Annotated in this window: 43 protein-coding genes and 4 pseudogenes (2 of these 47 only partly in view); 23 read left to right on the top strand and 24 right to left on the bottom strand. The window is 71.7% G+C overall.

Translation table 11 applies throughout. The annotated features are described in order from the left end of the window. From ACFYY7_RS03060 to ACFYY7_RS03040, 5 genes are all read left to right on the top strand, one after another. Positions 1-447, top strand: partial view of a hypothetical protein gene (locus tag ACFYY7_RS03060; RefSeq protein ID WP_388656272.1) — the 3' portion only. 1,050 nt of this gene lie to the left of the window's left edge; the window shows 447 of its 1,497 coding nt (coding positions 1,051-1,497); the start codon falls outside the window, past its left edge; its stop codon occupies positions 445-447. Further along, the gene (locus tag ACFYY7_RS03055) at positions 444-1,595 is read left to right on the top strand and encodes a hypothetical protein (RefSeq protein ID WP_388656269.1); all 1,152 of its coding nucleotides are present in this window, start codon (positions 444-446) and stop codon (positions 1,593-1,595) included. The genes ACFYY7_RS03060 and ACFYY7_RS03055 overlap by 4 nt, the downstream gene beginning before the upstream one ends. Positions 1,596-1,726: 131 nt before the next feature. Next, on the top strand, positions 1,727-2,770 hold the full coding sequence (gene glnII / locus ACFYY7_RS03050; protein WP_388656266.1) for a glutamine synthetase: 1,044 nt from the start codon (positions 1,727-1,729) through the stop codon (positions 2,768-2,770). A 160-nt stretch (positions 2,771-2,930) separates the two neighbouring features. Further along, positions 2,931-3,842 carry a DUF6891 domain-containing protein gene (locus ACFYY7_RS03045; protein WP_388656263.1) on the top strand — a complete coding sequence of 304 codons (912 nt, stop codon included), beginning with the start codon at positions 2,931-2,933 and terminating at the stop codon, positions 3,840-3,842. Positions 3,843-4,184: 342 nt separating this feature from the next. Continuing rightward, complete coding sequence (locus ACFYY7_RS03040; protein ID WP_388656260.1) at positions 4,185-4,805, top strand: winged helix-turn-helix domain-containing protein; 621 nt, start codon at positions 4,185-4,187, stop codon at positions 4,803-4,805. Between the two features lie 89 nt (positions 4,806-4,894). Here the strand turns inward: ACFYY7_RS03040 and ACFYY7_RS03035 are convergent. Both ACFYY7_RS03035 and ACFYY7_RS03030 read right to left on the bottom strand, forming a co-directional pair. Beyond that, positions 4,895-5,185: pseudogene (locus tag ACFYY7_RS03035) on the bottom strand (MMPL family transporter); the annotation flags it as partial. Next, entirely contained in the window at positions 5,158-5,406 is a 249-nt protein-coding gene (locus ACFYY7_RS03030) for a hypothetical protein (protein ID WP_388656257.1), read from the bottom strand. The pseudogene ACFYY7_RS03035 and the gene ACFYY7_RS03030, both read right to left, overlap by 28 nt. Before the next feature lie 271 nt (positions 5,407-5,677). Between ACFYY7_RS03030 and ACFYY7_RS03025 the strand changes: the two genes are divergently transcribed. Together ACFYY7_RS03025 and ACFYY7_RS03020 are read left to right on the top strand one after the other, a co-directional pair. Further along, positions 5,678-6,946: a sensor histidine kinase gene (locus tag ACFYY7_RS03025; protein WP_388656254.1), complete on the top strand. Its 1,269-nt coding sequence runs from the start codon at positions 5,678-5,680 to the stop codon at positions 6,944-6,946. Beyond that, the gene (locus ACFYY7_RS03020; protein WP_388656251.1) at positions 6,931-7,578 is read left to right on the top strand and encodes a LuxR C-terminal-related transcriptional regulator; all 648 of its coding nucleotides are present in this window, start codon (positions 6,931-6,933) and stop codon (positions 7,576-7,578) included. The genes ACFYY7_RS03025 and ACFYY7_RS03020 overlap by 16 nt, the downstream gene beginning before the upstream one ends. A 52-nt stretch (positions 7,579-7,630) precedes the next feature. On the opposite strand, the pseudogene ACFYY7_RS03015 reads toward ACFYY7_RS03020, so the two are convergent. Both ACFYY7_RS03015 and ACFYY7_RS03010 read right to left on the bottom strand, forming a co-directional pair. Continuing rightward, a pseudogene (locus ACFYY7_RS03015) lies at positions 7,631-7,834 on the bottom strand (alpha-L-fucosidase); the annotation flags it as partial. 1 nt (position 7,835) lies between these two features. Next, complete coding sequence (locus tag ACFYY7_RS03010; RefSeq protein WP_388656249.1) at positions 7,836-8,327, bottom strand: MarR family winged helix-turn-helix transcriptional regulator; 492 nt, start codon at positions 8,325-8,327, stop codon at positions 7,836-7,838. 81 nt (positions 8,328-8,408) lie between these two features. Here ACFYY7_RS03010 and ACFYY7_RS03005 point away from each other — a divergent pair, with 81 nt between their 5' ends. The 3 genes from ACFYY7_RS03005 (at position 8,409) to ACFYY7_RS02995 (ending at position 13,750) form a co-directional block, all read left to right on the top strand. Beyond that, the gene (locus ACFYY7_RS03005) at positions 8,409-8,954 is read left to right on the top strand and encodes a carboxymuconolactone decarboxylase family protein (protein WP_388656246.1); all 546 of its coding nucleotides are present in this window, start codon (positions 8,409-8,411) and stop codon (positions 8,952-8,954) included. Positions 8,955-9,130: 176 nt separating this feature from the next. Continuing rightward, entirely contained in the window at positions 9,131-12,238 is a 3,108-nt protein-coding gene (locus ACFYY7_RS03000) for an alpha-N-acetylglucosaminidase TIM-barrel domain-containing protein (protein ID WP_388656243.1), read from the top strand. Between the two features lie 381 nt (positions 12,239-12,619). Next, complete coding sequence (locus tag ACFYY7_RS02995; protein WP_388656240.1) at positions 12,620-13,750, top strand: hypothetical protein; 1,131 nt, start codon at positions 12,620-12,622, stop codon at positions 13,748-13,750. Between the two features lie 101 nt (positions 13,751-13,851). Here the strand turns inward: ACFYY7_RS02995 and ACFYY7_RS02990 are convergent, their stop codons facing one another. Next, entirely contained in the window at positions 13,852-14,577 is a 726-nt protein-coding gene (locus tag ACFYY7_RS02990; RefSeq protein ID WP_388656237.1) for a BTAD domain-containing putative transcriptional regulator, read from the bottom strand. Between the two features lie 331 nt (positions 14,578-14,908). Here ACFYY7_RS02990 and ACFYY7_RS02985 point away from each other — a divergent pair, with 331 nt between their 5' ends. The 4 genes from ACFYY7_RS02985 (at position 14,909) to ACFYY7_RS02970 (ending at position 19,753) form a co-directional block, all read left to right on the top strand. Then, entirely contained in the window at positions 14,909-16,834 is a 1,926-nt protein-coding gene (locus tag ACFYY7_RS02985; protein WP_388656234.1) for a hypothetical protein, read from the top strand. 110 nt (positions 16,835-16,944) lie between these two features. Next, the gene (locus ACFYY7_RS02980; RefSeq protein ID WP_388656232.1) at positions 16,945-17,850 is read left to right on the top strand and encodes a metal-dependent hydrolase; all 906 of its coding nucleotides are present in this window, start codon (positions 16,945-16,947) and stop codon (positions 17,848-17,850) included. Between the two features lie 2 nt (positions 17,851-17,852). Next, on the top strand, positions 17,853-18,935 hold the full coding sequence (locus ACFYY7_RS02975; protein ID WP_388656229.1) for a PDR/VanB family oxidoreductase: 1,083 nt from the start codon (positions 17,853-17,855) through the stop codon (positions 18,933-18,935). Positions 18,936-19,018: 83 nt separating this feature from the next. Beyond that, positions 19,019-19,753: a TetR/AcrR family transcriptional regulator gene (locus ACFYY7_RS02970; RefSeq protein WP_388656226.1), complete on the top strand. Its 735-nt coding sequence runs from the start codon at positions 19,019-19,021 to the stop codon at positions 19,751-19,753. On the opposite strand, the gene ACFYY7_RS02965 is transcribed toward ACFYY7_RS02970, so the two are convergent. The 8 genes and pseudogenes from ACFYY7_RS02965 to ACFYY7_RS02930 all read right to left on the bottom strand — a co-directional run bounded on the left by ACFYY7_RS02965 (position 19,746) and on the right by ACFYY7_RS02930 (position 35,239). Further along, positions 19,746-21,782 (bottom strand): ATP-binding protein, encoded by a 2,037-nt coding sequence (locus tag ACFYY7_RS02965; RefSeq protein ID WP_388656223.1) that lies wholly within the window; start codon positions 21,780-21,782, stop codon positions 19,746-19,748. The two genes, ACFYY7_RS02970 and ACFYY7_RS02965, sit on opposite strands and share 8 nt — an antisense overlap. A 188-nt stretch (positions 21,783-21,970) precedes the next feature. After that, positions 21,971-27,289: a pullulanase-type alpha-1,6-glucosidase gene (gene pulA / locus ACFYY7_RS02960; protein ID WP_388656220.1), complete on the bottom strand. Its 5,319-nt coding sequence runs from the start codon at positions 27,287-27,289 to the stop codon at positions 21,971-21,973. Between the two features lie 95 nt (positions 27,290-27,384). Beyond that, positions 27,385-28,779, bottom strand: a pseudogene (locus ACFYY7_RS02955) (alpha-amylase family protein); the annotation flags it as partial. A gap of 407 nt (positions 28,780-29,186) precedes the next feature. After that, positions 29,187-30,242 (bottom strand): LacI family DNA-binding transcriptional regulator, encoded by a 1,056-nt coding sequence (locus ACFYY7_RS02950; RefSeq protein WP_376319006.1) that lies wholly within the window; start codon positions 30,240-30,242, stop codon positions 29,187-29,189. Beyond that, positions 30,227-31,954: a glycoside hydrolase family 13 protein gene (locus ACFYY7_RS02945; protein ID WP_388656215.1), complete on the bottom strand. Its 1,728-nt coding sequence runs from the start codon at positions 31,952-31,954 to the stop codon at positions 30,227-30,229. Before ACFYY7_RS02945 ends, ACFYY7_RS02950 begins: the two co-directional genes overlap by 16 nt. A 102-nt stretch (positions 31,955-32,056) precedes the next feature. After that, positions 32,057-32,929, bottom strand: coding sequence for a carbohydrate ABC transporter permease (locus ACFYY7_RS02940; protein ID WP_356090310.1), 873 nt, complete (start codon positions 32,927-32,929; stop codon positions 32,057-32,059). After that, the gene (locus ACFYY7_RS02935) at positions 32,926-33,945 is read right to left on the bottom strand and encodes a carbohydrate ABC transporter permease (RefSeq protein WP_388656211.1); all 1,020 of its coding nucleotides are present in this window, start codon (positions 33,943-33,945) and stop codon (positions 32,926-32,928) included. The genes ACFYY7_RS02940 and ACFYY7_RS02935 overlap by 4 nt, the downstream gene beginning before the upstream one ends. A gap of 19 nt (positions 33,946-33,964) precedes the next feature. After that, positions 33,965-35,239, bottom strand: a complete 1,275-nt coding sequence (locus ACFYY7_RS02930) for an extracellular solute-binding protein (RefSeq protein ID WP_376425986.1) — start codon at positions 35,237-35,239, stop codon at positions 33,965-33,967. Between the two features lie 358 nt (positions 35,240-35,597). Here ACFYY7_RS02930 and ACFYY7_RS02925 point away from each other — a divergent pair, with 358 nt between their 5' ends. Together ACFYY7_RS02925 and ACFYY7_RS02920 are read left to right on the top strand one after the other, a co-directional pair. Next, on the top strand, positions 35,598-36,635 hold the full coding sequence (locus ACFYY7_RS02925) for a LacI family DNA-binding transcriptional regulator (protein WP_351251767.1): 1,038 nt from the start codon (positions 35,598-35,600) through the stop codon (positions 36,633-36,635). A 137-nt stretch (positions 36,636-36,772) separates the two neighbouring features. Beyond that, entirely contained in the window at positions 36,773-37,732 is a 960-nt protein-coding gene (locus ACFYY7_RS02920) for a phosphatase PAP2 family protein (protein ID WP_388656207.1), read from the top strand. Between the two features lie 34 nt (positions 37,733-37,766). On the opposite strand, the pseudogene ACFYY7_RS02915 reads toward ACFYY7_RS02920, so the two are convergent. Then, positions 37,767-38,140, bottom strand: a pseudogene (locus ACFYY7_RS02915) (amidohydrolase family protein); the annotation flags it as partial. A gap of 55 nt (positions 38,141-38,195) precedes the next feature. On the opposite strand from ACFYY7_RS02915, the gene ACFYY7_RS02910 reads away from it, so the two are divergent. Continuing rightward, positions 38,196-38,453 carry a hypothetical protein gene (locus ACFYY7_RS02910; protein WP_388656204.1) on the top strand — a complete coding sequence of 86 codons (258 nt, stop codon included), beginning with the start codon at positions 38,196-38,198 and terminating at the stop codon, positions 38,451-38,453. Positions 38,454-38,486: 33 nt separating this feature from the next. Here ACFYY7_RS02910 and ACFYY7_RS02905 read toward each other — a convergent pair whose 3' ends face one another. After that, positions 38,487-41,477, bottom strand: a complete 2,991-nt coding sequence (locus ACFYY7_RS02905) for a bifunctional [glutamine synthetase] adenylyltransferase/[glutamine synthetase]-adenylyl-L-tyrosine phosphorylase (protein ID WP_388656201.1) — start codon at positions 41,475-41,477, stop codon at positions 38,487-38,489. A gap of 134 nt (positions 41,478-41,611) precedes the next feature. Between ACFYY7_RS02905 and ACFYY7_RS02900 the strand changes: the two genes are divergently transcribed. Next, a complete protein-coding gene (locus tag ACFYY7_RS02900; RefSeq protein WP_388656199.1) occupies positions 41,612-42,124 on the top strand; it encodes a pyridoxamine 5'-phosphate oxidase family protein in 513 nt (170 codons plus the stop codon). Here ACFYY7_RS02900 and ACFYY7_RS02895 read toward each other — a convergent pair. The 6 genes from ACFYY7_RS02895 to glnA all read right to left on the bottom strand — a co-directional run bounded on the left by ACFYY7_RS02895 (position 42,117) and on the right by glnA (position 48,673). Beyond that, complete coding sequence (locus tag ACFYY7_RS02895; protein ID WP_388656197.1) at positions 42,117-42,938, bottom strand: putative protein N(5)-glutamine methyltransferase; 822 nt, start codon at positions 42,936-42,938, stop codon at positions 42,117-42,119. The genes ACFYY7_RS02900 and ACFYY7_RS02895 overlap by 8 nt on opposite strands. A 193-nt stretch (positions 42,939-43,131) precedes the next feature. Further along, positions 43,132-44,202, bottom strand: a complete 1,071-nt coding sequence (locus ACFYY7_RS02890; RefSeq protein ID WP_388656194.1) for a TolB family protein — start codon at positions 44,200-44,202, stop codon at positions 43,132-43,134. Continuing rightward, positions 44,199-45,500 (bottom strand): MFS transporter, encoded by a 1,302-nt coding sequence (locus ACFYY7_RS02885; RefSeq protein WP_388656191.1) that lies wholly within the window; start codon positions 45,498-45,500, stop codon positions 44,199-44,201. Before ACFYY7_RS02885 ends, ACFYY7_RS02890 begins: the two co-directional genes overlap by 4 nt. Beyond that, on the bottom strand, positions 45,500-46,846 hold the full coding sequence (locus tag ACFYY7_RS02880) for a discoidin domain-containing protein (RefSeq protein WP_388656190.1): 1,347 nt from the start codon (positions 46,844-46,846) through the stop codon (positions 45,500-45,502). The genes ACFYY7_RS02885 and ACFYY7_RS02880 overlap by 1 nt, the downstream gene beginning before the upstream one ends. A 249-nt stretch (positions 46,847-47,095) precedes the next feature. Then, positions 47,096-47,230 carry a hypothetical protein gene (locus ACFYY7_RS02875; RefSeq protein ID WP_388656187.1) on the bottom strand — a complete coding sequence of 45 codons (135 nt, stop codon included), beginning with the start codon at positions 47,228-47,230 and terminating at the stop codon, positions 47,096-47,098. A gap of 81 nt (positions 47,231-47,311) precedes the next feature. After that, positions 47,312-48,673, bottom strand: coding sequence for a type I glutamate--ammonia ligase (glnA, locus tag ACFYY7_RS02870; protein ID WP_072483343.1), 1,362 nt, complete (start codon positions 48,671-48,673; stop codon positions 47,312-47,314). Positions 48,674-48,918: 245 nt separating this feature from the next. Here glnA and ACFYY7_RS02865 point away from each other — a divergent pair, with 245 nt between their 5' ends. The 5 genes from ACFYY7_RS02865 (at position 48,919) to ACFYY7_RS02845 (ending at position 54,862) form a co-directional block, all read left to right on the top strand. After that, positions 48,919-49,614: a DUF3105 domain-containing protein gene (locus ACFYY7_RS02865; protein ID WP_388656184.1), complete on the top strand. Its 696-nt coding sequence runs from the start codon at positions 48,919-48,921 to the stop codon at positions 49,612-49,614. Further along, complete coding sequence (locus ACFYY7_RS02860; RefSeq protein ID WP_388656182.1) at positions 49,611-50,351, top strand: DUF305 domain-containing protein; 741 nt, start codon at positions 49,611-49,613, stop codon at positions 50,349-50,351. Before ACFYY7_RS02865 ends, ACFYY7_RS02860 begins: the two co-directional genes overlap by 4 nt. A gap of 126 nt (positions 50,352-50,477) precedes the next feature. Beyond that, complete coding sequence (locus tag ACFYY7_RS02855) at positions 50,478-50,903, top strand: CBS domain-containing protein (protein ID WP_388656179.1); 426 nt, start codon at positions 50,478-50,480, stop codon at positions 50,901-50,903. 449 nt (positions 50,904-51,352) lie between these two features. Then, positions 51,353-53,029: a multicopper oxidase family protein gene (locus ACFYY7_RS02850; RefSeq protein ID WP_388656176.1), complete on the top strand. Its 1,677-nt coding sequence runs from the start codon at positions 51,353-51,355 to the stop codon at positions 53,027-53,029. A 78-nt stretch (positions 53,030-53,107) separates the two neighbouring features. Continuing rightward, on the top strand, positions 53,108-54,862 hold the full coding sequence (locus tag ACFYY7_RS02845; RefSeq protein ID WP_376320379.1) for an NAD+ synthase: 1,755 nt from the start codon (positions 53,108-53,110) through the stop codon (positions 54,860-54,862). A gap of 88 nt (positions 54,863-54,950) precedes the next feature. Here ACFYY7_RS02845 and ACFYY7_RS02840 read toward each other — a convergent pair whose 3' ends face one another. The 3 genes from ACFYY7_RS02840 to ACFYY7_RS02830 all read right to left on the bottom strand — a co-directional run. Beyond that, entirely contained in the window at positions 54,951-55,997 is a 1,047-nt protein-coding gene (locus ACFYY7_RS02840) for an endonuclease/exonuclease/phosphatase family protein (RefSeq protein WP_388656172.1), read from the bottom strand. Positions 55,998-56,304: 307 nt separating this feature from the next. Beyond that, positions 56,305-56,997: a TetR/AcrR family transcriptional regulator gene (locus ACFYY7_RS02835; RefSeq protein ID WP_388656169.1), complete on the bottom strand. Its 693-nt coding sequence runs from the start codon at positions 56,995-56,997 to the stop codon at positions 56,305-56,307. Further along, positions 56,994-57,481, bottom strand: the final stretch of a protein-coding gene (locus tag ACFYY7_RS02830) for an MFS transporter (protein WP_388656166.1). Its footprint extends 1,129 nt past the window's final position; only the last 488 of its 1,617 coding nucleotides appear in the window; its start codon lies beyond the right edge, outside the window — the gene reads right to left on this strand; it ends in the stop codon at positions 56,994-56,996. The genes ACFYY7_RS02835 and ACFYY7_RS02830 overlap by 4 nt, the downstream gene beginning before the upstream one ends.

The raw sequence follows: 57,481 nt of genomic DNA, 5'->3' as shown, positions 1-57,481 counted from the left end.
GGGCCGGGCGCGTACACCCCGCTGTGGACCTCGGGCCGTACCGATCCGCTGCTGGTCAGGCCCTGGGGGCCGACCCCGCTCGGCTTCCGCGTGCTGGACGCGCTGGAGCTCGGCCCGGACCGGCTGGTGATCGTCTCGGACGGCTGGGACAACGCACCGCCCGGACTCGCGGGCGAGGTGCTCCGGGTCTGGCGGACCGGGCTCGATCCGGACCGGCGTACCGCGGTGGTCCATGTGAACCCCGTATACGACGCGGACGCCTTCGACGTGCGGCGCCTGTCGTCGAGCGTGCCCACCGCAGGGGTCCGGGACGCGGAGGACCTGCCGGCGCTGGTGGAGCTCGCGGGGTTCGCCGAGGGGCGTACGGGAGCGGCGGCGCTGTACGCCTACCTGGACCGGCGGGTGGCACGGTTCGTGGGCGACGACGGGGCGGGAGCGACATCGTGAACAGGCTGGAACTGACCGGGCTCACCACCCGCCCCGCCCAGGTGTGGGGCGGCATCCGGCTGGTGCCGCTGGTGCGCGAGCGGCCCGTCGAGGGGCTGCGGCTGCACGAGGAGCTCTACACGGACTACGGGAACGGCACCGTGGACATCGGTCCGCGCACGCACTACGCCTCGGTCATCCCGCACGGCTTCGTCGCCGACTGGTCCGGCGAGGGCGAGCAGTCCGCCGCGTACGGTACGCAGCTCGGCGCCGCGCCGGGCGCCGCGGGTTCTCCGGCCGGGGGCCGTCAGGCGCCCCGGACCGCGCGGCTGCAGCGCCACCGCCACCACCGGATGGCGAAGCGCCGGCCGGGCGACCGGCTGCGCTTCCTGCCGCTGCACCTCGCGCTGGAGGGCTATCTCTCGCTGCACTTCGGCGGCCCTGCCATCGCCTGGGAGGAGTGGTCGCGGCAGGCGCTGCGCGACGGGCTCTCGCCGCGCGCCGAGGACGCGTACATGGGGTGGTCGGTGCGCGGGCTCGGCGCGGCGCTGCGGGTCTTCGAGATCCATCCCGGCCAGTGCGGGGTGATGGTGTACGCGGCCGACGCGCTCGCCGCCGCGTTCGTCGTACCGCACCCGGACGACTACCGGCTGCTGCACCCGTCGCTGGTCGAGGACCTGTACGGCGAGCTGATCCACCAGTACGCGCTGTACGGCGCCCCCGTGCCGGAGTTCACGGCGCGGATACCCGACGGTCCGCAGCTGCGTACGCTCGCCGGTCTGCGGGCGGCGGCGCGGGCCCAGGAGCGCGAGTGGGCCGAGGCGCACGACACCCTGTTCGCGGGTGAGCTGCTGGACAGTTCGTATGCCTTCGACCGGGTGTACCGGATGGGTTCGTTCACGCTGTGGCGGTTCCTGCCGCCGTTCCGGCCCGGCGGGGCGGGGCAGCACATCGGTGAGACGATCACCGATCACAAGGGGCAGGTCGCGTACCTGAAGACGTTCCGGCTGTCCGAGGCCCAGATCAGGCGCGGTCATCTGCTGCACCGGCTCGCCGACGCGGACTGGCGGCTCGCGGGGGCGGCGAAGGCGCTGGGGACCACCGAGGAGGAAGTGGTGCGGCGGATCCGCGCGGCCGGCTTCGAGTCGCTGCTCAGGGCCCGCGCCTGAGACCGGCCGCACGCGCGAAACCTCGGTAACACGGGGTTCACATCCGGGCAACGGACGGGAAATCGCGTCTTGCGAAGCTGCGCTGCACAGACCGGACCGCAGCACCGCAGCACCCGCAAAGGATGGCTTCCGTGACCTTCAAGGCTGAGTACATCTGGATCGACGGCACCGAGCCGACCGCCAAGCTCCGCTCCAAGACGAAGATCATGGCCGGGGCCCCCTCGCAGGACGTGGCGGAGCTGCCGATCTGGGGCTTCGACGGTTCGAGCACCAGCCAGGCCGAGGGCCACGCCTCCGACCGGGTGCTGAAGCCGGTCTTCTCCTGCCCGGACCCGATCCGCGGCGGCGACGACATCCTGGTGCTGTGCGAGGTCTTCGACATCGACATGACGCCGCACGCGTCCAACACCCGTGCCGCGCTGCGCCCGGTGGCCGAGCGGTTCGAGGGCCAGCTGCCGATCTTCGGCATCGAGCAGGAGTACACCTTCTTCGACGGCCACCGGCCGCTGGGCTTCCCCGAGGGCGGCTTCCCGGCCGCGCAGGGCGGCTACTACTGCGGTGTCGGCGCCGACGAGATCTTCGGCCGCGAGATCGTCGAGAAGCACCTCGACAACTGCCTGAAGGCGGGGCTCGGCATCTCCGGCATCAACGCCGAGGTCATGCCCGGCCAGTGGGAGTTCCAGGTCGGCCCGCTGTCCCCGCTGGAGGTCTCCGACCAGCTGTGGGTCGCCCGCTGGCTGCTGTACCGCACCGCCGAGGACTTCAACGTCTCCGCGACCCTCGACCCGAAGCCGGTCAAGGGCGACTGGAACGGCGCGGGCGCGCACACCAACTTCTCCACCAAGGCGATGCGCGAGGGATCTGAGGGCTATGCCGCGATCATCACCGCGTGCGAGTCGCTGGGCGAGGGCTCCAAGCCGATGGACCACGTCAAGAACTACGGCGCGGGCATCGACGACCGGCTGACCGGTCTGCACGAGACCGCCCCGTGGAACGAGTACAGCTACGGCGTCTCCGACCGCGGTGCCTCGGTCCGCATCCCGTGGCAGGTCGAGCAGGACCGCAAGGGCTACATCGAGGACCGCCGCCCGAACGCCAACGTCGACCCGTACGTCGTCACGCGGCTGATCGTCGACACCTGCTGCACCGCGCTGGAGAAGGCCGACCAGGTCTGATCCGGATCCGCCGTCCGCGCGAAGGGGGCGCCCACCCGGCCGGGTGGGCGTCCCCTTCGCCGCTGCACACCGGACGACCGCCCTACGCGGCAGAAGCAGTGACCGCGCCCCGCTCCCCCGCGCCCGGTCCGTTGTCGGTGGCATGTGCCAGGGTTGGCGCATGCTCGACATCAAGGTGGAGACCGAGAACTCCGAGACGCACACCAGGATTTCGGACCGGGCGCTGAGCGACCTGGTGCACCGGATCGGCATGAAGGGCGACCGTTTCCTGGTCGTGCAGCGCGTGCCCGACCTCCCCGGGACCTTCGTGCAGGTCTGGTTCGACCACGGCGAGGGCTACCAGCTGGAGAGCCGCTCCGGTGGTGCCGCCACGCATTGCCGGACGATGGTCGACGCGCCGGAGCGGGTCGCCGAGCTGATGACCCGCTGGGCGCGCCAGGAGCCGGAGTGGGACGCGGGTGTGGAGTGGGAGCGCGCCGACGTGCCTCAGGACGAGCCGGTGCCGGAGCTTCCGGCGGAGATCCGGCAGCAGCTGGAGAAGCGGATACGGGAGCTGCTCCGCTGCGGGTACGGGACGGTCCAGGATCTCTCCCGTACGGCCGAGGACCACCTCGTGAAGGACGGTGTGCGTCCGGTGACCCACGCTCAGGCGCGGCAGCTGGTGGAGCGGCTGTGGCTGGAGCGGGTCGAGGAGCAGCGGCAGTGGCCGGACGTGACCGACGCGGACCGGCTGACGCAGGCGTTCGCCCGGCTGGATTGGGGCGGGATCACGGCGATGGAGCATTTCACCTGTTGCCGGTCGTGCGGTCTGGCCGAGATCCGGGGCGCGGGGCGTGAGGATGCGCGCGGCTTCGTCTTCTTCCACGCGCAGGGCACCGAGAGTGCGGCGTCCGGGCACGGTCTCGCGCTGTACTACGGCGGGTTCGGCCGGGCAGAGGACGCGACCGCCGCCGTGGGCCGGGAGGTCGTCCAGGCGCTCGGCGCAGCGGGGCTGACGGTGGAGTGGGACGGTTCGCCGGACAAGGCGATCGAGCTGACCGGCCTGGACTGGCGCAAGCGGCTGGTGGGTTGAGAGGGGTGCGGGGGGGCAGGGGCGATGCGGGTGGCGCCCGTTTCGTTGCGGCTGTTCGGGGTGAGGAACGTAACGCAAAGGGTCCGTATCGACGGGTGGGAGAGGTCTGCTGCGGCGTCCGGTTCTCTGGTTCAATGGGGGCATGGCCAGCTTCCAGCACACCTCGACAGGTCGCAGCGACCTCGAACCGTTCTGGCCTTCCCGTCAGCACCATGACTTCGACCGGGTGTGTTGTCGCGCGTTGAACGCGCAGGCCCTCTAAAGCCGCCCACCCCGGCCTTCGGCCCGCGCGCAAGCAAGTCCGTCCACCGACGACTCCTTCGCGCGAAAGAGCTGACCCTCATGGCGAACACCCGTACCTTCTCCGCCTCGGCCGCTGCCACCTCAGCGCCCTCGGCGACCGCTGCGGCCACCACCTCCGCCCGCCCCCTCTCCCCCAACCGCCACCGGCTGCGTGCCGTCGACCCCGACGAGGTCGTCCAGCTGGCCGATGTGGCCGAGTTCCTGCCGCCGGGTGCCACCTGGCTGCCCGCGCCCCAGCACACCGTTCCGGCGCTGCCGGGCCGGCCACCGATGGTCGGCTACCTGGTGCTCGTACCGGCCGACCAGCAGCCCGCCGTAGCCGCGGCCACCGCCGCGGCCGCCCAGTTGGTGGTGCCGTCACCGGTACCGGACGCGGCCGCGGGTCCGGTGCTCATCGACCCCGTACAGCGCACCGCCGCGGTGGACGGGATCACGCTCGACCTCACCTACCTGGAGTTCGAGCTGCTCGCCCACCTGGTCGCGCACCCGCACCGGGTGCACACCCGCGACCAGTTGGTGACCACGGTCTGGGGCTACGGGCACGTGGGCGACGGGCGCACCGTCGATGTCCACATCGCCCGGCTGCGCCGCAAGCTGGGCGCCGAGCACCGCCGTTCGATCCAGACGGTGCGGCGCGTCGGGTACAAGTACACGCCCTGACGCGTCGAAGGCATGAGGAACGGCCCCGGTCCGGTGTACGTACCGGACCAGGGCCGTTCAATGTGCCGGGCCTCCCGTTCCCCGCCGGGTCAGCTGCGCCGCCCGTTCCCCGCCGGCTCCCGCTCCCGCTCCGGCTCCTCGTGTTCCAGGCTCGGCAGGCGGGTCAGGGCGCGCGGGGTGCGCCAGTTCCGCTCGCCCAGCAGCGCCATCGCGGAGGGCAGCAGGACCATCCGTACGACCGTGGCGTCCAGCAGCACCGCGACGGCGAGGCCGACGCCCATCTGCTGCATGTCCTGCATGGACAGCGTCCCGAAGACCGCGAAGACCGCGACCATGATCGCGGCGGCACCGGTCACCGCGCCGGCCGTGCGGCGGACACCATGACCAGCTCGCCCGCGGGCTGCCCGAGACCGGCGTCGTCGAGGATCTGCTCGGCGCGTGCCGAATCACCCGCGCCATTCTCCGAGTCGGACATCTCCACCATCCCGGACGCCCCGCCGATGCCCGTGGCGAGCACGACGAAGAGCAGCCAGCCGAGAATGGCGGTCTTGCGGTGGTGCGCGCTCCACACACCGATGCGTGCCGCGAGGTTGCGCCTCATGGCGTGTTCGCCCCCAGAAGTCAGTTGTGGCCGGAGTGCGGCGGCGCCGGACGCGGAGCCGCCGTCGGATGCCGATGAATCTAGGAACGCGGAGCCGCCCGCCCCAGCCGCCGAAGCCCCCTCCCCCGGAGCCGTAGGGCGAGGTCGGCGGGGTGGTGCTGGGTACACCCCGCCCGGGTGGCGAAACGGCTGACGCCCGGGGGCGCCACCGGATGAGACTGTCTGCGGAGCGGGTCCGGCAGGAGGGCCCGACGAGGGGAGACGGGCCGGGATGAACGTGATGCAGGGACGGATGAGGGCCGCGATGCTGGCCTCCGGGCGCGGACTCGTGCTGTCGGTCGCGAGCCTGGTCACTTCGATCACGCTCTTCGTCCTGGCCGTGGTCTCGATCGTCTTCATCGTGCTGGGCGTCGGCCTGTTCACCACCCCCTACGTGCTGGATCTGGTCCGCGAGCACGCCAACCGGCGCCGGCTGCTCGCGGCCACCTGGTACGACATCCGCATACCGGTCCCGTACCGCCCCTTCCCGAAGGATCTGCGTACCGGGTTCACCGGACGGGTGGAGCGGACCACGCTGATGCTGAAGGACCCGGCGACCTGGCGTGACATCCGGTGGCTGCTGGTCGACATGACGGCCGGCTATGTCGTGGCGACGCTGGCCGCCGGGCTGCTCATCTACCCGGTGGAGGGTGTCGTGCTGGCGGCCGGGCTGTGGCGGGTCTTCACCGACGACCGCTACTGGTACGGCTTCGTCCCGGTCAGCAGTCAGGCGACGGGCCTGGCCGCCGCGGCGCTCGGTGCGGCGCTGTTCGCGACCGGGGTGCTGGTCAGCGAGCGGCTGCTGCGCCTGCACTTCGTGATCGCCCGCGCGATGCTGGCCCCCACCCAGGAGGAGGACCTGGCCCGGCGCATCGACCGGCTGACCGAGACCCGGCACGAGGCCGTGGACACCGCGGCCTTGGAACTGCGGCGCATCGAGCGCGATCTGCACGACGGCGCGCAGGCCCGGCTGGTCGCGATGGGCATGAGTCTGGGCGCCGTGGAGGCGCTGATCGAGAAGGACCCGGCGCAAGCAAAAAAGCTCCTGGCCATGGCCCGGGAGTCGTCGGCCGAGGCGCTCACCGAGCTGCGCGACCTGGTCCGGGGCATCCACCCGCCGGTCCTGGCCGAGCGCGGACTCGGGGACGCGGTCCGGGCGTTGGCGCTGCGGATGCCCTTCGCGTCGGAGGTCGACGTGGCGCTGGGCGGCCGGATGGACGCCGCGGTCGAGTCGGCGGCGTACTTCGCGGTGAGCGAGACGCTGACGAATGCCGCCAAGCACGCGGGGGCGGATCGCGTCTGGGTGGACATCCACCACGAGAACGCCACGCTGCGGGTCTCCGTCACCGACAACGGCCGGGGCGGTGCGACGGTCGGCGGCGGCTCCGGACTGAGCGGGATCGAACGCCGGCTCGGTACATTCGACGGCATCATGGCCGTCAGCAGCCCCGCGGGCGGTCCCACCATGGTGACCATGGAGATCCCTTGCGAGTTGTCCTAGCCGAAGATCTCTTCCTGCTGCGCGACGGCCTGGTCCGCCTGTTGGAGGCGTACGACTTCGAGATCGCGGCAGCCGTCGAGAGCGGTCCCGAACTGACCCGCGCCTTCGCCGAGTCGGAGCCGGACGTCGCGGTCGTCGATGTCCGGCTGCCGCCGTCGCACACGGACGAGGGCCTGCAGTGCGCGCTGGCGGCCCGGCGGGCCAGGCCGGGGCTGCCGGTGCTGGTGCTCTCCCAGCACGTGGAGCAGCTGTACGCGCGCGAGCTGCTGGCGGACGGCAACGGCGGCATCGGCTATCTGCTCAAGGACCGGGTCTTCGACGCCGAGCAGTTCGTCGACGCGGTGCGCAGGGTCGCGGCGGGCGGCACCGCGATGGACCCGCAGGTGATCTCGCAGTTGCTGTCGCGGCGCTCGCAGGACAAGCCGATGGGCATGCTCACCCCGCGCGAGCTGGAGGTCATGGAGCTGATGGCGCAGGGCCGTTCGAACGCGGCGATCGCCTCGCAGATGGTGATCACGGAGCGGGCGGTGGCCAAGCACACCTCGAACATCTTCGGGAAGCTCTCCCTGCCGCCGTCCGACGACGACAACCGCCGCGTCCTCGCGGTGCTCGCCTATCTCGACCGGGGCTGAACAGCGGACGGCCGTGCGACCCCCGGCCAGGGGGGGGCGCACGGCCACCGGGTCACGGCGTGGTGCTCAGGTGCAGCGTCGTCGCCCCGAGGCGCGGTGCCGCCCGGGCTTCCAGCACCTTCACCCGTACCGAGGTGGCGGTGACGGGCGTGGCCAGGGACAGGATGCGCCGGTGGCCGATGGTCGTGCCCTCGGCGATCCGCTGCCAGCTCCCGCCGACGCGGGCCTCGACGGCGGACTTCTCCACCCGCTGCCCCTCAGTCGTTGAACCAGCCCGGCACATCGAGCCGGAACGCACCCTCGGGCACCATCGCGCGCAGGTCCGCCTCCATCGCGCGCACCCGGTCCGCGCCGAGCACCTCGACCCAGCGGGCGCGCGTCCGATCGAAGCCCTCGGCGGACCTGACCAGGACATCCACGCCCCGCGCGGTCAGCCGGACCAGCTTGCGGCGGCCGTCGCGGGGGTCGTCGACGCGCTCCACGTATCCGAGCCCTTCGAGCTTCTCCACGGTCTTGCCGGCGGCCTGCTTGGAGACCCCGAGCCGGCGGCCGATCTCGCTGGCGGTCGCCCCGTCGCGGCCGACGGCCTGGAGCGCGTAGCCGTACGCGGGGCGGACGTCGGCGTGCCCCTGTTCGGCCAGCTCACGGTGCAACTCGTCGATGATCGACCGGAATCCGGCGAACAGCAGCATGGGCAGCTCGAAGCCCGCCGCGTCCCGCCCGGACGCCTCCGCCCGCCGCTCAGCCATTGCGAAACTCGACAACCTGGTTTACTTTTTCGTCAATCACGTTGTCGATTTTAGCCCGGCGGCCACCAGGAGAGATCAGCCATGCCCGTGCCCGCGTTCCCCGACCACACCCTCGAATCCGCCCCGGCCGCCGCCCGCCGCACCATGACTGCGGTGGCGGCGAAGCAGGGCTGTCTGCCCTCCGCCGTCGCCCGGCTCGCCACCTCACCGGAGCTGCTCGACAGCTTCCTGAAGGCGAGCGCCGTCTTCGAGTCCACCACCCTCGACCCGCTCTCCCGCGAGGTCCTGATCATGACGATGGCGACCGGCAACGACTGCCACGTCTGCGTGGCGATGCACACCGCGAAGCTCACCGCACTCGGCGCGGACCCCGAGTTGATCGCGGCCCTGCGCGAGCGGCGGGCGCTGCCGGACGAACGGCTGGAGGCGGTAAGGGAGTTCACCCTCGCCGTGATCGCGACGGCCGGCGCCGTGGACGACGCGACGCTCCAGGCGTTCCTGGCGCACGGATACACCGCCCGCAACGCGCTGGAGGTCGTCCTCGGCATCGGTACGTACACGATGTCGACGCTGGCCAACCGGATGACCGGGGCGCCGGTCGATCCCCAGCTCGCCGCCTTCGCCTGACCGCCGCCGTCCGGCCGCCGCGCGCCCGGCTGCCGCCCCGTCATGCGGCCGAACAGCTGGTTCGGCACAAATCGCCGTACGCCCCGTTGCCCGCCCCCGCACCCGTCATTAACGTGCGCACCGCACGCACTTGTTGTCGCATGCACCACCATGAACAACACCGAGGAGTGCGGATCATGACGGAGACCTCCCTGCCCTTCAGCTCCTCCCGGCCGACCAGACGTACTGTGCTGGGCACCGCCGGAGCCATCGGCGCCGCCGCCGCGTTCGGGGCCGCCGCCCCCGCGCACGCCACCGCTTCTCCGGCCGCTCCGGCCCGCGACCTCGCGCCCGCGCACGAGGCGCTCGGCCGTCTGCTGCCGGACCACGCCGGGCAGTTCCGGCTCAGCGCCCTTCCCAGGAGCGAAGGCGCCCCCGACCGCTTCCGGGTCACCGGCACCACCGGGCGGATCGAGATCGCCGCCACCACCGCGGCCACCGCGCTGACGGGGGCGCACTGGTACCTCAAGTACACCTGCGACGCCGTGATCTCGTGGTCCGGCAGCCGTACCGCACTGCCCCGCCGGCTGCCCGCTCCCCGTACCCCCGTCGAGCGCTCCGCGACCGTCCCCCACCGGTTCGCCCTCAATGACACCCACGACGGCTACACCGCCCCGTACGCCGACTGGCCGCGCTGGGAGCGGATGCTCGACGTCCTGGCCCTGCACGGCTGCAACGAGGTCCTGGTCACCGCCGGTCAGGAGGCCGTCTACCACCGGCTGCTCCAGGACTTCGGCTACAGCGACACCGAGGCCCGCACCTGGCTGCCCGCGCCGTCCCACCAGCCGTGGTGGCTGCTCCAGAACATGAGCGGATACGGCGGCCCGCTCGGCCCCGAACTGATCGCCCGCCGCGCCGAGCTGGGCCGGCTCATCGCCGACCGGATGCGGGAACTGGGCATGGCGCCGGTGTTCCCCGGCTACTTCGGTACCGTCCCGGACGGCTTCGCGGACCGCAATCCGGGGGCCCGCACCGTCCCGCAGGGCACCTGGAACGGGCTGCGCCGGCCCGACTGGCTCGATCCCCGCACCCCCGTCTTCGCCGAGGTGGCCGCCGCCTTCTACCGGCACCAGGAGCAACTGTTCGGCCCGGCCGGCCACTTCAAGATGGATCTGCTGCACGAGGGCGGCAGCGCCGGTGACGTCCCGGTGCCGGACGCCGCCCGCGCCGTCGAGTCGGCCCTGCGGAACGCGCACCCCGGCGCGACCTGGGTGATCCTCGGCTGGCAGGCCAATCCCCGGCCCGCGATGCTGGAAGCGATCGACACCGGCCGGCTGCTGATCGTCGACGGCCTCTCCGATCTCGACACCGTCACCGACCGGGAGAAGGACTGGGGCGGAGCCCCGTACGCCTTCGGCACCATCCCGAACTTCGGCGGCCGTACGACGATCGGCGCCAACACCGACCGCTGGACGGAGAAGTTCACGGCCTGGCGCGACAAGCCGGGCAGCGCGCTGACCGGCACGGCGTACATGCCGGAGGCGGCCGAGCGCGATCCGGCGGCGTTCGAGCTGTTCAGCGAGCTGGCCTGGCGCAGCGAGAAGGTGGACCGGGAGGCGTGGTTCCGGGCGTACCCGAGGTTCCGCTACGGCGGCCGCGACCGTTCGGCGGAGGCGGCGTTCGCCGCGCTGGCCGCCACGGCGTACCGGCTGACGAGCACCGACGGCCGCCCCGTCGACTCGCTCTTCTCCCGCCGGCCGAGCATCACCGCCTCCGTCAGCACCGCCTTCGAACCGGCCGGTTTCGACCGGGCGTTCGCGGCGCTCCTCGACGTACGCCCGTCGCTGCGCGACTCGGACACCTACCGCTACGACCTCACCGATCTGGCCCGGCAGGCGCTCGCCGACCGCTCCCGGACCCTGTTGCCGCAGCTGCGGGCCGCCCAGGCCGACAAGGACGTGGCCCGGTTCCGGGTGCTCGCCGCGCTCTGGCTGAAGCTGATGCGGCTGACGGACACGGTGTCGGGCTGCCACCGGGCCTTCCTGCTGGGGCCGTGGCTGGAGGACGCCAAACGGCTGGCGACGAGCCCGGCGGAGGCGGTGCGGCTGGAGTGGACGGCCCGCACCCTGATCACCACCTGGGCGGACCGGACGGCCGCCGACAACCTCAGCAACTACGCCAACCGGGACTGGCACGGGCTGATGGGCGAAGTCCATCTCCCGCAGTGGCAGGCGTACTTGGACGAGCTGACCGACGCGCTCACGGAGGGCCGGGCGGCGAAGGCGTTCGACTGGTACCCGGGCGAGGAGGAGTGGACCCGGCGGACCGACGTCCATCCGGTACGGGCGACGGGCGATTCCCACCGCACGGCGCGGCGGGTCTTCGAGACCCTGTCCACCGCCCCGTACCAGGGCACCGTCACGGTCTCGGCCGATCCGGTGACGTTCGCCCCGGGCAGCACCGGCACGGTGACGGCCGCCTTCCGCAATCTGAACGGCCTGCGGTCCACCGGCCGGGTCGACTTCGCGCTCACCGGCCTGGACGCCACCGCGACGGGCGGCACCTCCCTCGACGGGGTCGCGGCGGGCGGCTCCGGTTCGGTGGACTGGCGGGTCACCGCCCCGTCCGAGCCGCTGACCGCGCCACTGGTGCCGATGCCGTACGAGCTTGGCACCGCGTACGGGCCGCGCGGCGAGGACCGGGTGACCGATCTGCGGCGCGGCGCGGTGTACCTGGCGGCGCCGCTGGAGCCGGGCTGGCGCACGTACACGTCGAACGCGGCGGTCTTCGGGGAGCTGGACGGGCGGTTCGCGATCAACGGGGCGGGCCAGGACCTGTGGAAGGGCACCAGCCAGTTCGGCACCGCGTACCGGGAGGGGACGTGGTCCGACGGAGCGGAGGTGGTCGTCCGGGTCGACGCGCAGGAGAACACCGGGGGCTGGGCGCGTTCGGGGCTCGTGGTGCGCAACAGCCTCGCGGCGCCGGGCTCCGCGGGGTTCCTGAATCTGGCGGTGACGCCGTCCAACGGTGTGGTCCTCTCGTACGACACGAACGGCGACGGCACCCTGGACACGTACCGGCGGATCACCGGGATCAAGGCCCCGGTGATGCTCCGGCTGACCCGGACCGGGGACGGATGCACGGGCTCCTGTTCCACCGACGGCGGGGCGAGCTGGCGGACGGTGGGCACGGTCGCCGCGCCGGGGACGGCGGCGGTCCAGGACGTGGGGATCTTCATGACCGCGACGAACGGCGGGAGCGGGCTGCGCGGCACGGTCGGGTTCAGCGGGTGGCAACTGCGGTGAGGCGGCAGCCCGTTGAGCCGTGCGCGGACGGGCCGGGGTGACCGTCGCACGATTCGCCCGGCAACCGCGCCGAGGACAACCGACTGCCGCGCCGCACCGGCGCCGTCCGGGCGCACCTGAGCGGCGCGGCGCGTCGGGCTACGAGTACACCCCCGTGCGGCTTGTTACCGTACGCAGCCGGCCAGGCACCCGGGGAACACGGCCGTCCACGGGGCAAGTCCTGGCCATGGCCGGGGCGCCAGCAGACGCCTTCGGAGAGCATCCGCCGACTGCCGTCAGCTGAGCCCGGTCACGCCGACGTCACGCCGCGGTGATGCCCCGCACCTGACGATGGCTGGTGCAGGCAAGCTCAAACCCGCTTCCACACGCAAGGAATCCACCATGATGAGAAGCATTCGCCAAGGAATTCCCCGCCTGATCGGCGTGTCGAGCTTGGTCGCGGCGATGGCCGGCGGGGTCGGCGCAGTCGGCGCGACAAGTGCTACAGCGGCGCCCCAGGCCGTCCCGTCCGTAATCGTCTGCACTCAGTCCCAACCCCCGACCTGCTTCGACACAGCCACCGGCAACGTCCTCCAGCAGGGCGCACAGACCGGTGGCACCGGCAACGTCCTGCAACAGGGCGCGCAGACCGGACGAGGCAGCGGCAACGTGCTCCAGCAGGGGGCACAGACCGGACAAGGCACCGGCAACGTCCTGCAACAGGGCGCGCAGACCGGACGAGGCACTGGCAACGTGCTCCAGCAGGGTGCGCAGACCGGCCCCGGCACCGGCAACGTCCTCCAGCAGGGCGCACAGACCGGACGAGGCACCGGCAACGTCCTCCAGCAGGGCGCACAGACCGGCCCCGGCACCGGCAACGTCCTCCAGCAGGGCGCACAGACCGGACGAGGCACCGGCAACGTCCTGCAACAGGGTGCACAGACCGGTGGCACCGGCAACGTGCTCCAGCAGGGCGCACAGACCGGGCGAGGCACCGGCAATGTCCTGCAGCAGGGCGCACAGACCGGCCCCGGCACCGGCAACGTCCTCCAGCAGGGCGCACAGACCGGCCCCGGCACCGGCAACGTCCTCCAGCAGGGCGCACAGACCGGGCGAGGCACCGGCAATGTCCTGCAGCAGGGCGCACAGACCGGCCCCGGCACCGGCAACGTCCTGCAACAGGGCGCACAGACCGGCCCCGGCACCGGCAACGTCCTCCAGCAGGGCGCACAGACCGGCCCCGGCACCGGCAACGTCCTGCAACAGGGCGCACAGACCGGCCCCGGCACCGGCAACGTCCTGCAACAGGGCGCACAGACCGGCCCCGGCACCGGCAACGTCCTCCAGCAAGGCGCACAGACCGGACAAGGCGGCGGCAACGTCCTCCAGCAAGGCGCACAGACCGGACAAGGCGGCGGCAACGTCCTCCAGCAAGGCGCACAGACCGGACAAGGCGGCGGCGACGTCCTGCAGCAAGGCGCACAGACCGGACAAGGCGGCGGCGACGTCCTGCAGCAAGGCGCACAGACGTGACCTCTGTCGCGTGCTGACCACGCCAAACCGACCGAACTCGGTAACGCGAACCCGCCACTGGACGACAGTGGCGGGTTCGCCAACTCCGTGCTACGGGGCAGCTACGGGGATCCGCCACCGGGGCGCGACCGCTGCAGTTCGGACACCAGCCGGCGCAGCCGCGGTGTGGGGCGGAGTCCCAGCTCGTCGCTGAGCTGCTGCTCGTAGCGTTCGAAGTCGTACAGCGCCTCGGACCGGTTGTCCTCCGCCAGGTGGGCGCGGATCAGCGAAGCCTGACTGCTCTCCCGCAGCGGGTCCGCCTGGACAGCCGCATGGGCGGCCGTCACGGCCCAGGCGAACTCCTTCGTGTCGATGAAGGCTTCCGTCAGTGCCTCAAGGGCATGGAGCCGAAGCTGCCGCCATTGCTCCGCCTCCGGCAGCATCCACTCGTCGTACCAGCCGGGCAGCAGATCTGCGGACAGCTGGTCGACAGCCGCCGCATTGAGGTCGGGCTCCTCGGCCGGGACATGGGAATCGATGATGCGCTGGGCCAACGACCGAGCCCGGAACAGGTCGACTTCGACCTCCCGCGCGAGACGCACCTCGGCGGGGCAGATGTTCAGCGCCTGCTTCCCGAGGTCCTGGAGACGTGACAGTGCCGACCGCAGATTCGTGTTCGCGCCCTGCTCGGTCGCTTCGGGCCAGAGACTCCCGGCGACCAGAGTTCGGGGAACAGCAGCCCGGTATTGTAGCGCGATGAACGCCAGTAGTCGCTTCGAGCCGACTGGGACGGTCACTGGTTCATCGCCGACGACGATGTCGAAACCGCCGAGAAGAGAGATGCTCACGAACGGCCTGGGCCTGGTAGGCGGCGGCGAGAAAACGAGATCATATGAGCTCATGGCTTGTGATCGCGTAGGAGTCGGTCTACCCGGCGCCCGTCGACTGGCCGCGCCGTCTTTGCTGGGGGCCAGCGATCTGTACACCTCCCGCTTAGCCATGCTGCTCTACCCGCCGAGAGATGTCGAATTGTCTTGAATCGGGGCCGCGGAGGTGCCCTCCGGCCGCGCTTGCACGGGTAAGACGCACGGTTCCGGCCGACGGACGGTGGGCGCGGTCGCCGTGCCCCGCGCGGACGGGCCGGGGTGACCATCGCACGATTCGCTCGTTCTGCTGAACGTGCGTCCACTGCCAGAAGTACCTTCCGCAGCCGCCCCGACCGACGGGGAGCAGGCCGGGGCCGCGCTCGTCGAGCACTATCCGCGGCTGGTCCGGCTCGGCTATCTCGTGCTGCCGCCGTCGCTCGGCAGCCATCGCCGGGTGTTGAAGGCGCACGCGCTGGCCCAGAGGTGTCTGCTGTCCGGGCGGCGGGCGGGGGCCGGGGCCGGGGGCGGCGACCCGGTGCCGCGCGGGCCCGGCGGTGCGGCGGTGGTGGATCCGCCGTACGCGCTCGCCCGTCGGCGGGTGCTGCGGGCGGCCCTGGCGGCGGGCCGCCGCGCCCGGCTGCCTTCGCTCCTGCCGCTCGTATGGGGGCTGCGACTGTTCCCGCACTCCGGCGGATCGGACGGGCTCGCCCTGGAGAACGCCCTGTCGGCGCTCTCCGGTCCGGGCCGCGCCGCCCACGCCCTGCGTGGCCTGGAGGGGTTGACCGACGCGGAGGCCCGGCGGGTGCTCGCGGACGCCGGGGTCGCCGACCCGTACGCGGCGCTCGCCCAGGCGGCGGGCGTCCCGGTGCCGCACGCGCTCCTCGGCTCCCCCGAGTTCGACCCCTGTTCGCTCCAGGCCCGGCCGCCGGATCTGCTGCGCCGCCGCCGGCACGCGATGGCGGCGCTGACGGCGGTCGCCGCGCTGCTGGTGTGCGGGGCGCTGCTGGGGCTGCCGGGTCACGGCTGGGGGCGCGGCGCCGTGTCCGGGCCCCGGGACGGCCGGGAAACCGCCGCCGAACAGGCCCTGGATCCGGGCAGGTTGAGCCGGGTTTCCGCGACGTTCTGGCAGCGTTCGCCGCGTACCGACTTCACTTCCTGGCCCACCCGCGGCAGCCGTACCGGGGACACCCGGCTGCTGCGCCGCGCGCTGAGGGTCTGGGCGCGTCCGGACGGTGCGGTGCGTTCGTCGGCGACCCCGGGCACCCCCGTCGGGCCTCCGATGGGGGCGCCGCAACTGCTGTACGCGGGCGAGGTGGACCGGGTGACGGTGGTTCTGTTCCACGACGGGCTGCGCATCGTGCGGTACGCGGAGCCCCGGGACGGCGGCCGGGGCGGGGGCGCCGCGCTCGACTTCGCCCGGGTCGACGGTGCGGACCGGGCGACGGCCGCCGCGCTGATCGTGGCGCGGGGCGGCGACCGGATCCGCTATCTCACCGCGCCCTGGGTGAGTTCGGTGTCGGTGCGGGACCTGCTGGCGCCGGACGCCGGACGGCGGCCGCTGCCCCGCCGCGCCGACGGGGTGACCGCCGCGCTGAACAGCCCGGCGACGGCCCGCGACTGCCGTGTCTGGGAGGCGATCGAGGTCCGCGACGGCCCGGCGGCCCGGCTGATGGCGGACCTCGGCGAACTGGTTCCGGCCCGGCTCACCTCGGGCCCGCCGTCCGCGCCGCACGATGTCGCCGGGTGGGCGGAGCGGGACAGCTGGGCGCGGACCGCCTGCCTGCTGCCCGTGGTGCGTTCGCGCGGGGTGCGGTCGGTGAACTCCTGGCAGTACGCCGAGCAGTTGCTGCCCGAGGGGGGCGGTTCCGCGCGCTGGCTCTGCACCAGGGCGGAGACCTGGCGGGGTACCGGCAGCCGGGTCCTCGCCCAGTTCCAGGCCCCGTCGGCGCCGGCCGTCGCGACGGGCGGGCCGCCCGGGGCGGTCGCGGCCAGGGCCGAGGACTCCCCGGCCTGCGGGATGCGCGCCCCCCGGGTGCTGGCCGGGGTGCTGTGGAAGTCGCAGGGCGGCCGCTGGTACGTACTGGCGGCGGGCAGTGAGCAGTTCGCCTCGCTGACCGCGTCGGGCGGGGTGGAGGCGCGCTCCGACAGCCGCCTGCTCGCCGTGCCGGCCAGGGCGGGCGACCGGGCGCGGCTGAACGGGACGCTGGCGGACGGGAGTCGAGTGGGCGCGCTGCGCTGACGCCCCGCCCTCCTCGGCGTCAGGAATTCCTGGGCGTCAGGAATTCCGGAGCGTCAGGAATTCGTCGCACGCCTCTGTTCCGACGGCCTACCTCTCAGTACATTGACAATATGTCTAACACGCAGCCGGCGCCGGTCGCCTCGGAGCGGACGCCTCTCAAGGCGCGCAAGGTCTCCTTCGCCTGGGAGAAGACCCCCCTGCACTGGGTGCCGGGCGACCCGTTCACCACGCACACCATCAATGTGCTCCACCTCCTGCTGCCCGCCGGGGAACGCTGGTTCATCCACGTGTACCGGCAGGTGCTGCCGTACATCCACGACGAACAGCTGCGCCAGGACGTCATCGGCTTCATCGGCCAGGAGGCCGTGCACTCCCAGGCGCACGACGACGTCCTGCCCCGCCTGAAGGAGCTGGGGCTCGACCCGACGCCGTACACCGCGCAGGTCGACTGGTTCTTCGAGAAGCTGCTCGGCGACCGGACGCTGCCGCCGGGGCGGGCGCGCAAGTGGTGGCTGATGGAGCGGGTGGCGCTGATCGCGGCGATCGAGCACTACACCGCCTTCCTCGGCGACTGGGTGCTGAACGCCGACGAGCTGGACCGGCGTGGCGCCGATCCGATGATGCTGGACCTGCTGCGCTGGCACGGCGCGGAGGAGGTCGAGCACCGCTCGGTCGCGTTCGAGGTGTTCATGCATGTCGACGGCGGCTACCCGCGCCGGGCGCGCACCTGGGCCACGGCGTTCAGCGCGCTGGTCTTCCTCTGGCAGCGCGGCATCCGCTTCTTCATGGAGAACGACCCGAGCCTGCTCAACGGCAAGGGCTCGCTCAAGGAGTTCTACACCAGCGGCAAGCGCGGCACCCTGCCCGCCACCGGTGATCTGCTGCGTTCGGTGCCCCGCTATCTGAGCCGGGACTACCACCCCTCACAGGAGGGCAGCACGGCCCAGGCCATCGACTATCTCGCCCACTCGCCCGCGGCGACCGCCGCCGAGGCCCGTATGACGGGAACCAGCTGAACATGCCGCTCCCCCTGCCCCGCCTGCGCACCGTCGTCCTGGTTGCGGGCGCCGCACTGCTGGCCAAGCGCGCCCTGCGCCGCCGGATCCAGAACTCCCCGCTGTGGCCGCTGCCTGCCCTGGAGGAACCGATCTCGGGCCATTCCGAGCGGCGCACCACGGCCACCCGCCGGCTGCTGATCACCGAGCGGACCACCCCGGCCGAGGGCGTCGTCCAGCTCCGTCTCGAAGGGTCCGCCCTGCCGCCGTGGCAGCCCGGCGCGCACCTCGACCTGCTCCTGCCCTCCGGCCTGGTCCGCCAGTACTCGCTGTGCGGGGACCCGGCCGACCTCAGCACCTACACCATCGCGACGCGGCTGGTCGAGGACGGCCGCGGTGGCTCCCGCGAGGTCCACGCGCAGCTCCACGAGGGCGAGGAGGTGGAGATCCGCGACCCGCGCAACCGCTTCCCGCTCACCGACGCACCCGCGTACCTGTTCGTCGCGGGCGGCATCGGCATCACCCCGATCCTGCCGATGCTGCGGTCCGTCGCCGCCTCGGGCGCCGACTGGCGGCTGCTGTACGGCGGACGGACCCGCGCCTCGATGCCGTTCCTGGACGAGATCGAGAAGCTGGGCGCGGAGGGCGGCCGGGTGACCGTCGTCGCCGAGGACGAGGCGGGCCACCCGGACGCCGCGGCGGCCCTGGCGGACACGGTGGAGGGCACCGCCGTCTACTGCTGCGGCCCCGAACCCCTGATGGACGCGGTCGCCGCCGCGCTCCCGCCCAACCGCACCCTGCATCTGGAACGCTTCACGGCGGCGGCCGCGTCGTCGGCCGGCTCGGGCCCCTTCGAGGTCGAGCTGCGCCGCTCCGGCCGTACGGTCCAGGTGGCGGCGGACCAGTCGGTGCTGGCGGCGGTGCGCGAGGAGCTGAGCCACGTTTCGTACTCCTGCGAGCAGGGCTTCTGCGGTACGTGCCAACAGCGTGTCCTGGAGGGCGAGATCGACCACCGCGACGAACTCCTGACGGACTCGGAGCGGGACGACTCGATGCTGATCTGCGTGTCCCGGTGCCGGGGCGAGCGGCTGGTGCTGGACCTCTAGGGCCTTGCGGCGATCGGGGTGGGGAGAGGTGCCGGGCCGCCCGCCTCCTCTCCCCCGCCGCCCCACTCGGTACGCTGTCCACCATGACGACCGGGGTGCGGCGCAGGATGGGCGTCGAGGAGCGCAGACAACAATTGATCGGTGTCGCGCTGGAGTTGTTCAGTCACCGCGCCCCGGACGAGGTGTCGATCGATGAGATCGCGGCCGCCGCAGGGATCTCGCGGCCACTGGTCTACCACTACTTCCCGGGGAAGCAGAGCCTGTACGAGGCCGCGCTGCGGCGGGCCGCCGACGAGCTGGCGGCCCGGTTCGTGGAGCCCCGCGAAGGGCCGCTCGGGGCCCGGCTGCTGCGGGTGATGGGGCGGTTCTTCGACTTCGTCGAGGAGCACGGTCCGGGGTTCTCGGCGCTGATGCGGGGCGGGCCCGCGGCCGGGTCCTCGACGGCGAACGCGATGATAGACGGGGTGCGGCAGGCCGCCTGCGAGCAGATCCTGTCCCATCTGGGGGTCGAGGATCCCCCGGCACGGCTGGAGCTGGTCGTGCGTTCCTGGGTGTCGCTGGCCGAGTCGACGGCGCTGATCTGGCTGGACGGGCGGCGGATTCCGCGCGAGGAGCTGGAGTTGCAGCTGGTGCACGACTTCGCCGCGCTGGCCGCGGTGAGCGCCGCGTACAGCACGGAGACGGCGGGCATCGTGCTGCGGGTGCTCGGCCAGGAGCCGGCGGACGGGCCGTTCGGAGAGCTGCTGGACCGGCTCTCCGCCCTGGCCCCGGCCGTACCCGCTGTCCCCGCGCAGCGGCTGCTCTCGCCCCCTACATGAGCAGTTCGCCCTGGAGTGCGGCGGCCAGGCCGACCTCCGCGTTGTCCGCCCGGCCCCGTTCGAAGGCCCGCTGGTAGGCGACGTCGCCGACGGCCTCGCGGGCCTGGCGTTCGCATGCCTCGCGCAGCGGTTCCAGTTCCGGGGTGCCGCGTTGCGGTTGGCCGACCATGCGCCAGTACACCTGTCCCGTGCCGTACACCTGGGCGGCGCGGGCGCCCGCGCCCTGGGCGGCGATCGCCGCGGCCAGGACGTCCAGGCCCAGTGCGATGCCGAAGCGGTCGCGCATGCGGTGCTTGCCCGCGAGCATCGAGCGGGCGTGGGCGGCGGACGCGTGGGCATCGCCCTGCAGCAGGGCGATCAGGGCGAGCTGGTAGTCGACGTAGCTGCGGGTCCAGCACTCGTCCTGGGCCTCGCAGACCGCGCGCAGGACCGCGGCCGCCTCCGCCGCCTCGTCCAGCCGGCCGAGCCCGGTCAGGGCGAAGACCGTGATGAGCCGGCACCGCAGCCGGTAGGCCTTCTCCAGCGGGGTGGCGGTGCCGGTCGAGCGCAGGACCCGGTCGACCTCGCGCAGGCCCGCCTCGGGGCGGCCGGTCATCAGATCGGTGAGGCCGCACAGATAGGCGGCGGCGAGGATGCCCTCGTCGGTGCCGTCGCGCGCCGCTTCCCTGGTGCACTCGCGGCCCAGGCGGCGGGCGGCCGGGTAGTCGCCCTGGAGCATGACGGTGATGCCCAGCACCCACAGGGCGCGGGTGCGGTGGGGGCCCTCGGACGGTCCGGCGGCCAGGGCGCGGCGGGCGTATTCGCGGGTCTGCGGGAGGTGGCCGCAGCAGCACCAGAAGAAGCCGATCCGTCCGGCCATCTCCTGGGCGGCCGCGGTGTCGTGGGCCAGCAGGTGGTCCAGGGCGGCGCAGAGGTCGGCGTGCGCCTCGGCGATGCGGTGGTACCAGCTGATCTGGTCGTCGCCGGTCCAGCCGGCGTGGGCGTTGCGGGCCAGGCCGAGGAAGCAGGCGGCGTGCCGGTCGGCGGCGGCCCGTTCCTCACCGAGTTCGGCGAGCCACATCCGTCCGTACTCGCGGATGGTGTCGAGCATGCGGTGCCGTACGCCGTCCCGGCCGACGACGGACTTGGCGACCAGGCCGTTCAGCGCCCTGGTCACACCGTCCGGGGTGAGCGGCCCCCCGGCGCAGACCTCGCGGGCCGCGGCCTCGTCGAACTCGCCGCGCAGGACGGTCAGCCGGGCCCAGAGCAGCCTTTCCAGCGGGGTGCACAGCTCGTGGCTCCAGCCGATGGCGGTGCGCAGGGTGCGGTGGCGCGGTGGCCAGAGCGAGGCGTCGGCGGGTACGTCGAAGCGGCTCCTGATCCGTGCGGCGACCTGCTCGACGGTGTCCCGGCCGAGGGCCCCGGCCGCGAGTTCGACGGCGAGCGGAATGCCTTCGAGGCGGCGGCAGATCTCGGCGGCGGCCTCCGCGTTCCCCGGCTCGTCGAGGGCGAGGCCCGGGGCCGCCGCGGCCGCACGGTCCCGGAACAGCGTCAGCGCGTCGGCCGCGCCCTCGACGGGCAGCGGGTCGACCTCGACGGCCTGTTCGCCCTTGATGTTCAGGGGCTGCCGGCTGGTGGCGAGCACGGTGAGGCCGGGGGATGTCGTGAGGATCTCGCCGAGCAGGTGCGCGCAGGCGGGGCGCAGGTGCTCGCAACTGTCGAGGACCAGCAGCATCTCCTTGTCGACGAGCCATTCGCACAGCGCGTCGATGGGCGTGCGCAGGGTGTGGTCGGAGAGCCCCACGGCGTCGGAGACGGTCGCGATGAGCAGTCCGTCGTCGTGCAGCGGTGAGAGGTCCGCCCACCACGCGCCGTCGCGGTGTCCGGCCGCCGCCTGCCGGGCGGCGCGGACCGCGAGGCGGGTCTTGCCGACGCCACCGCTGCCGATGAGTGTGGTCAGCCGGTGCGTGGCGAGGGTGTGTTCGAGCCGGGCAAGTTCCGCTTTCCGTCCGACAAAGCTCGTGGTCTCCTCGGGGATGTTGCTCGCCATGGTCACCGTCGCTGAAACAGGTGGACCGGCCGGTCCCGGACCCTGGCTCCGGACGGCACAGGCATGCGGGGTGCCTGTGCCGTCCGGAGAGGGGCCGGGACCGGCCGGGGGGTGGGAGGGCGCGCCAGGGGTGCGGTGCTGCGGCATTCCCCGACGGCTGCTGCCTCCCAACCTAGCCCTGTTCTGGCTCAACTCAGGGAGAACACCGCCACCGTGCGTCCCGGGACGGTGAATCTTCCCGAACTCGCCTCATACGCGGACTTCTTGACAGTAGGATCCGCGCCCGCAGCCTGGACGGGGTGCAGTGCGTACTGCTTCCCCGCCAGTTCGGCGACCGTCTGGGTCTTTGCGCCGGGGGCCGCGTTGAGTACGATCACCAGCTTTCCGAGCCGCATGGTGATCACGCCCGGGGTCTCGTCCTTCCCGGAGAGCGGGAAGGACAGGGCGGACTGGACCTGCTCGGTGGTGGAGAGGCCGAAGTCCTGCTCCGTGGAGCGGATGGTGAGCAGGTCCCGGTACGCGGCGGACGCGCCGTCGATCTGTGCGCAGCCGGGGCCGGTCGCGGCGTCGGCCAGCAGTGGCTTCGCGTAGGACCACTTGGACTCGTTGTCGGCGGCCGGCGGCAGCCCGCGGCCGAAGCCGTTGCCGTCGCGGCAGTCCCAGTGCAGGGCGTTGAACCAGTCGCCGCTGTCGTACGAGTTGCGGTCCAGGGACTTGGAGCGCAGCAGGTCGGTGCCCGCCTGGGAGAGCGAGGGCCCCTGCGAGAGGGTGGCGGTCGCCATGGCCAGGACCTGCATGCGGGCCCGGTCGGCCGCCGGGGTGCCCGCCGGGAGCTTGAAGGCGAGCGCGTCGTACAGCGACTCGTTGTCGTGGGCGTCCGCGTAGGCGAGGGCGTCGCCGGGGGCCGCGGCGTATCCGGCGGGGGCGCCGTTGTAGTCGACGCCGGAGCCCTTGACCGTGCGGCCCGAGGAGTCGGTGAAGGTGTAGTCGGCGAGGTTGCCGGTGAGGCCGACCTTGATCAGGTCCTGGTAGTGGAGCAGCCGGGCCTTCTGCTCGGCCTCCGTCCCGTTGGCGGCGGAGGTGTTGGGGTCGGTGTAGAGGCCGGTGGCGAAGCCCTGTACGCCCGGGTCCTCGTCGAAGGGGCTGCCGCCGCGTACGGCGTCGCGGGAGCGGTCGGAGAAGGTGGCTGTGCCGGTACCGGCCATGTTCTTCTGGGTGGCCTGGACGAAGCGGGCGTCGTCGGCGATCTCACCGAAGTTCCAGCCCTCCCCGTACAGGATGATCTTCTTGCCGTCGACGCCGTCCTTCGCCACGGTCAGCGCGTCGAGCGCCTCGCGGACGGCGAGGATGTTGGCCTTGGGGTGGTGGCCCATCAGGTCGAAGCGGAAGCCGTCGACCTTGTACTCCTTGGCCCAGGTGACGACCGAGTCGACGACCAGCTTGCCCATCATGGTGTTCTCGGGCGCGGTGTTGGCGCAGCAGGTGGAGGTGGCGACGGTGCCGTCGTCCAGCAGCCGCTGGTAGTAGCCGGGCACGATCCGGTCGAGCACGGACTTGCCGTCCTGGCCGGAGGCGACGGTGTGGTTGTAGACGACGTCCATGACGGTGCGCAGCCCCGCGTCGTTGAGGCCCTGCACCATCTGCCGGAACTCGACGGTGCGCTTGGTGCCCTCCGGGTCGGAGGCGTAGGAGCCCTCGGGGACGGTGTAGTGCAGCGGGTCGTAGCCCCAGTTGAACCCGTCGTTCGCGGCGGCCTTCGTCACGCAGGCCTGCTGTTCCTCGGAGTCGGGGGCGTACACGGACAGGTCGCAGGCCGGCTTCTGCTGGGCGGACTTCTTCTCGGGGATGGTGCCGATGTCGAAGGCGGGCAGCAGATGGACGTAGCTGGTGCCGGCGTCCGCGAGCCGCTTGAGGTGCTTCATCCCGTCGGAGCCGGTGTCGGTGAAGGCGAGGTATTCGCCGGGGTGCTTCGAGGTGCGGTCCGCGATCGAGAAGTCGCGGATGTGCAGCTCCTGGATCTGGGCGTCGCGCAGCGGTACGGCGGCGGGCTTCTCCAGCCCGGACCAGCCCTTCGGCGCGAGGGACGGGTCGTCCAGGTCGACGACGAGGCTGCGCGCGGAGTCGGTGGTCAGGGCGGTGGAGTAGGGGTCGGTGACCTTGTTGGTGACCATCTTGCCGACGGTGGGCGCCCAGACGTCCACCATGTAGCGGTAGGGCCTGCCCTTCCAGTTCTTCGTGCCCGTGACGGACCAGACGCCGGTGCGGTCGTCGCGGCGCATCGGGACGCCGCGGCCGTCGAGTTCCAGGGCGACGGTGCGGGCGGTGGGCGCCCAGACCGAGAGGGTGGGGCGGCCGTCGCGGCCGAAGACCGGGCCGAGCGCGGCACCGGCCGCGTTCTTGCCGTACAGGTCGTCGAGCACGCCGGCGCTCTGCACGCCGGTGGCCGCGAGCAGGGCGCCGTCGGCGGCGCGCTGGGTGGCGATCAGCTGACCGCGCAGCGCCTCACGGACCCGGTCCCGGTCCCGGGCGTCGACGGTGAACGCCGGGTAGTCCTTGAGGTTCGGGTGCTTCGCCTTCTGTGCGTCGGTCAGCGCGGCGGGGGTGAGCCGCAGCCACTGGCCCTCGTCGGAGAGAGCCCCGTCGACGACGGAGATGGAGCCGTCCTCGGCGTAGACGAGCTGCTGGCTGGTGGCGTCGGTGGCCTTCACCTTCCATACGACGGTGTCGGCGTCGATCCACTGCGCCTCGGCCCTGGAGAGGTCGGGGGTGGGTACGCCGCCGGTCTGGGGCAGCAGATAGCCGGGCGTTGCGCCGAGCATCCAGACCTCGTGCCCGTAGGTGGCGAGGTCGAGCGACTGGTCGCTGGGGAGGTCCTTCTCGTCGCCCTTGTGCAGGATGTAGGAGAGCGAGGTGGCGCCGTCGGTGAGCGGCACCTCGAAGGTGACGCCGGAGGCGTCCTTCTTCACCGGCTGGAGGGGCTTCGCCCAGTCGGTGGGGTTCTTGGCGCCGGTCCAGGTGTGCAGCCCCCAGCCGTCGTAGTCGCCGTCGGGGCGGTAGTAGTGCAGGACGGCCTTGGTGGTGTCCTGCGGCGGGTAGGCGCCGTCGGGGGCCGTGTCGGCCTGGCCGTCCTCGCCCTGCTCGATCCAGACCTGTCCGGTCCTCGCGAGTTCGACGGTGCGCTGCGGCCCGTCGGCGGCGCCGTCCTTCTCGACGGTGTACGGGACGGTGACGGCGCCCTCGTCGAGCTTCAGCCAGGCGAAGGCCCCGTAGGCGTCGCGCCCGGTGAACTGCGCGGTGCGGTCGCCGGACTTGAGTGTCCAGCCCTCGTAGTCGCCGTCCGCGCGCTTGTAGTGGACGACGGCGTGGTCGCGCTGGACGGCCACCGGCTTCGGCTCGGCCGGGGCCTGTCCGGCGGTGGTCGCGGCGAGTGCGCTCGCGGTGCGTCCGGCGCGGTCGACGACGACCGCCTTGTAGCGCAGCGGGGTGCCGGCCGCGACCCTGCCGTCCAGGTGCTGGGTGACCTTGTACGGGGCGTGATCGGCGGAACCGAGCGTGACCCACTTGCCGTTGCCGGTCTGCGCGGCGAAGACGACGCGGTTCAGCCCGCCGCCGTCGACGTCGGCGGAGAGCTCGACGGTGCCGGTGGCCCCGGCGGCGGGCGCCTTCAGGGTGATGGCCGGCTCGGTGGCGGGGGTGCCCATCGGCTTCTCGGCGCGCAGCACGAGGCTGGAGAGGGCGGGGACGGTGACGGTGATCTTCTTGTCGGCGCCGCTGCGGAGGGTCGAGGAACCGCCGTACAGGGTACGGAAGTTCATGCCGGCCGATGCGGTGGGCAGCTCGACGGTCCTCGGGGCGGTGCCGTTGTTGGTGGCCACGAGGTACTCGTGGGGCTGCTCGGGGTCCGTGCGGGAGAAGGCGTGGACGGAGCCTTCCGCGTACCGCTCGGTCTGGACGCCGTCGCGCAGTGCCGGGTGCTTCCGGGTGAGTTCGGAGAGCGCGGCGATGTTCCGGTACAGGGGGTGCTTCGGGTCGTACGCGTCGGTGGCGTGGGTGCGGTCGGTGCCCAGTTCGTCGTCGTCGAGGTAGTCGGCGGTCTTCGAGGCGAACATGGTCTGGCGGGCGTCCTTGTCGCCGCCCGCGCCGGTGAAGCCCTGCTCGTCGCCGTAGTAGACGACGGGGTTGCCCCGGCCCAGGAACATCAGCTCGTTGGCGAGCTGGGCGCGCCGGACGAGTTCCGCGTCGCCGGCCTTCGGGTTGTCCTGCTTCAGGAACGTGCCGATGCGGCCCATGTCGTGGTTGCCGAGGAAGGTCACCTGTTCGTAGGCGTTGGCCTTGTCGGTGGTGTAGCGGTAGTCGTCGCCGAAGACGGCGGCGAGCTTCGAGGCCGGGGCGCCCCGGGAGGCGTACTGGCGTGCCGCTTCCTGGAACGGGAAGTCGAGCGTCGCGTCGAGCCGGCCCCGGGTGACGTAGGGCGAGGTGACGGCGGTGTCGGCGGAGTAGACCTCGCCGAACATGAAGAAGTCCTCGCGGCCGTGCTTGGCCGCGTAGGTGTCCAGGGCGGTCGCCCACTGGGTCCAGAAGTCCAGGTCGACGTGTTTGACGGTGTCGATCCGGAAGCCGTCGATGTCGAAGTCGCGGACCCACTTCTCGTAGATCTTCGCCATGCCGGTCACGACCTCGGGCCGTTCGGTCCACAGGTCGTCCAGCCCGGAGAAGTCGCCGTACTCGGCGGACTCGCCTGCGAAGGTCGAGTCGCCCCGGTTGTGGTACATCTCCGGGTCGTTGAGCCAGGCCGGGACCTTGTCGTCACCGGCGTTCCTCGGGGTGTACGGGAACGAGTCCGCGTCCACCTTCGCCAGGCCCTTGCTGTCGTCGAACGGGCGGCCGTCCTCGTCCAGGTACGGGTAGGCGCCCTTCGGCCGGTAGCCGTAGGTCTTCTCGGCGTAGTCGACGGTGTCGGCGGTGTGGTTGGTGATGACGTCGAAGAAGACCTTCATGCCCTTTGCGTGGGCCTTGTCGATCAGCTTCGCGAGGTCGGCGTTGGTCCCGAAGTGCGGGTCGACCCGGGTGAAGTCGGTGATCCAGTAGCCGTGGTAGCCGGCCGAGGCGTCCTTGCCGGTGCCCTGGACGGGGCGGTTCCTGAAGATCGGGGCGAGCCAGATGGCGGTGGTGCCGAGGCCCTTGATGTAGTCGAGCCTGTTGGTCAGGCCCTTGAGGTCGCCGCCCTGGTAGAAGCCCTTGTCCGTGGGGTCGTAGCCGGTCTCCAGGCGCGAACCGGTGAGCCCGCCGCGGTCGTTGGCGGTGTCGCCGTTGGCGAACCGGTCCGGCATGACGAAGTAGAACTGCTCGCGGGTCAGGTCGTGCCGGGCGGGCGCCTGGGCGAGCTTCGCGTCCGAGGGCGGGCCCGGAGGTCTCGGCGCGGCCGACGCGGTTGCCGCCGGGACGACGGGGAGGAGTGCCGCGCAGAGTGCGGCGACGGCTCCACGTCCGAGGGTGGAACGGGACACGGGCTGGGTCTCCTTGGGTGCGGGTGATGCTCTGGGGGCGGGCGGACCTGCCGGGGGCGGGGCGGTATCCACCCCGCCCCCGGTCGCCGCTGTCAGCCGGTGGCCGCGCAGCTGCGGGCGTTGACCTGGAGCGCCACCGCTGTGTCGGCGCCGAGCGTCGCGGTGAACTGGCCCGAGCCGTTCACCGTGACGCCCTTGCCGGACTGGATGTCGCAGTAGTCGCCGGCGGGCAGCGAGGTCTGGAACGTACGGGTCAGCGAGGAGCTCTCGTGGTTGATCGCGACGTACGCCTTGGAACCGCGGCCGAAGGCGATCTGGTCGCCGCCGTTGTCCCACCAGTTGCTGACGGACTCGCCGCGCGCGGTGTTGCGGAAGCCGACCATGGAGGAGATCTCGCGCCAGGCGTGCTGGCACTTCCAGCCGTCGCTGTAACAGGCGTTCACCGTGCCGCCGCCCGGCGGACCCGCGTCCTTGTCGGACCATTCGTAGCCGGAGTGGACGTCGGGCGAGCCGTACGGCCAGGCCAGCATGAAGACATTGGCGAGGGTGTAGTTCGCGCCGTCCTTGTAGTTCAGCGTGTCGCCGCCGCGCTCGGTGTCGTGGTTGTCGACGAAGACCGCCGCCTTCGACGAGGGCATGAAGCCCCAGCCCTCGCCGTAGTTCTTCAGATAGGCGAGGTTCTCGTTGTTGAAGACCTGCTTGAGGCTTCTGGCGTAGCGGAATTCCTGGACGTCCCCGGTGCCGGTGTACTCGTCGGGCTGGACGGCCTCGCCCGCGCCGTAGATCGCCTCCTGCTTCCAGTGGACGCCCGGGTTGCTCAGCCGCGACTTGATGTTCGCCAGGTCGGCGGCGGGCATGTGCTTGGCGGCGTCGATGCGCAGGCCGTCGACACCCAGGGAGAGCAGGTCGTCGAGGTAGGCGGCGATCCGGCCGCGTACGTAGTCCTCGCCGGTGTCCAGGTCGGCGAGGCCGACGAGTTCGCAGTTCTGGACGTTGGCGCGGTCCTGGTAGTTGCTGATCTGCGCGGTGCAGTCGTCCATGTCGGCGGCGGAGTACACGCCGGGGTAGCCGTACTTGGTGTACGAGGAGCCGCCGGTGCCGGTGCCCGATCCGGCCGACATGTGGTTGATGACGGAGTCCGCGACGACCTTGACGCCGGCGGCGTGGCAGGTGCTGACCATGGCCGCGAAGGAGGCGCGGTCGCCGAGCCGTCCGGCGATCCTGTAGCTGACGGGCTGGTACGAGGTCCACCACTGGCCGCCCTGGATGTGCTCCTGGGGCGGCGAGACCTGTACGTAGCCGTATCCGGCCGGGCCGAGCGTGTCCGTGCACGCCTTGGCCACCGAGTCGAACTTCCACTCAAAGAGGACCGCGGTGACGTCCTTGTCGCCGGGGGCGGCGGCACTGGCGGTCGCGGTCGCGGTCGGGGATATGAGGACGGCGGCGCCTGCTGCCAGGGCGAGCGCCGCGGACAGTGGTCTGCGTGCCATGTTTCCTCCTGCTGTGGGGGGAAATGCGGGTGACGGTGCAGCCTCACGTGGCAACGCGCCCTGCCCTCAAGGCTCCTGAAGGTTCTTGCTGCAAGAATGCAAACCTTGCCGCAGCGCAGACCGTACGAGCCCATCAGGTTCCGGTCAACCCTTTGGACACCACCCGCTCACATCCACGAAATCCAGCAGTTTTCTTCCTGCAAGGACTTACGCAAAACATTGCAGCGCTGTTAAGTTTCTCCCGACTCCGGTCCGGTCGGCCGGGGGTTCCGGCGACCCCGGACCCCACGCGCCCGGCCGGCCGGGCCGGTCACGGACAAGAGAGGCACCCGGAGTCGCTCACTCCCCGCAGGCCCATTCCGGGCCGACTCCCGGTGCCTCTCCTGTACGCCCGGACCTCGGGCCTCTCAGTCGCCCCGGAGCGCCGCGGTGGATCCCCGTACCACCAGCTCCGGCTGGAACACGTACTCCGTGCGCTGCACCGGGCTGCCGCCGATCTCCTCCAGCAGGGCGCCCACCGCCGCCGCGGCCATCGCCTGGACCGGCTGGCGCACCGTCGTCAGCGGCGGATCGGTGAACGCGATCAGCTGCGAGTCGTCGAAACCCACCACCGACACGTCGCGCGGCACACCGAGCCCGCGCTCGCGGGCCGCACGCACCACGCCCAGCGCCATCAGGTCGCTGCCGCAGACGATGCCCGTGCACCCCTGGTCGAGCAGCGCACCCGCCGCGACCTGGCCGCCCTCGACGCTGAACAGCGTGGGACAGACGAGGAGTTCGGCCTCGGCGCGGTCCATTCCCAGCAGGTTCACGGCGGCGTCGACGAACCCCTCGCGCTTGCGGCGGGCCGGCACATAGCGCTGCGGCCCGATCGCCAGGCCGACCCTGCTGTGGCCGAGGTCGGCGAGGTGCCCGACGGCCATCCGCACGGCGGCGGCGTCGTCGGGCGAGACGAACGGCGCGCTGATCCGTTCGTTGTAGCCGTTGATCAGGACGAACGGCACGCCGCGCTCGGTGAGCGCGGCGTACCTGGCCGGGTCGGCCGACATGTCGGCGTGCAGCCCGGAGATGAAGACGATCCCGCCGACGCCGCGCTCCACGAGCTGCTCGACGAGTTCGTCCTCGGTGGCACCGCCCGGCATCTGGGTGCAGAGCACCGGGGTGTAGCCGTGACCTGCCAGCACCTGCTCGACGGACTGCGCGAACGCCGGGAAGATCGGGTTGGTGAGTTCGGGCGTCACCAGTCCGATCAGCCCGGCGCTGCGCTGCCGCAGCCGTACGGGACGTTCGTAGCCCAGGATGTCCAGCGCCGCGAGCACCCGCTGACGGGTGGTCTCCGAGACGCCCGGTTTCCCGTTGAGCACCCGGCTGACGGTCGCCTCGCTGACCGCTGCCTGGCCGGCGATGTCCGAGAGCCTCGGCGCACCGGACCTGGGCAGGGGAACCGTCACACCGTCCACCACACCGTGGTGTCCGCGGGCAGCTCGATCCCGGCGCCGTCGGTGACGACCGGGGCGCTGGACAGCAGGACGGTGCCGCGCACGGGGATGCGTACCGGGCGGCCCGTCGTGTTGACGGTGCAGACGAAGCCGGGGCGGGCGAAGATCAGCAGCCCCTCGGGGGCCTGGAGCCACTCCACCGAGGTTCCGGCGCCGAGCCCCGGGTGGTCCCGGCGGGCGGCGATCGCGGCCCGGTACAGCTCCAGGGTGGAGCCCGCCACGCCGGTCTGCGCCTCCACCGAGAGCTCGCCCCAGCCCGCGGGCTGCGGCAGCCAGCTGCCGCCGTCGCCGAAGCCGTACGAGCTGCCCTCGCGGGTCCACGGGATCGGCACCCGGCAGCCGTCGCGGAAGCCGTCCTGGCCCTCGGCGCGGAAGAACGACGGGTCCTGGCGGACCTCGTCGGGCAGGTCGGTGACGTCGGGCAGGCCGAGCTCCTCGCCCTGGTAGACGTAGGCGGAGCCGGGCAGGGCCAGCATCAGCAGGGTGGCGGCGCGGGCCCGGCGCAGGCCCAGCTCGCGGTCGCCGGGGGTGCGGAGCTGGGTGCCGAGGCCGGGCGGGTTGGCGAACCGGGTGGCGTGCCGGGTCACGTCGTGGTTGGAGAGCACCCAGGTGGTGGGGGCGCCGACCGGGCGCATCGCGTCGAGCGAGGTGTCGATGACCTCGCGGAGCTCGGCGGCGTCCCAGGAGGTGGAGAGGTACTGGAAGTTGAACGCCTGGTGCATCTCGTCGGGGCGCACGTAGTTGGCGGTGCGCTCGACGGTGGGGGTCCAGGCCTCGGCGACGGCGATCCGCCCGCCCGTCGCCCACCGCCGCCCTTCTGACGAAGGCCCTTCGGGCCCCATGGTGTCGGGGTACTCGTCGAGGATGGTGCGCCAGGAGCGGTAGATCTCGTGCACCCCGTCCTGGTCGAAGAAGGGCATGACGTCGTTGCCGAGCAGCTTGAGCTGGTCGTGGCTGCCGAGGTCGGGCAGGCCCTCGGCCTTGACGAGACCGTGGGCGACGTCGACCCGGAAGCCGTCGACGCCCATGTCGAGCCAGTAGCGCAGGATGGAGCGGAACTCGTCGGCGACGGCCGGGTGTTCCCAGTTGAAGTCGGGCTGCTCGGGCGCGAAGAGGTGGAGGTACCAGTCGCCCGGGGTGCCGTCCGGGTCGTTGGTGCGGGTCCAGGCGGGGCCGCCGAAGACGGACTCCCAGTCGTTGGGCGGCAGTTCACCGGCCGCGCCCTTGCCGGGGCGGAAGTGGTAGCGCTCGCGCAAGGCGGAGCCGGGGCCCTCGGCGAGGGCGCGCCGGAACCACTCGTGCCGGTCCGAGGAGTGGTTGGGCACCAGGTCCACGATGATCCGCAGGCCCAGGTCGTGGGCGTCGCGGATCAGCCCGTCGGCGTCCAGCAGGGTGCCGAACATCGGGTCGATGGCCCGGTAGTCGGCGACGTCGTAGCCCGCGTCCGCCTGCGGGGAAGCGTAGAAGGGGCTGAGCCAGACCGCGTCGACGCCGAGGCTCTTGAGGTACGGGAGTCTGCCGCGTACGCCTGCGAGATCGCCCATGCCGTCGCCGTTGCCGTCGGCGAAGCTCCGCGGATAGACCTGGTAGATCACCGCGTCCTGCCACCAGCCGGTCTGGTGGGCCGCAGCGGCGCCGGACGTGCCGGTGGAGGGGGCAGCGAGGTGCTGGGTCATGTCGTCCCTGGGGTGTCTGGGTGGGGAGCGGCGCCGGGGCCGGGTCGGGATGCCGGCGGCCGCCGTGACTGGTGCGTGCGGGTCGTGCTGCCGACGTGGGCCTCAGCCCTTGACGGCTCCGGCGGACATGCCGGTCACGAGGTGCTTCTGCGCGAACAGGAAGACCAGGGCCGCGGGTATCGCGATGAGCACGGACGCGGCGGTCATCGGCCCCCACTGGGCTCCGTACTGGTTGACGAAGAGCTGGAGTCCGCCCGCGAGGGTGAGGTTGTCCTCGCCGACCATGAAGGCGGAGGCGTAAGCCACCTCGCCCCAGGCGGTGATGAAGGAGTAGAACGCGGTGACGGCGAGGCCGGGCTTGGCGAGCGGCAGGATCAGCCGCCAGAACGTGCCGAACGGGGTGAGGCCGTCGACCTGCCCCGACTCGTCGATCTCGCGCGGGATGGTGTCGAAGAAGCCCTTCATCATCCAGGCGCAGAACGGCACCGAGATGGTGAGGTAGGTGATGACGAGACCGGCGGGCTGATTCAGCAGCCCCATGCCCGCCATGATGTTGTAGATCGGCACGATGAGGACGGCGACCGGGAACATCTGGGTGATCAGCAGCGTCCACATCAGTCCGCGCTTGCCGGGGAAGCGGAAGCGGCTGACGGCGTAGCCGGTGGAGGCGGAGACGATGACGCCGAGGAGCGTGGTGAGTCCGGCGATGAGCAGGGAGTTGCCGAACCAGGTGAGGAACTTCGTGTTCTGGATCAGGTTCGTGTAGTTGTCGAACGTCGTCTCTTTGAAGAAGTCCGTGGTGGTCGCGTACGCGGCGGGCTTCAGCGAGGTGAGCAGGACCCACAGCACGGGGAACACGGCGATCACGGACGCGACGACGAGCGTCAGGTGCAGCCCGGCGGAGGCCAGCGGCGAACGCTCCCCGCGCAGCCGGACCTTGGGCGGCGCGGTGGGGGTGGGTGCGGTGGTGGTCACCAGTCGTCTCCCTGGGTGCGCAGGACTCGCCGGTAGACGGCGGCGAAGATCAGCAGGAGTACGAGGATCAGTACGCCCCAGGTGGAGGACTGCGCGAAGTCGCGCGGGCTGATCTCGAAGGAGAACTTGTACGCCTGGGTGACCAGGATCTGGGTGGCCTCGCCGGGTCCGCCGCGGGTCAGCAGGAAGATCACCGGGAACATGTTGAAGGTCCAGATGGTGGAGAGCAGGATCACCGTGGTGGAGACCGGCCGCAGCCCCGGCAGCGTGATGTGGCGGAACCGCTGCCAGGCGGTGGCGCCGTCCATCTCGGCGGCCTCGTAGTGCTCGCCGGGGATCGACTGCAGTCCGCCGAGCAGGGCGACCATCATGAACGGGACGCCGAGCCAGACGTTGACGGCGATGACGGAGAACTTCGCCCAGGTCGGGTCGTTCAGCCACGGGACGGCGTCGATCCCGCCGCCGGAGAGGATCTTGTTGAGCAGCCCGCGGTCCTCGTTGTAGAGGAAGCGCCAGGCGAAGACGGAGACGAAGCCGGGGATGGCCCAGGGCAGGATGAGCGCCATCCGGTAGGCGGAGCGGCCGGCGATCCTTCGGTTGAGGATGTTGGCGAGGGCCATGCCGAGGCAGAAGGTGATGGCCACGCAGGAGACCGTCCACACCAGGGTCCAGCCGAGCGTGCCGAGGAACTGGTCGCCGGTGAGGGCGTCGGTGTAGTTGTCCAGGCCCACGAACTCGTACGTGGCGGGCATGTGGTTGACACCGATGGACCGTTCGACGTTGCGCTCGTTGGCGTCGGTCATCGACAGGTAGATGCCGCGGACCAGCGGATAACCGATGATCACGCCGATCACGACGACGACCGGGGCGACCATGGTCCAGGCGTACCAGTGGGTCGACAGGGCCCGCCGGATCCTGCCCGGCGGCGGGGGGTTGCCAGTACCGCGGCTCCGGCCGCGGGCGACGACGTCGTCGCCCGCGGCCTTCGCCACCGACTGGCCGGTGTGGACAGCCATCAGCCGGCCTGCCTTCCTGTTACTTCCAGCCCTTGAGGAGCTTGCGGTAGGAGTCGCCGGTCGTCTTCGTGGCCTTCTCCGGCGTGGTCTGGCCGGTGAGGACCTTGGTGTACTCGGTGACGAGCGGGGCGAAGAGGCTGCCGGTCTCGGGGATCCAGGGGCGCTCGACGGCGGTCTCGACGACGGGCTTGAAGAAGCCGACGATCTCGTTGTCGACGACGTCCTGGCGGGCGTAGGCGGAGGTGCGGGTCGGCAGGAGGCTCAGCTCCTTGGTGACCTTGGCCTGGGTCTCGGCCGACGTCATGTAGTCGACGAAGGCGTAGGAGGCGTCGAGGTTCTTGGAGCCCGCGTAGACGGCCAGGTTGTGGCCGCCCTGCGGGGCGCCCTGCGCGGCGGAGCCGGCCGGGACCGGGGCGATGCCCAGGTTGGCCTTGTCCTTGAACTCCTTGCCGGCGTAGGTGTCGGCGACGGCCCACGGGCCGTTGATCATCATGGCGACCTTGCCGTCCTTGAAGGACGCCTGCATGTTCTCCCAGCCGTCCGTGGCATCGGTCTTGGCGGCCCCGGAGTCGACGAGGTCCTTGACGACCTTCATCGCCTTGACGCCCTCGGGGTTGTCGATGGTGACGGACTTGGTGGAGGCGTCGACCATGTCGCCGCCCTCGCCGTACAGGAAGGAGAGGAACCAGTACGCGTCGTCGCCGCGCAGGTACATGCCGGTCTTGCCGGTCTTGTCCTTGATCTTCTTGGAGACGGTCTTCAGGTCGTCGACGGTCTTGGGGACCTCGACGCCGGCCTCCTTGAAGATCTTCTTGTTGTAGAAGATGCCCATGGAGTCGATGACCTGCGGCACCGCGTACGTCTTGTCCTTGTACTTGGTGGACGCGGCGGCCTGCTTGAGGAAGTCGCCCGGGTTCTTCAGCGCGGCGGTGCCGTCGAGCGGCGCCAGGTAGCCGAGGTCGGCGAACTCGGGGGTCCAGGCGACCTCGGAGCGGATGACGTCGGGGGCGTCGGAACCGGACTGCGCGGCGTTCTTGAACTTGTTCTGCGCGTCGCCGAAGGGGACGTTGACGTACTTGACCTTGACCTTCGGGTGCTTCTTGGTGAAGTCCTCGGCGATCTTCTTGAAGACCTTGTCCTCACTGCCCGCGGTGGAGGTGTCCCACCACGTCACGGTGCCGGCGAGTTCGCCCGAGCTCTTGCTCGTGCCCTCGGACTCGTTGTCGCTGCCGCAGGCGGTCGCCGCGAGCGCCAGGGCCGCGACCAGGGCGGTGGCCGTTATGCCACGTCGCATCTGAACTCCTTCAACTGCCGTACCGCTCCGTCGCGGCGCCGGGTCGACGAGAACGTAACAAGGATGAAAGAACGCCGAAAGAGTTTGCGGAAGATTTCTGCAAGCGCCGACGATCGTTACATTCGCGTGTCCTCACGGTTGCCGTCAAGACCCTTGACGCCCGGCATCACGCCCTGGCAGTCGCAGCCCACAGCCCACGGACCGTGCGGTGCGACGATCCGACCGGAGCCCGCAAGCCCGGCTCGCAAGTCCTTGCAAGATGTTGCCGGTAAACCCTCGCGAACCGGCGCACGGAGGCAGTCGTCCGATTCATGCCCATGGTGGGCAATCCGACATACGCCCGGTACAGTCCACTTCCATGACCGCACGGCTTGCCGATATCGCAACTCAGGCGGGGGTCAGCGAAGCGACGGTCAGCCGTGTACTGAACGGCAAGCCCGGTGTTGCAGCGGCCACCCGTGAATCCGTTCTCGCCGCGCTCGACGTCCTCGGCTACGAACGGCCCGTACGGCTGCGCAGGCGCAGCGCGGGGCTGGTCGGGCTGATCACGCCCGAGCTGGAGAACCCCATCTTCCCCGCCCTGGCCCAGGTCATCGGCCAGGCGCTGACGCGGCAGGGCTACACGCCGGTGCTGGCCACCCAGACCCCGGGCGGCTCCACCGAGGACGAGTTGACCGAGATGCTGGTCGACCGCGGCGTCTCGGGCATCATCTTCGTCTCCGGTCTGCACGCCGACACCTCGGCCGATATGCAGCGCTATGAGCAACTGCGCGCCAAGGGTGTCCCGTTCGTCCTGGTCAACGGCTTCTCGCCCAAGGTCCAGGCGCCGTTCATCTCGCCGGACGACCGGGCCGCGATGCGGCTCGCGGTGACGCATCTGGTGTCGCTGGGCCATCAGCGGATCGGTCTGGCGGTCGGCCCGAAGCGGTTCGTGCCGGTCCTGCGCAAGATCGAGGGCTTCCACGCCACGATGCAGGACCAGTTGGGCCTCGCGCCGGACGCGGTGGAGGAACTGATCCAGCATTCGCTGTTCACTCTTGAGGGTGGACAGGCCGCGGCGTCGGCGCTGATGGAGCGGGGCTGCACGGCGGTGGTGTGCGCGAGCGACATGATGGCGCTCGGCGCGATCCGGGCCGCCCGGCGGCTGTCGATGCAGGTGCCGCGCGATCTGTCGGTGGTCGGTTACGACGACTCGCCGCTCATAGCGTTCACCGATCCGCCGCTGACGACGATCCGTCAGCCGGTTACGGCGATGGGCCAGGCCGCCGTGCGCACGCTCCTGGAGGAGATCGGCGGCACGCCCGCCCCGCACAGCGAGTTCGTCTTCATGCCCGAACTGGTCGTTCGCGGTTCAACGGCAGCCGGCCCCGGGCCCGCTCCGACCACCACCGCCTGACCGCCCCAGGATCCCACGACCGCTCCTGACGCGCATTCCACCGCGCGCTCACGCATTCCACCACGCACTGATGTGCAGCCCGGACCCGACCGGAGGATGATCGGGCGGAAGGGCAATTTCTGGCAGACTCTGTGCCTATGGGTGAATTGAGCGTGACATCGAAGGAAGGCCGGTCGAAGGCCACCCCGTCACCCATCGAGGACGAGGCGGCCCCTGCGGCGAACCCGAAGCGGAACACCGGACGGCGTGACAGCGGCCCGGCGGGACTGCGTTCCCTGCGCTCCCCCCGTCGCCCACGCATCTGGTTCGAAATCCTGCTCGTCGCGGCCAGTTACTGGGTGTACTCGCTGGTGCGCAACGCCGTCCCGGAACAGCGGGCCGAGGCGCTGCGCAACGCCGACCGGATCTGGTCGGCCGAGAACCACCTGGGCATCGCCGTTGAGCAGGCGGTCAACCACGCGGTGAATTCCGCGACATGGCTGATCGTCTCGATGAACTACTACTACGCGACACTGCACTTCGTCGTCACCGTCTGTGTGCTGGTGTGGCTGTTCCGCTGCCACCCCGGCCGTTACGCGGCGGCCCGGCTGGCCCTGTTCGCCACCACGGGCGTGGCGCTGCTCGGCTACTACCTGTATCCGCTGGCACCGCCCCGTCTGATGAACGGCGGCCACTTCATCGACACCGTGCTCGTCCATCACACCTGGGGTTCGATGGCCTCGGGCAACTTCAAGAACATGTCGAACCAGTACGCGGCGATGCCGTCGATGCACATCGGCTGGTCGCTCTGGTGCGGTCTGACCGTCTTCGCGCTGACCTCCGCACCCTGGGCACGGATCCTGGCCCTGCTCTACCCGACGCTCACCCTGGTCGTCATCGTGGCGACCGCCAATCACTTCTGGCTGGACGCGCTGGGCGGCATCGTGTGCCTCGCCTTCGGCTGCGCCGTCTCGTACGCCTGGTACGGCTCGCTGCCGCACCATCTGCCCAGGCGGGTGGCGCCACCGCGCCAGAAGGCCCGGCTGGCAGGCCTCTCCGCGGCGGCGCCGCTGCGGACCCGGCGCCCGACGGCGGACGCGGCGGCGGGCCGCCGCTGAGGCCGCGCCCTCCCGCAGCCGGGGCCACGCCGCCTCAGCCCCGGTGCGCCACGCGCCCCCCGCACACCGTGAGCCGCACCGGCGCCTCACCCAGCTCGTCCGCCGGGGCCGCCACCGGGTCCACCCCGAACGCCGTCAGATCGGCCCGGTAGCCCACCGCGATCCGGCCCGCGACCTGCTGCTCCCCGGCGGCGACCGCCACGTGCGAGGTGCGGCCCTCCAGCGCCATCAGCCCGGTCAGCGCCTGCTCGGCGGTGACCGGCTCGGTGTCGTACGCCCGGGCAGCCACCGCAGCCGGGCCGTGGCCAGCACCTGCCGTACGTCGTAGTGGGCGATCGGCCAGTCGGAGCCCAGTGCCAGGTACGCCCCGGCGTCCCGCAGGTCCCGGCAGCGCCAGGCCCGTCCGGCCGGTGATCCCGGCGCGCTCCAGGGCCGCGCCGCCGGCCAGGGCGGAGTGTCCGTCGTGGAGCCGGATGAAGGCGGGGGCGCCGCCGATGGCGTCCTCGATCAGGGCCCGGTCGACGGGCCGGCCGCCGAAGGCGTTGTGGTCCAGGCCCCAGGCGACGATCCAGCCCTCGGTCCGTGCGCGAACCGGCGGAAGAACAGCGGTACGGCGATCGCGGCGAGCATCAGGCCCGGGCGGGCGGACGCGGCGTTCGAACTGGCGCTGGGCGCGTTCATCGGGCACGCCCGCGCGCTGCTGGATGCGAAGGAGGCGTGACGGGGACGGCCGACGGACCGTCCCGCGCCCGTGTCACGCCCCGTAGAACCGCTCCTCCATCACCGCCCGCGCCCGCCGGGTGATCCGCCGGTAGTCGTCCAGCATGTCCCCGACGTGCCCCGGCTCGTACCCCAGGTACCGCCCGACCGCGAGGAGTTCACGCGGACCCGACGGGAAGGTGTCGCCCGGCCGGCCGCGTACCAGCATCACCGCGTTGCGCACCCGGGTCGCCAGCACCCATGCCTCGTCCAGTGTGGCGGCGTCCTCGCCGGAGATCAGCTCCGCCGCGCAGGCCGCGGCCAGTGCCTCGCGGGTGCGGGTGGTGCGCAGCCCCGGTTCCACCCAGCCGTGCTGCATCTGCATCAGCTGGACGGTCCACTCGACATCGCTCAGCCCGCCGCGCCCCAGCTTGGTGTGGAGCGTCGGATCCGCGCCGCGCGGCAGCCGCTCGGACTCCATCCGGGCTTTCAGCCGCCGGATCTCACGGACCGCGTCCTCCCCCAGGCCCTCCATGGGATAGCGCAGCGGGTCGATCAGGTCGATGAAGTCGCGGCCCAGTTCCGCGTCGCCCGCGACCGGCTCGGCACGCAGCAGCGCCTGGCTCTCCCAGACCAGCGACCAGCGCCGGTAGTACGCCTCGTACGACGCCAGCGAACGCACCAGGGGTCCGCTCTTGCCCTCCGGCCGCAGGTCCGCGTCGATGATCAACGGCGGGTCGGCGGTAGGAAGTTGGAGCAGCCGGCGCATCTCGGCGACCACCGTGTTCGCGGCCCGGCCGGCCTCCTGCTCGTCGACGCCCTCGCGCGGCGAGTGGACGAACAGCACATCGGCGTCGGAGCCGTAGCCGAGCTCGTGGCCGCCGAACCGGCCCACGCCGATGACCGCGAACCGGGTGGGCAGGGTGTCCCCCCACTGTTCGCGGACGGCGGCGCGCAGGGCGCCCGCGATCGTGACGGCGTTCAGATCGGTGACCGCGTTGCCGACCCGGTCGACCAGCGCCCCCGGGTCCTCCTCGGCGGGCCTGTCCTCCGTGCCGTACGAGCCGATGAGGTCCGCGGCCGTGGTCCGGAACAGCTCGCGCCGCCGCACCCCGCGCACCACCGCGACCGCGGTCTCGGCGTCGTCCGCGCGCCCCACCGCGGCCAGCACCTCCTGCTCCAGGTTCTCCCGGGTGCGCGGCCGCAGCCCCTGCGGGTCGCCGAGCAGCGCCACCGCCTCCGGGGCCCGCAGCAGCAGGTCGGGGGCGAGCCGGCCGGCCGACAGGACCCGGGCGAGGTTCTCCGCCGCCGCGCCCTCGTCCCGCAGCAGCCGCAGGTACCAGGGGGTCTTGCCGAGGGCGTCGGACACCTTGCGGAAGCCGAGCAGCCCGGCGTCCGGATCGGCGGAGTCCGCGAACCAGCCGAGCAGCACCGGCAGCAGGGTGCGCTGGATGGCGGCCTTGCGGGACACCCCGGACGACAGCGCCTCCAGGTGCCGGAGCGCGGCGGCCGGATCCGCGTAGCCGAGCGCTTCGAGCCGGTGCGCGGCCGCCTTCGCGCTGAGCCGGGACTCGCCGGGCGCGAGCTGGGCGACGGCGTCGAGCAGCGGCCGGTAGAACAGCTTCTCGTGCAGCCGCCGCACCACGGAGGCGTGCCGCTTCCACGCCTGGTTGAGTTCGGTGATCGGGTCCGTGCGCATCCCGAGGGAGCGGCCGATCCGCCGCAGGTCCGGCGCGTCCTCCGGGACGAGGTGGGTGCGGCGCAGCCGGTAGAGCTGGATGCGGTGCTCCAGGGCGCGCAGGAAGCGGTAGGCGTCGTCCAGTTGCGCGGCGTCCACCCGCCCCACGTAGCCGCCCTCGGCGAGGGCGCGCAGGGCCTCAAGCGTGGTGCCGCTGCGCAGGGTGGCGTCGATGCGGCCGTGCACCAACTGGAGGAGCTGTACGGCGAATTCGACGTCCCGCAGGCCGCCGGGGCCGAGCTTGATCTCGCGGTCGACGCGGTCGGCGGGGATGTTGTCGACGACGCGGCGGCGCATCTTCTGCACGTCGGGGACGAAGTTCTCGCGGTCCGCGGCCTGCCACACGAGCGGCGAGACGGCGTCGACGTACTCCGCGCCGAGCTCGGGGTCGCCGGCCACCGGCCGGGCCTTGAGCAGCGCCTGGAACTCCCAGGTCTTGGCCCAGCGCTGGTAGTACGCCAGGTGCGAGGAGAGGGTCCGCACCAGGGGGCCGTTGCGGCCCTCGGGGCGGAGGTTGGCGTCGACGGGCCAGATGGTGCCCTCGACGGTCGTGTCGGAGCAGATCCGCATCATGTGCGCGGCCAGCCTGGTGGCGGCCTGCACGGCCTCGCTCTCCTCGTAGCCGCCGACCGGTTCCGCGACGAAGATGACGTCGACGTCGGAGACGTAGTTCAGCTCGTGCCCGCCGCACTTGCCCATCGCGATGACGGCGAGCCGGCAGCGGGCGGCGTCGGCGGGCGCCGCCGTACGGGCGATGGCGAGCGCCGCCCGCAGGGTCGCGGTGGCCAGGTCGGCCAGCTCGGCGGCGGCCTCCGCGACATCCGTCGTACCGCACACGTCACGGGCCGCTATCGACAGCAGGCACCGGCGGTAGGAGACGCGCAGCGAGTCCGGGTCGTCGGCCCCGGCGAGCCCCTGCTCGAACTCGGCCACGCCGGGGTGGAGATCGGTGGCCTCGTAGGTGACCAGGGCCTGCCAGTCGCGGGGGTGCCGGGCGAGGTGGTCGCCGAGTGCCTCGGAGGCGCCGAGCACCCCGAGCAGCCGGTCCCGCAGCGGTTTGGCGGTGATGAGCGTGTCCAGCAGGACCTGCCGTTCGTCCGCCTCCTCGGCCTCCACCAGCCGGACGAGCCCGTTCAGCGCCAGATCCGGGTCGGCGGTGGCGCCGAGCGCTTCGAGCAGCACCGGGTCGGAGCGTACGGACGACAGATCGGGCAGGTCGAGCAGCCGCTCGGCGGCGGAGGGGTCGGTGAAGCCGTGCCGCAGCAGTCGGGTGAACGTGCTGCTCCTTCGCCCCGGCACCGTCGTCATTCGTGCTCTCCCGCTCGCCGCTCACACACCATTCAGCGTTCCGAGCCTAGCCTTGCTCCGGGTCTTCCGGAGCAGGTGCGCGGTCCGCATTTCGCGGGCACGATCATTTCCAGGAGCAGACCGGGGAGGCCCTCATGTCCGGATTCGAACCCTACGCCGAGCTGGACGGCGACTACAGCGACAAGGACGCGGCGGCCTGCCCGTGGTCGACGGCGAGAGACCTGCTGACCGGGGCAGAGCTGTACTGGCTGTCCACGGTCCGCCCAAACGGCCGACCGCACGTCACTCCGCTGATCGGGGTGTGGGCGGACGGCGCGCTGCACTTCGCCACCGGCGCCGAGGAGCGCAAGGCCCGCAATCTGGCCGCCAACCCCGAAGTGGTGCTGACGACCGGGACCAACACCATGTCGGAGGGGCTCGACGTGGTGGTCGAGGGCAGGGCGGAACGGGTGACGGACGAGGGCCGGCTGAATCTGCTGGCCACGGCCTGGGAGGCGAAGTACGGCCCGGAGTGGCACTTCGACGTCCGGGGCGGCGCCTTCGTGCACTCGGGCCATACGGCGCTGGTGTTCCAGGTGCGCCCCCGCAAGGCCTTCGGCTTCGGCAAGGGCGCCCGTTTCAGTCAGACCCGGTGGCGGTTCAGCTGACCGTGCCGCTCGCGGACGGGGCGGCCGGGCCGGGTCTGGTCGCGATGACGACGGTCGCGTAGAGCTCCTCGGAGCGGACGATGCGCGGGATCAGGCCGCTGCGGGCGACGGTCTCCTCGGCCCGTGCCGCCTGCCGCTCGCTCGTCTCAACCAGCAGATGCCCGCCGGGTGCCAGCCACCGCGGGGCCTCGGCGGTGACCCGGCGCAGGACGTCGAGGCCATCCGCGCCGCCGTCGAGCGCCACCCTCGGTTCGTGGATACGGGCCTCCGGGGGGAGCAGTTCGACGTCGTCCGTGGGGACGTACGGCACGTTGGCGAGCAGGATCTCCACCCGGCCGCGCAGCGAGGCGGGCAGCGGTTCGAAGAGGTCGCCCTCGTACACCTCGCCCGCGTCGCCGATGTTGCGGCGGGCGCACCGCACGGCGGCGGGTTCGACGTCCGCGGCGTGGAGTTCGGCCCGGCCCAGCGTCGCGGCGAGCGCGGCGCCGAGGGCTCCCGAGCCGCAGCACAGGTCGACGACGACCGCTCCGGGAGCGGTGAGGGCGGCGGCCTGCCGGACCAGGAACTCGGTGCGGCGGCGGGGTACGAAGACGCCGGGGTCGACGGCGATCCGCAGGCCGTCGAACTCGGCCCAGCCCAGGACGTGTTCCAGGGGGAGTCCGGCGACCCGCCGTTCGACCATGGCCGTGATCGCGGCGGGGTCGGTGGCGGTGGAGAGGATCAGTTCCGCCTCGTCCTCGGCGAATACACAGCCGGCGGCGCGGAGCGCGGGAACGATGGCGGAGAGGGTGAGCGGTGAAGCGGTGACCGACATGAGCGGAGCCTTTCGGGAAAGCCGATGGGCGCTCCGCGGTCGACTATGTCGGGTCGACGACGCGTTCGCGGGAACTGAGCACCCAGCCTGATACAGCGTTGATGGGTCTCACCTCCTTGGTCGGCCCCCGTGTGGGGATGCGTCACATTACACCGGCCGTGTCGCACCTGTCGCGCTCCGGACAAGATCCGGCTCAGCCCGCCGATGCCGGGGCCGCCACCGCGACCGGCGACGACCCGCCCTTCACGGCCATGCGGGGCGCCCCCGTCCCGTCCGCGGGCACGGTCCAGATGTCGCTCCCCCGGCCACCTGTGCCCGGCAGCGCGTAGGCGAGCGTGCCGTCGTCCAGCCAGGCCGCCTGGTCGTCGACGCTGTGCTTCTCGGCGAGCGGCGTCTCACGCATGGTGCGCAGGTCGAGGACGTACAGCCGCCAGGGCGCGGCCGCGTCGTCGGAGACCTTCTTCTTGAAGGCGAGCCTGGTGTTGTCGGGCGACAGGGAGGGGCATTCGACGTTCTGCCGCAGCGCCTTCGCCGTCCAGTCCCGCATGTTCCCCTCGACGAGGTAGGTGCGGCCCTTGGTGGAGACGGTCGCGTAGAAGCGGTTGTCGTCGCGGGCGAAGGTCACGCCCCAGTAGTTGACGTCGGGGGCGTGGTAGCGGGCGCCGTCGATGGTGAGCTGGATGTTCTCCATGGACTTGATGAGGTATCCGGTGCGCTGGTCGAGGATGGCGGTGCGGGTGGAGAAGGACGTGGTGGCGTACGAGTCACCGGTCGCGAACACCGTCCAGGACAGCATCCGCCCGGAGGCGGAGACCCGGGCACGGGTGGGTACGCCCGGCACGGTGATCCGGCGCTTCTCGCGCAACTGCCGGTCGAGGACGATCGCGTACGTCTTCGGCAGCACCCCGGGCCTGGCCCGCAGGCAGAGCGCGCCTTCGCCGGAGGCGTAGAACCGGTCGCAGGCGGGTCCGCCGCGGGTGCGGGCACCGCCGGTGCGGGCGTCGGTGGTCCGGGCGCCGCCGGTCCGGGCCTCGGTGAGCGGCTGGTGCGCGACGCGCCCGCCTGCTGTGTCCCGGAAGTACAGCGCGGGGCCGGCGAGGGTGAACGAGGCGTCGGCCTCGGTGCGTTGGCCCTTCGTCCGCTGTCCGGCGTGCATCACGTACCCGACGGAGCCGCCCGCGAGGAGCAGCACCGCGGCCACCACTACGGCGATCCTCGCGCGGGGGCCCAGCGGGGTCGCGGCTTTCGGGAACCTGGCACTCATGCGGTCCGCCTTCCGGGGATCTGGGCTTGCGGTTCCCCGGGGGCCGGGGCAACGGAGGGGTTGCGCGGCAGCAACGCCCAGCCGCCCGCGAGGGCGGCGAGCAGGGCCGAGAGGGCCGCCCACAGTGCCGGCTTCGGCCCCCACAGGGTCCAGGCGGCGCCGAAGCCCGCCGCGGCGAGCATCCGGGCCAGCGCCTGTCCGGTCTGGAGCACGGCGAGTCCGCCCGCCCTGCCGTCGGCGGGCAGCACGGGCCCGGCCAGGGCCATCAGCACCCCGTCGGTGGTGGCGTAGAAGACCCCGAGCAGTACGAGGACGGGTACCAGGAGGAGCGGGGCCGGGCCGCCGGCCGGGGCGAGGAGCGTGGCGTACACGCCGAGCAGCGCGAGGTGTCCGTACAGGAACGGCAGCCGCCGGCCGACCCGGTCGGCGATCCGGCCCGCCGGGATCGCCAGCAGCAGGTAGCAGGCCGCTGCGCCGAGCGGCAGCAGCGGGAACCAGCTGACGGGGAGGTCGAGCCGGTGCTGGAGCAGGAGGTAGACGAAGGCGTCGCCGACGGTGGCGGCGCCGAGCAGACAGGCCGCCGCCAGGATCCGGCGGAAGGCGGGATCGCGGAGCGCCGCGAACGCCTTGCGCCCGCGGGGAGCCGGGATCACCGGTTTCGGTGCCGGCTGCCGCCCGGGGACGTAGAGGACGAGGAGCAGTACGCCGAGCAGGCCGACGCAGAAGCTGACGACGAACACCGCGTCGTAGGCGTCGGCGGTCGCCCAGAGCAGCGCGAACGCGGCGAGCGGGCCGAGCAGGGCGCCCGTGGTGTCCATCGCCCGGTGCACGCCGAAGGACCGGCCGAGCGCCTCGGGCGGGCTGCTCAGGGTGATCAGCGCGTCGCGGGGTGCCGTGCGGATGCCCTTGCCGACCCGGTCGGCGGCGAGGGCGGCGGCGATCTGGGCGGTGGCGCCGCCCGCGAGCAGCAGGCCGAGCCGGGAGAGGGCGGAAAGGGCGTAGCCGAGCCCGGCGACCCGTTTGTGGCCGCGGCCGCGGTCGGCGGCGTACCCGCCGAGCAGTCGTACGACGGCGGCGGCGCCGTTGAACAGGCCGTCCAGGAAGCCGAACTGGAGGGGTGAGAGACCGAGTCCGAGGACCAGGTAGAGCGGCAGCACCGCGGTGACCATCTCGGAGGAGATGTCGGTGACGAGGCTGACCGTGCCGAGTGCGATTACGGTGCCGGGAACGCCCCGGCCCGCCCCGCCGGAGCGGGGCCGGGCCGGTGCGTCCCGGCGGCCTGTGGTCGCCAGGTACATCAGTGGCAGGTGTACTTCGGGCTGGTGTCCTTGGTCCTGCCGTCGGTGCCGACGTAGTTCCAGCTGTAGCCGGAGTCGGTGAAGTCCAGCTTCAGGACGCCGTATTCACCGCTGATCCGCTTCTGACTGTTGGGCTGTACCTCCTCGATGGGGTAAGGCTCGGCGCCGCCCATCCCGCCGACGATCTCGGTGATCCCGTCGGCGACGGCCTTCCCGTCGGGGTTCTGCGGGGCGAACCGCTCGTAGTGGTGGTCGTGTCCGTTGAGCACCAGGTCGGCCTTGGCCGCGTACAGGAGCTTCCAGACCGGCCTGCTGACCGGGTCGTTGCCGTGTCCGCCCGAGGAGTAGAGCGGGTGGTGCCAGTAGGCGGCGACGCACGCCTTGCTGTTCTTGGCGATGTCGGCCTTGAGCCAGTCGATCTGGGCACTGTTGTCGAAGGAGTTGGAGTCGAGGGCGATGAAGTGCCAGTTGCCCTCGTCGTAGCTGTAGTAGGTCTTGCCCTGGGGGTAGGCGATGGCGCCGAAGTACGCCTTGTAGCCGGCCAGCGAGCCGGCCGGGTCGTACGTCTCGTGGTTGCCCGGCACCGGACGCGTCTTGGCCTTGAAGGCGCCCCAGGTCTTGTCGTAGTAGGCGCGGAAGTCGGCGATCCGGGCGTCGTCGTACTGGCTGTCGCCCATCGTCAGATAGAACTTCGGGTCGATCTTCTGGGCCAGCGCCGCGGTCTTGGGGTGGGCGCAGTCGCTGTCGGACGCGGTGCACTGGGCGGCGATGTCACCGGCGGCGACCACGGTGAAGGCGCCGGTCTGCGGCGGCTCGCTGCCGGGCGTGCCGTACACCTCCATCCCGTACAGCGAGTAGCCGTAGGCGGTGCCGCGCGCGGTGCCGTACACGCGCAGGTAGCGGCCCTTGCCGGTGAGGGAGGCCCAGTCGTCGGTGCCGCCGTCCCCGGCCGTCTCCTCGGCGAGCCGGGTCCAGGTGGTGCCGTCGGCTGAGATCTCGATCCGGTACGCCTTGGCGTACGCGTCCTCCCAGCTGAGCTTGACCCGCGTGACGCCGGCACCGGCGCCGAGGTCGACGCCCAGCCACTGCGGGTCCTTGCCCTCGACGCTCGCCCAGCGGGTGGCCGGGTCGCCGTCGAAGGCGTTCTGGGGTCCGAGGTCGGAGCTTTCGTCGGAGGAGGAGGTGGCGGTCCTGCCGCCCGAGATGAGGGGGTCGGCGGCCGCGCCGGCCCGGTCGGGGTAGGCGAGCAACAGGCCGCCCACGAGAACGAGTACGGCGGCGACGACCACGCCCGCTGTACGGCGCCGCGTGGGCGTGAGGAGCAAAGCTGAGCCGTTCGGGTGCATCCCTGGACTCCTGGCCTTGTGGGGGTGGCGAGAGCTGGGCATCGTTGCGTGGCCCCGCGTCCGGCCCGGGTTCGGGCAGGGGACGGGGTCGTGGTGGCCGGGCCAGAGCTCTCACTGAGCGCGTCATGCCTGCGGAAGCGGGGCACCGCGCCGAGCCACCGCCGGGAATGCTAGCGAACAGTAAACTTTCCTACCAGTCCCCCAACTGGCTTCGTTCCACGGCCTGTTCGGCACCGTCCGCGCGGCTTCTCAGCGGGAGAGGACGTCGAGCAGGAGCGCTCCGACAATCCACAGCGGGATCGCGAGCGCGACCAGCAGGCCGGCCAGACAGCCCGACGTGGTCAGCCGGGCACCGGTTCTCGCCCGGTCTTCGCTCTTTCGCATGCCGGTATTCAACCCGAACGCACTCCGGGCCAGAGGCGCACCGCCTCCGGCCCGGATCGTCGTCGCGTCGCCGCGAAGTGGTTACAGCACCGGCAGCAGCGCCTTCAGCTCGAAGGCGGTGACCTCGGAGCGGTACTCCTCCCACTCCTGCTTCTTGTTGCGGAGGAAGAAGTCGAAGACGTGCTCGCCGAGCGTCTCGGCGACCAGTTCGCTCTTCTCCATCAGCGCGATCGCCTCGCCCAGGTTCTGCGGCAGCGGCTCGATGCCCATCGCGCGGCGCTCCGCGTCGGACAGCGCCCAGACGTCGTCGTCGGCGCCGGCCGGGAGTTCGTAGCCCTCCTCTATGCCCTTGAGGCCCGCGGCGAGGAGCACCGCGTACGTCAGGTAGGGGTTGGCGCCGGAGTCGATGGAGCGGACCTCCACCCGGGCGGAGCCGGTCTTGCCGGGCTTGTACATCGGTACGCGGATGAGCGCGGAGCGGTTGTTGTGGCCCCAGCAGATGTACGAGGGGGCCTCGCCGCCGGCGCCCGCCGCCCGGGAGGAGCCGCCCCAGATGCGCTTGTAGGAGTTGACCCACTGGTTGGTGACGGCGGAGATCTCCGCGGCGTGGGTGAGCAGGCCGGCGATGAAGGAGCGGCCGACCTTGGAGAGCTGGTACTCGGCGCCCGACTCGTAGAAGGCGTTGCGGTCGCCCTCGAAGAGGGAGAGGTGGGTGTGCATGCCCGAGCCGGGGTACTCCGAGAACGGCTTCGGCATGAACGTCGCCTGCACGCCCTGCTCCAGCGCGACCTGCTTCATCACCAGGCGGAAGGTCATGATGTTGTCGGCGGTGGAGAGCGCGTCCGCGTACCGCAGATCGATCTCCTGCTGGCCGGGGGCGCCCTCGTGGTGGCTGAACTCGACCGAGATTCCCATGGATTCGAGCATGGTGATCGCCTGGCGGCGGAAGTCCATGCCGACGTTCTGCGGGGTGTGGTCGAAGTAGCCGGAGCTGTCGGCGGGGGTGGGGCGGCTGCCGTCGACCGGCTTGTCCTTCAGCAGGAAGAACTCGATCTCCGGGTGGGTGTAGAAGGTGAAGCCCAGGTCGGAGGTCTTGGCGAGGATGCGCTTGAGGACGTAGCGCGGGTCGGCGAAGGACGGTGAGCCGTCGGGCATCAGGATGTCGCAGAACATCCGGGCCGTGCCGGGGGCCTCCGCCCGCCACGGCAGGATCTGGAACGTGCCCGGGTCCGGCTTGGCGATCATGTCGGACTCGTACACCCGGGCGAAGCCCTCGATGGCCGAGCCGTCGAAGCCGATGCCCTCGTCGAACGCCTGTTCCAGCTCCGCGGGGGCGACCGCGACGGATTTCAGGTAGCCGAGGACATCGGTGAACCACAGCCGTACGAAGCGGATGTCGCGCTCCTCAAGCGTCCTGAGGACGAATTCCTGCTGCTTGTCCATAGCCACATCCTTGCAGTTCAGACGGTCCGTGCACCACCGCCCGGGGTAGGGGAGGAGCTCCAGTATCACGACCCGGGATTTCACCCAGATTACGCACACGAAGTGAGATGGAGCACCCGGCCACCCACTACGATCGGCGCCCATGGCGCGCAAGGGGTGGAACGCCTTCACGACGGCCCCGCGCGTGCCGGTTCTCCCGGCCTCCGGCCCGTCCGCCCGACCCCTTCCCAGAAGGACCTGACGACATGAGCTTCGACCCCAGGACCCCCATGGCGCAGCAGCACGACGCCCACCGCGCGCGGCAGCGCCGCGACCGTGCCCTGGCCATAGGCCTGAGCGTGCTCGTGGTCGTGGGGCTGGTCGGCTTCGGCTCGTACATGGTGCTGGAGAAGTCCGAGGCGTCCGAGCAGAAGCAGGCCGCCCCGGCGGCGGACGGCAAGGTGGACGACAAGGCGCCCTCGGCACAGCAACAACAGAAGAAGCCCGCCGGTGGGCCGATCGAGGGGCTGCGGACCTGGGACGCGAAGAAGCTGACCCGCAACCACGTCACCGGGGCCGTCGCCTACCCGATGAAGCCGCCGGTCGGCGGCGACCACAACCCCGTATGGATGAATTGCGACGGCCGGGTCTACAAGAACGCGGTCCCCGATGTGAACGCCGTGCACGCGATGGAGCACGGAGCGGTGTGGGTGACGTACACGGGCAAGGCCCCTGCCGCCGATGTGGCGAAGCTCGCCGAGCGGGTCGGCAGGACGCCGTACTCGCTGATGAGCCCGTACGAGGGCCAGTCCGGAACGGTCATGCTGACCGCCTGGGGCAACCAGGTGACCGTGGACGGCGCCGACGACCCGCGGGTCGACCAGTTCTTCTCGAAGTTCGTGCAGGGGGCGCAGACGCCCGAGCCCGGTGCGACGTGCTCGGGCGGGCTGGAGGCGCAGTGACCGCGGGGAGGCGCATCCGGCGCGTCGAGTGGGCGGCGGGCTCCGCCGTGGTGCTCGCGCTGCTGTTCGCGGGGGTGGCGACGGTCGCCTCCGCTCGCGAGGACGGGAGCGGGGCGGACCGTGTCGCGGCCGCGCCGCGCACACCGGCGGCGGACTCGGCGGACGCCGGTTTCGCCCGCGACATGGCGGTCCACCACCAGCAGGCCGTGGAGTTGTCCTTCATCGTCCGTGACCGCACGAAGGACGAGGAGGTGCGCCGGCTCGCGTACGACATCGCCAATACGCAGGCCAATCAGCGCGGCATGCTGCTGGGCTGGCTGGATCTGTGGGAGCTGCCGAAGACGTCCGCCGGGCAGCCGATGGCCTGGATGGCCACCGGGCACGAGGGCCACTCGATGAACGACATGGCCGACATGGCCGACATGGCCGACACGGACGGGATGGCGGGCACGGGGACCGGCTACCGGGCCCACGACGGCTCCCTCATGCCCGGCATGGCCACCAGGACCGAGCTGGACCGGCTCCGGTCGGCGAGCGGCAGGGCGGCCGAGGTCCAGTACCTCCGGTTGATGACCGAGCACCACAAGGGCGGCGTCGACATGGCCCGCGGCTGCGCGAAGCTGTGCACGGTGAAGGCGGAGAAGCGGCTCGCCGGCGGGATGGTCGAGGCCCAGCGCTCGGAGCTGGACGAGATGGCCGGAATGCTCACGGCGCGAGGCTCCGCACCCCGGTCCTGAAACATTCCCCGGATCCGCAGGTGCACCCGAACGGGTGATAGCGGTCGCGTCCCCCGAACGGGCCCATGACGATGGGTTCGCTCGGGGAAGTACGGCATGCCCATCGGCACGCAGGAGGAATCCCTCATGACCACTGCCAAGGACATCATGCACACCGGGGCCACATGGATCCCCGCGCACGAGACGCTCGACCGGGCCGCGCAGCTGATGCGTGAGCACAAGGTCGGCGCGCTGCCCATCTCGGCCAGCGGCGAGAAGGACCGGATGATCGGCATCCTCACGGACCGCGACATCGTGCTCGGCTGTGTGGCGATGGGCCACGATCCGTCGAAGATGACGGCGGGCGACCTCGCCCAGGGCACCCCCCGCTGGATCGACTCGGAGGCGGGCGTGGAGATGGTTCTGGAGGAGATGCAGACCCATCACATCCGCCGGCTCCCGGTCGTCGAGGACAAGATGCTGATCGGCATGATCAGCGAGGCCGACCTGGCGCAGCACCTCACCGCGGAGCAGATCGCCGGCTGGGCGGAGAAGGTCTACGCCCGCGGCTGACCCGCCGCACCGACCCGGCCCGGTACCCCCTTGTACGGACCTTGCCGTTCGGATCCGGCCGAAGCACGGCCCGGTCCGGACGGGAGGTCCCGGGGTGCCGGGCCGTTGTGCTGCCCGCCCCGGCCGCCTCTGCGGCCCGCCCCGCCGGGCCCCGTACCAGCGGAGATACGTTTCCGCGCGCGAGGGATACCCGGCGGGGGTAGGGTGCTCGACATGACCCTGAGTGGATGTGCGACATACGGACAGTTGTTGCTGTTCGTCTCGCTGCTCATCGGGATCCTCCGCCTCCTCAGGGGCGTCGCGGCACGGGACGCACCCCGGCCGGGGCGGGATCCCCGGCCGGACGTGACCCGACCGGCCCCGTTGTCGGTGCTGTGCATATAGAAGGGGCGCCTCCCCCTCCCCCAGCAGACCGAAATACCGACAACACCCCGAGGTGCACCTCCGTCATGCGCACTCCACCCACCCGACGCGCCGTGCTCGGCGCCGCTGTCGCCACCGCCGGTTCGGCTGTGCTGGCCGCGTGCTCCGGCGAATCCGACACGGGCCACGGCGGCAAGAAGACCGGCAGCGCGAACGCCGGTGGCACAAGCCACGGCGGCGTGAACCACGGGGCCTCCCCCGGCAGGAAGCACGGGGTCCCGCCCCGTGCGAAGTCCGAGGGCGAGTACGTCTCCCCCGACGGAAAGGAGGTCGCGGCGGCCGAGGCGAAGCGGAGCTCGGGCCCCCTGCGGAAGGTCCACCTCGTCGCCACCCCGTCCCGGCTCGATCTGGGCGGCGGGCTCGTCGTCGGCTCCTGGGCGTACGAGGCCCGGCTGCCCGGCAAGGAGCTCCGGGTCACGATGGGCGACACCCTGGCGCTCACCCTTGCCAACCACCTGCCCGCGGAAACGACTCTGCACTGGCACGGCCTCAATGTGCGCAACGACATGGACGGCGTGCCCGATCTGACCCAGGCGCCCATCAAGCCCGGCGCGGAATTCGCCTACCGGTTCAAGGTCCCGCACGCGGGGACGTACTGGTTCCACCCGCACACGGGCGTCCAGCAGGACCGCGGACTGTACGCGCCACTGATCGTCGAGGACCCGAGGGAGCCGCTCAAGTACGACAAGGAGTGGGTCGTCGTCCTGGACGACTGGGTCGACGGGGTGGCCGGTTCGACGCCGGACTCGGTGCTGTACGAGCTCAGCGGGGGCAGGGGCGGCATGGACCACGGCAGCGGCGCGCACGGCGCCCCCGCCAAGGGCCGCACCGGCCCCACCCGGATGATTCGGGACTCCTACAGCAAACTGCTCAACAGCCACGGGGGCGACGTCGCCTATCCGTACTACCTGATCAACGGCCGCACCCCGAAGTCCCCCACGTCCTTCATCGCGAAGCCCGGCGACCGGATCCGGCTGCGCATCATCAACGCGGGCGGCGACACCGCCTTCCGGGTGGCGCTCGGCGGCCACCGGATGACGATCACGCACACCGACGGCTACCCGGTCCGGCACACCACCACCGACGCCCTGCTGCTGGGCATGGGCGAGCGGTACGACGTGGTGGTCACCGCCGGCGACGGGGTGTTCCCGCTGACCGCGCTCGCGGAGGGCAAGAGGGCCTCGGCGCTGGCCCTGCTCCGTACCGGGAAGGGGACGGCGCCCACCGCGTCCGTACGGCCCGAGGAACTGTACGGAAGGCTGGTGGAGGCGGAGGAACTCGCGCCGGACGAGTCGGTGGAGCTGTCCTCGCGCAAGCCCGACCGGACGATCCGGTTCAGGATGACCGGCAACATGCGGGACTACGACTGGGCCTTCGACCACGAGCCGTACGACCCCCACCGGCGTCACCCGGTGGAGGCGGGCGAGCGGGTCAGGCTGGAGTTCTTCAACACCACGGAGATGTGGCACCCGATCCATCTGCACGGGCACTCGTTCGGCCTCGTGGGGGCGGCGGGGCCGGACCACCGGGCGACCCGGCGGGGACGGGCCGCCTGGGCGCACAAGGACACCGCGATCATCCGGCCGAACAGCTCGCTCGCCGTCGAGTTCGACGCGAACAACCCGGGGCTGTGGATGCTGCACTGCCACAACATCTACCACTCGGACGTGGGCATGATGACGGTCCTCGGCTACCGCCGCTAGGGCCTGCCCGGCGGGCCGCGGCCATGATTCCGCGGCCCGCCAGGACATTGCGTCAGTCAGACGATTACACTGGTGCGCGTGCCTCAACTACGTCTCGCACTGAATCAGATCGACTCGACCGTCGGTGACCTCGCCGGCAACGCCGAGGCGATCGTCCACTGGACCCGGCACTCCGCCGAACAGGGCGCCCACCTGGTGGCGTTCCCGGAGATGGTGCTGACCGGCTACCCCGTCGAGGACCTGGCCCTGCGCCCGTCCTTCGTCGAGGCCTCGCGGCAGGCGCTGCGCGCGCTCGCCGCCCGGCTCGACGCCGAGGGCTTCGGGGAGCTGCCGGTCGTGGTCGGCTACCTCGACCGCTCGGAGACGGCCCAGCCCCGCTACGGGCAGCCGGCCGGCTCCCCGCAGAACGCCGCCGCGGTGCTGCACCGGGGGCAGGTCGCGCTGACCTTCGCCAAGCACCACCTCCCCAACTACGGCGTCTTCGACGAGTTCCGGTACTTCGTGCCGGGCGACTCGATGCCGGTCGTACGGGTCCACGGCGTGGACGTGGCGCTCGCGATCTGCGAGGACCTCTGGCAGGACGGCGGCCGGGTGCCGGCCGCGCGGGCCGCCGGTGCGGGTCTGCTGCTGTCGGTCAACGCCTCGCCGTACGAGCGGGACAAGGACGACACCCGGCTGGAACTGGTCCGCAAGCGGGCCCAGGAGGCGGGCTGCACCACCGCGTACCTGGCGATGATCGGCGGCCAGGACGAGCTGGTCTTCGACGGCGACTCGATCGTCGTCGACCGGGACGGCGAAGTGATCGCCCGTGCGCCGCAGTTCGCCGAGGGCAGCGTCGTGCTCGACCTGGAGCTGCCGGCGGCCGCCGCCGAGCCGCCGTCCGGGGTCGTCAACGACGGACTGCGGATCGACCACGTGGTGCTCTCCGAGGAGCCGCTCCCGGCGTACCCGGCGGAGCTGACCGGCGGCTACGCGGAGCGGCTGGACGACGACGAGGAGCTGTACTCGGCGCTGGTCGTGGGGCTGCGGGCGTACGCCGCCAAGAACGGCTTCAGCAGTGTGCTGATCGGGCTCTCCGGCGGGATCGACTCGGCGCTGGTCGCCGCGATCGCCTGCGACGCGCTGGGGGCGCAGAACGTGTACGGCATCTCGATGCCGTCGAAGTACTCCTCGGACCACTCCAAGGGCGACGCGGCCGAGCTGGCCCGCCGTACCGGGCTGAACTTCCGCACCGTGCCGATCGAGCCGATGTTCGACGCGTACATGGGCTCGCTGGGGCTCACCGGTCTCGCCGAGGAGAACCTCCAGTCGCGGCTGCGCGGCACGATGCTGATGGCCGTCTCCAACCAGGAGGGCCAGATCGTCCTCGCGCCGGGCAACAAGTCCGAGCTGGCCGTCGGCTACTCGACGCTGTACGGCGACTCGGTCGGGGCGTACGGCCCGATCAAGGACGTCTACAAGACGTCGATCTTCCGCCTGGCGAAGTGGCGCAACCGGGCCGCCGAGGAGCGCGGGCAGACCCCGCCGATCCCGGAGGCGTCCATCACCAAGCCGCCCAGCGCCGAGCTGCGCCCGGGGCAGGTCGACACGGACTCGCTGCCCGACTACGACGTACTGGACCGGATCCTGGAGCTGTACGTCGACCGGGACCAGGGCCTGGACGAGATCGTCGCGGCCGGCTTCGACGCGGCGCTGGTGGCGAAGACGCTGCGGATGGTGGACACAGCCGAGTACAAGCGGCGGCAGTACCCGCCGGGCACGAAGATCTCCCCGAAGGGCTTCGGCAAGGACCGGCGGCTGCCGATCACCAACCGGTGGCGCGAGTCGGGCTGAGCGGGGCGGGGGCGCGGTGACCGGGCGGACCGGTCACCGCGCCCTCGCGTTTCGGCGCGCGTCAACGGTGGCGGAACGGGTCACCGCGTCACAGCTTCACGCGCGCCACGATCGGCAGGTGGTCGCTCTCCGTCGCGCCGAGCGTCCACGAGGACACCGGTTCGACGTCCTTCACCAGGATCTGGTCGATCCGTGCCATCGGGAACGAGGCCGGCCAGCTGAAACCGAAGCCGTCACCGGCCGCGCCCTGGGTGGAGCGCAGCTGGGAGCTGACCGCGTTCAGGGCGCGGTCGTTCATCGTGCCGTTGAGGTCGCCGAGCAGGATCACCCTGTCGAGCCGTTCGTCGGCGATGGCCTCACCCAGGGCGTCCACGCTGTCGTCGCGCTGGTTGGCGGTGAATCCGGCGTGCAGCTTGACCCGTACGGACGGCAGGTGGGCCACGTAGACGGCGATCTCGCCCTTCGGTGTCGTCACCGTGGAGCGCATCGCGCGGGTCCAGCCCATCTTGATGTCGACCGGCCTGGTCGCGCTGATCGGGTACTTGCTCCACAGGCCGACGGTCCCCTGCACCGAGTGGTACGGGTAGCGGTCGGCGAGTGCCGCCTCGTACGCCGCCACCTTGCCGTTCGGCAGCTCCTCCAGGGCGATGACGTCGGCGCCGGAGTCCGCGACCTTCCGGGCGGTGCCCTTGGGGTCGGGGTTGTCGGCGTTGACGTTGTGGGTGGCCACGGTGAGGTCGCCGCCGGTGGTGGACTTGTCGGTGAGCAGGCCGCCGAAGGCGTTGAACCAGACCACGACCGGCAGCAGCAGGGCGATCAGCGCGGTCGCCGAACGGCGCACCAGGCCGAGGACCAGCAGCAGCGGGACGAACGCCCCGAACCACGGCAGGAACGTCTCGGAGAGGCTGCCCAGGTTGCCGATGGTGTTCGGGATCTCGGCGTGGAAGGCCATCACCAGGGTGAGAAGCACCGAACAGAGGGCGAGGACGATGCCGCGCCGCCAGATGCCCGGGTCGCGGGTCAGCCTGTCGCGCAGGCCCCGGAAGCGGGATCCCGGCCCGACGCGCCCCGGCTCCGGTTCCGGTTCCGGTTCCGCACGGTCGTTCCCGGTGTCCGCTCCGTACGCCTGCACCATCGCGCTGTCCTCACTGCCTTGCCGTGCATGTCGCCGCGCCCTCGACCCCAGGGCCTGTCCGGCGGATCATGGCCGGGGCCGCGGCCCTGACCGACCCTGACCCGCCGGACAGACCCTAGGCGATGGGCGGCGTGTTTCCTGCCGTCGACGACGGCCTTACTGCCACGAGGACGAAGGGCGGGGTCCGGCGGGTTCCGGCCGGGCGGGGTCTGTGGGGGCTTGTGACAGAACGCTCACACTCGGGCGGGTCCGGGCCCGGTTCCGGTTCCGCGCCCCGGTCCGGGAGTGTCGGGCGTCGCCGGCCGGGTCAGCTGTCGCCCGACGGGCGGGGTGCCAGGCCCTCGACCAGGACCTGGACGATGCGGTCGGCGAGATCGTCGGGCAGCGGCGCGTCGGGCCGGTGGATGGTGCGTACGAGCATGGGCCCGAGGAACAGGTCGTCCATCAGACCCACGTCCAGGTCCGCCCGGAGTTCGCCGGCGTCGACGGCGCGCTGGACGGCAGCCAGCATGGCGACGCGGCGGGGTGCGATGACGCTGCTGTGGTACTCCTCCCACAGCTTGGGGTGGCTCTTCATCTGCGCGAAGACGTTGTACAGCAGGGCCGAGGAGCGCTGGGCCAGGCCGCGCCTGCGCAGCGAATCCAGCAGCAGTCGCAGGTCGTCGAGCCCGGCGGTGCCCGAGACCGCGGGCTCCGGCGGCTCCATGTCCTTCAGGACGTCGACGAAGAGTTCTTCCTTGCCGCTCCACCGCCGGTAGATCGTCGCCTTGCCGACCCCCGCGGTCCGGGCTATCCGCTCGATGGACAAGGCCGCCAGGGGCTCACCGGCCTCCAGCAGTCCGACGACGGCGTCCAGGATCGCCCGCTCGGCCGCCGCGCTGCGCGGCCGGCCCCGTCGCGGTTCCGGAGCCTGCCCGAGCCGCTGCTCCCGGCCCTGTGCCGGTGCCTGTGCCCGCGCGTCGGTCCACCCCTCGCTGCGGTGCCGGGTCGCCGGTCTCATCGGCCCGCTCCCGCCGCGCGTACCGGCCGGTCGCCCCGGCCGGACCCGTCGGGGCCCTCCTCGGCGGGCGGCCTCCCCGGCAGGAAGAGTGCGACCACGAGGGCGCCCACCAGGGCGATGGTCGCCGAACCGATGGCGGTGACGTGCATGGCCTTCAGGAACGCGTCGTTCGCCGAGGCGATCAGCCCGGCGCCCGCCGGGCCCAGCTTGTCCGCGATGGCGAGCGTCGCCTCGATCGACTCCCCCGCCGCGTCCCTGGCCCCGGCCGGGAGCGCGGCGAGGTGGCCCTCGATGTCGCCCCGGTAGACGGTGGAGAGCACCGAACCGAGCACGGCGACCCCGAGCGCCCCGCCGACCTGCCGGAAGGTGTTGTTGATGGCCGATCCGGAACCGGCCTTCTCCCGGGGCAGCGCCTGCATCACGGAGACGGTGACCGGTGTCATCACATGCGCCATGCCGGTGCCCTGGACGAAGAAGAGCAGGC

Source organism: Streptomyces sp. NPDC001933 (genome assembly GCF_042890955.1).
GTDB lineage: Bacteria > Actinomycetota > Actinomycetes > Streptomycetales > Streptomycetaceae > Streptomyces.
Note: the sequence above shows the minus strand (reverse complement) of the source record. Positions and strands in the feature narration are given on the sequence as shown.

What these genes read in the sequence shown, in the direction of transcription:
- ACFYY7_RS03045 (WP_388656263.1), top strand. Translation starts at nt 2,931, where the DNA reads ATGCTCGACATCAAGGTGGAGACCGAGAACTCCGAGACGCACACCAGG.
- ACFYY7_RS03040 (WP_388656260.1), top strand. Translation starts at nt 4,185, where the DNA reads ATGGCGAACACCCGTACCTTCTCCGCCTCGGCCGCTGCCACCTCAGCG.
- ACFYY7_RS03030 (WP_388656257.1), bottom strand. Translation starts at nt 5,406, where the DNA reads ATGAGGCGCAACCTCGCGGCACGCATCGGTGTGTGGAGCGCGCACCAC.
- ACFYY7_RS03025 (WP_388656254.1), top strand. Translation starts at nt 5,678, where the DNA reads ATGAACGTGATGCAGGGACGGATGAGGGCCGCGATGCTGGCCTCCGGG.
- ACFYY7_RS03010 (WP_388656249.1), bottom strand. Translation starts at nt 8,327, where the DNA reads ATGGCTGAGCGGCGGGCGGAGGCGTCCGGGCGGGACGCGGCGGGCTTC.
- ACFYY7_RS03005 (WP_388656246.1), top strand. Translation starts at nt 8,409, where the DNA reads ATGCCCGTGCCCGCGTTCCCCGACCACACCCTCGAATCCGCCCCGGCC.
- ACFYY7_RS03000 (WP_388656243.1), top strand. Translation starts at nt 9,131, where the DNA reads ATGACGGAGACCTCCCTGCCCTTCAGCTCCTCCCGGCCGACCAGACGT.
- ACFYY7_RS02995 (WP_388656240.1), top strand. Translation starts at nt 12,620, where the DNA reads ATGATGAGAAGCATTCGCCAAGGAATTCCCCGCCTGATCGGCGTGTCG.
- ACFYY7_RS02980 (WP_388656232.1), top strand. Translation starts at nt 16,945, where the DNA reads ATGTCTAACACGCAGCCGGCGCCGGTCGCCTCGGAGCGGACGCCTCTC.
- ACFYY7_RS02975 (WP_388656229.1), top strand. Translation starts at nt 17,853, where the DNA reads ATGCCGCTCCCCCTGCCCCGCCTGCGCACCGTCGTCCTGGTTGCGGGC.
- ACFYY7_RS02970 (WP_388656226.1), top strand. Translation starts at nt 19,019, where the DNA reads ATGACGACCGGGGTGCGGCGCAGGATGGGCGTCGAGGAGCGCAGACAA.
- ACFYY7_RS02965 (WP_388656223.1), bottom strand. Translation starts at nt 21,782, where the DNA reads ATGGCGAGCAACATCCCCGAGGAGACCACGAGCTTTGTCGGACGGAAA.
- ACFYY7_RS02945 (WP_388656215.1), bottom strand. Translation starts at nt 31,954, where the DNA reads ATGACCCAGCACCTCGCTGCCCCCTCCACCGGCACGTCCGGCGCCGCT.
- ACFYY7_RS02935 (WP_388656211.1), bottom strand. Translation starts at nt 33,945, where the DNA reads ATGGCTGTCCACACCGGCCAGTCGGTGGCGAAGGCCGCGGGCGACGAC.
- ACFYY7_RS02930 (WP_376425986.1), bottom strand. Translation starts at nt 35,239, where the DNA reads ATGCGACGTGGCATAACGGCCACCGCCCTGGTCGCGGCCCTGGCGCTC.
- ACFYY7_RS02925 (WP_351251767.1), top strand. Translation starts at nt 35,598, where the DNA reads ATGACCGCACGGCTTGCCGATATCGCAACTCAGGCGGGGGTCAGCGAA.
- ACFYY7_RS02920 (WP_388656207.1), top strand. Translation starts at nt 36,773, where the DNA reads ATGGGTGAATTGAGCGTGACATCGAAGGAAGGCCGGTCGAAGGCCACC.
- ACFYY7_RS02905 (WP_388656201.1), bottom strand. Translation starts at nt 41,477, where the DNA reads ATGACGACGGTGCCGGGGCGAAGGAGCAGCACGTTCACCCGACTGCTG.
- ACFYY7_RS02900 (WP_388656199.1), top strand. Translation starts at nt 41,612, where the DNA reads ATGTCCGGATTCGAACCCTACGCCGAGCTGGACGGCGACTACAGCGAC.
- ACFYY7_RS02895 (WP_388656197.1), bottom strand. Translation starts at nt 42,938, where the DNA reads ATGTCGGTCACCGCTTCACCGCTCACCCTCTCCGCCATCGTTCCCGCG.
- ACFYY7_RS02890 (WP_388656194.1), bottom strand. Translation starts at nt 44,202, where the DNA reads ATGAGTGCCAGGTTCCCGAAAGCCGCGACCCCGCTGGGCCCCCGCGCG.
- ACFYY7_RS02885 (WP_388656191.1), bottom strand. Translation starts at nt 45,500, where the DNA reads ATGTACCTGGCGACCACAGGCCGCCGGGACGCACCGGCCCGGCCCCGC.
- ACFYY7_RS02880 (WP_388656190.1), bottom strand. Translation starts at nt 46,846, where the DNA reads ATGCACCCGAACGGCTCAGCTTTGCTCCTCACGCCCACGCGGCGCCGT.
- ACFYY7_RS02875 (WP_388656187.1), bottom strand. Translation starts at nt 47,230, where the DNA reads ATGCGAAAGAGCGAAGACCGGGCGAGAACCGGTGCCCGGCTGACCACG.
- glnA (WP_072483343.1), bottom strand. Translation starts at nt 48,673, where the DNA reads ATGGACAAGCAGCAGGAATTCGTCCTCAGGACGCTTGAGGAGCGCGAC.
- ACFYY7_RS02865 (WP_388656184.1), top strand. Translation starts at nt 48,919, where the DNA reads ATGAGCTTCGACCCCAGGACCCCCATGGCGCAGCAGCACGACGCCCAC.
- ACFYY7_RS02855 (WP_388656179.1), top strand. Translation starts at nt 50,478, where the DNA reads ATGACCACTGCCAAGGACATCATGCACACCGGGGCCACATGGATCCCC.
- ACFYY7_RS02850 (WP_388656176.1), top strand. Translation starts at nt 51,353, where the DNA reads ATGCGCACTCCACCCACCCGACGCGCCGTGCTCGGCGCCGCTGTCGCC.
- ACFYY7_RS02840 (WP_388656172.1), bottom strand. Translation starts at nt 55,997, where the DNA reads ATGGTGCAGGCGTACGGAGCGGACACCGGGAACGACCGTGCGGAACCG.
- ACFYY7_RS02835 (WP_388656169.1), bottom strand. Translation starts at nt 56,997, where the DNA reads ATGAGACCGGCGACCCGGCACCGCAGCGAGGGGTGGACCGACGCGCGG.